71 protein-coding genes and 2 other annotated features (1 of these 73 only partly in view) are annotated in these 54,750 nt (G+C 46.3%); of the genes, 65 read left to right on the top strand and 6 right to left on the bottom strand.

Translation table 11 applies throughout. The features are described from left to right. The 59 genes from gltX to rpsI form a co-directional block, all read left to right on the top strand. Positions 1-1,036 carry the 3' portion of a glutamate--tRNA ligase gene (gene gltX / locus M3212_RS16670; RefSeq protein WP_251195105.1) on the top strand. The gene continues 425 nt to the left of window position 1, outside the view, so 1,036 of the gene's 1,461 nt are visible here — the last part of the coding sequence; the start codon falls outside the window, past its left edge; the stop codon is at positions 1,034-1,036. A gap of 1 nt (position 1,037) precedes the next feature. Next, positions 1,038-1,261 (top strand) — a binding site (T-box leader). Between the two features lie 183 nt (positions 1,262-1,444). Then, a complete protein-coding gene (cysE, locus tag M3212_RS16665; RefSeq protein ID WP_251195119.1) occupies positions 1,445-2,107 on the top strand; it encodes a serine O-acetyltransferase in 663 nt (220 codons plus the stop codon). Between the two features lie 38 nt (positions 2,108-2,145). After that, positions 2,146-3,543 (top strand): cysteine--tRNA ligase, encoded by a 1,398-nt coding sequence (cysS, locus tag M3212_RS16660; RefSeq protein ID WP_251195104.1) that lies wholly within the window; start codon positions 2,146-2,148, stop codon positions 3,541-3,543. A gap of 2 nt (positions 3,544-3,545) precedes the next feature. Then, positions 3,546-3,980: a Mini-ribonuclease 3 gene (locus tag M3212_RS16655; RefSeq protein WP_251195103.1), complete on the top strand. Its 435-nt coding sequence runs from the start codon at positions 3,546-3,548 to the stop codon at positions 3,978-3,980. Further along, on the top strand, positions 3,977-4,726 hold the full coding sequence (gene rlmB / locus M3212_RS16650; RefSeq protein WP_251195102.1) for a 23S rRNA (guanosine(2251)-2'-O)-methyltransferase RlmB: 750 nt from the start codon (positions 3,977-3,979) through the stop codon (positions 4,724-4,726). The genes M3212_RS16655 and rlmB overlap by 4 nt, the downstream gene beginning before the upstream one ends. A gap of 1 nt (position 4,727) precedes the next feature. Next, positions 4,728-5,237, top strand: coding sequence for an NYN domain-containing protein (locus M3212_RS16645; protein ID WP_251195101.1), 510 nt, complete (start codon positions 4,728-4,730; stop codon positions 5,235-5,237). Between the two features lie 79 nt (positions 5,238-5,316). Continuing rightward, complete coding sequence (gene sigH / locus M3212_RS16640; protein ID WP_251195100.1) at positions 5,317-5,973, top strand: RNA polymerase sporulation sigma factor SigH; 657 nt, start codon at positions 5,317-5,319, stop codon at positions 5,971-5,973. Positions 5,974-6,001: 28 nt separating this feature from the next. Beyond that, entirely contained in the window at positions 6,002-6,256 is a 255-nt protein-coding gene (rpmG, locus tag M3212_RS22425; RefSeq protein WP_434084056.1) for a 50S ribosomal protein L33, read from the top strand. A 217-nt stretch (positions 6,257-6,473) separates the two neighbouring features. Beyond that, entirely contained in the window at positions 6,474-6,668 is a 195-nt protein-coding gene (secE, locus tag M3212_RS16630; protein WP_251195098.1) for a preprotein translocase subunit SecE, read from the top strand. Between the two features lie 141 nt (positions 6,669-6,809). Next, positions 6,810-7,343, top strand: coding sequence for a transcription termination/antitermination protein NusG (gene nusG / locus M3212_RS16625; RefSeq protein WP_251195097.1), 534 nt, complete (start codon positions 6,810-6,812; stop codon positions 7,341-7,343). Between the two features lie 156 nt (positions 7,344-7,499). Continuing rightward, positions 7,500-7,925: a 50S ribosomal protein L11 gene (gene rplK / locus M3212_RS16620; RefSeq protein ID WP_026673483.1), complete on the top strand. Its 426-nt coding sequence runs from the start codon at positions 7,500-7,502 to the stop codon at positions 7,923-7,925. Positions 7,926-8,022: 97 nt separating this feature from the next. Continuing rightward, positions 8,023-8,718 (top strand): 50S ribosomal protein L1, encoded by a 696-nt coding sequence (gene rplA, locus M3212_RS16615; protein ID WP_251195096.1) that lies wholly within the window; start codon positions 8,023-8,025, stop codon positions 8,716-8,718. A gap of 63 nt (positions 8,719-8,781) precedes the next feature. Beyond that, positions 8,782-8,918: a sequence feature (ribosomal protein L10 leader region), on the top strand. Between the two features lie 35 nt (positions 8,919-8,953). Then, on the top strand, positions 8,954-9,451 hold the full coding sequence (rplJ, locus tag M3212_RS16610; RefSeq protein WP_251195095.1) for a 50S ribosomal protein L10: 498 nt from the start codon (positions 8,954-8,956) through the stop codon (positions 9,449-9,451). Positions 9,452-9,539: 88 nt separating this feature from the next. Then, entirely contained in the window at positions 9,540-9,902 is a 363-nt protein-coding gene (gene rplL, locus M3212_RS16605) for a 50S ribosomal protein L7/L12 (RefSeq protein ID WP_251195094.1), read from the top strand. Positions 9,903-10,062: 160 nt separating this feature from the next. Next, positions 10,063-10,665: a class I SAM-dependent methyltransferase gene (locus M3212_RS16600; RefSeq protein WP_251195093.1), complete on the top strand. Its 603-nt coding sequence runs from the start codon at positions 10,063-10,065 to the stop codon at positions 10,663-10,665. 335 nt (positions 10,666-11,000) lie between these two features. Then, positions 11,001-14,534 carry a DNA-directed RNA polymerase subunit beta gene (rpoB, locus tag M3212_RS16595; RefSeq protein ID WP_251195092.1) on the top strand — a complete coding sequence of 1,178 codons (3,534 nt, stop codon included), beginning with the start codon at positions 11,001-11,003 and terminating at the stop codon, positions 14,532-14,534. A gap of 121 nt (positions 14,535-14,655) precedes the next feature. Further along, positions 14,656-18,279 (top strand): DNA-directed RNA polymerase subunit beta', encoded by a 3,624-nt coding sequence (gene rpoC / locus M3212_RS16590; RefSeq protein WP_251195091.1) that lies wholly within the window; start codon positions 14,656-14,658, stop codon positions 18,277-18,279. A 92-nt stretch (positions 18,280-18,371) separates the two neighbouring features. After that, positions 18,372-18,620 (top strand): 50S ribosomal protein L7ae-like protein, encoded by a 249-nt coding sequence (locus M3212_RS16585; RefSeq protein ID WP_251195090.1) that lies wholly within the window; start codon positions 18,372-18,374, stop codon positions 18,618-18,620. 109 nt (positions 18,621-18,729) lie between these two features. Further along, a complete protein-coding gene (gene rpsL / locus M3212_RS16580; protein ID WP_251195089.1) occupies positions 18,730-19,149 on the top strand; it encodes a 30S ribosomal protein S12 in 420 nt (139 codons plus the stop codon). 41 nt (positions 19,150-19,190) lie between these two features. Next, positions 19,191-19,661 carry a 30S ribosomal protein S7 gene (gene rpsG / locus M3212_RS16575; protein WP_251195088.1) on the top strand — a complete coding sequence of 157 codons (471 nt, stop codon included), beginning with the start codon at positions 19,191-19,193 and terminating at the stop codon, positions 19,659-19,661. 45 nt (positions 19,662-19,706) lie between these two features. Then, positions 19,707-21,785, top strand: a complete 2,079-nt coding sequence (fusA, locus tag M3212_RS16570; RefSeq protein ID WP_251195087.1) for an elongation factor G — start codon at positions 19,707-19,709, stop codon at positions 21,783-21,785. A gap of 130 nt (positions 21,786-21,915) precedes the next feature. Next, complete coding sequence (gene tuf / locus M3212_RS16565) at positions 21,916-23,106, top strand: elongation factor Tu (RefSeq protein ID WP_251195086.1); 1,191 nt, start codon at positions 21,916-21,918, stop codon at positions 23,104-23,106. 330 nt (positions 23,107-23,436) lie between these two features. Beyond that, a complete protein-coding gene (gene rpsJ / locus M3212_RS16560; protein ID WP_144451543.1) occupies positions 23,437-23,745 on the top strand; it encodes a 30S ribosomal protein S10 in 309 nt (102 codons plus the stop codon). A gap of 83 nt (positions 23,746-23,828) precedes the next feature. After that, the gene (gene rplC / locus M3212_RS16555) at positions 23,829-24,458 is read left to right on the top strand and encodes a 50S ribosomal protein L3 (protein WP_251195085.1); all 630 of its coding nucleotides are present in this window, start codon (positions 23,829-23,831) and stop codon (positions 24,456-24,458) included. 25 nt (positions 24,459-24,483) lie between these two features. Then, positions 24,484-25,107, top strand: coding sequence for a 50S ribosomal protein L4 (gene rplD, locus M3212_RS16550; protein ID WP_251195084.1), 624 nt, complete (start codon positions 24,484-24,486; stop codon positions 25,105-25,107). Further along, a complete protein-coding gene (gene rplW, locus M3212_RS16545) occupies positions 25,107-25,397 on the top strand; it encodes a 50S ribosomal protein L23 (RefSeq protein WP_251195083.1) in 291 nt (96 codons plus the stop codon). The genes rplD and rplW overlap by 1 nt, the downstream gene beginning before the upstream one ends. A gap of 26 nt (positions 25,398-25,423) precedes the next feature. Then, positions 25,424-26,254, top strand: a complete 831-nt coding sequence (gene rplB / locus M3212_RS16540; protein ID WP_251195082.1) for a 50S ribosomal protein L2 — start codon at positions 25,424-25,426, stop codon at positions 26,252-26,254. Between the two features lie 65 nt (positions 26,255-26,319). Further along, positions 26,320-26,598, top strand: coding sequence for a 30S ribosomal protein S19 (rpsS, locus tag M3212_RS16535; RefSeq protein ID WP_251195081.1), 279 nt, complete (start codon positions 26,320-26,322; stop codon positions 26,596-26,598). Between the two features lie 26 nt (positions 26,599-26,624). Beyond that, entirely contained in the window at positions 26,625-26,966 is a 342-nt protein-coding gene (gene rplV, locus M3212_RS16530) for a 50S ribosomal protein L22 (protein ID WP_251195080.1), read from the top strand. Between the two features lie 3 nt (positions 26,967-26,969). Continuing rightward, positions 26,970-27,629 carry a 30S ribosomal protein S3 gene (gene rpsC / locus M3212_RS16525; RefSeq protein ID WP_251195079.1) on the top strand — a complete coding sequence of 220 codons (660 nt, stop codon included), beginning with the start codon at positions 26,970-26,972 and terminating at the stop codon, positions 27,627-27,629. Positions 27,630-27,631: 2 nt separating this feature from the next. After that, positions 27,632-28,066, top strand: coding sequence for a 50S ribosomal protein L16 (gene rplP, locus M3212_RS16520; protein ID WP_251195078.1), 435 nt, complete (start codon positions 27,632-27,634; stop codon positions 28,064-28,066). Then, positions 28,056-28,259 carry a 50S ribosomal protein L29 gene (gene rpmC / locus M3212_RS16515; RefSeq protein ID WP_003322618.1) on the top strand — a complete coding sequence of 68 codons (204 nt, stop codon included), beginning with the start codon at positions 28,056-28,058 and terminating at the stop codon, positions 28,257-28,259. Before rplP ends, rpmC begins: the two co-directional genes overlap by 11 nt. Positions 28,260-28,277: 18 nt before the next feature. Beyond that, positions 28,278-28,538 (top strand): 30S ribosomal protein S17, encoded by a 261-nt coding sequence (gene rpsQ, locus M3212_RS16510; protein ID WP_251195077.1) that lies wholly within the window; start codon positions 28,278-28,280, stop codon positions 28,536-28,538. Between the two features lie 33 nt (positions 28,539-28,571). Next, on the top strand, positions 28,572-28,940 hold the full coding sequence (rplN, locus tag M3212_RS16505) for a 50S ribosomal protein L14 (RefSeq protein ID WP_251195076.1): 369 nt from the start codon (positions 28,572-28,574) through the stop codon (positions 28,938-28,940). Positions 28,941-28,988: 48 nt separating this feature from the next. Further along, positions 28,989-29,300, top strand: coding sequence for a 50S ribosomal protein L24 (gene rplX, locus M3212_RS16500; protein WP_251195118.1), 312 nt, complete (start codon positions 28,989-28,991; stop codon positions 29,298-29,300). 26 nt (positions 29,301-29,326) lie between these two features. Continuing rightward, positions 29,327-29,866 carry a 50S ribosomal protein L5 gene (gene rplE, locus M3212_RS16495; protein ID WP_251195075.1) on the top strand — a complete coding sequence of 180 codons (540 nt, stop codon included), beginning with the start codon at positions 29,327-29,329 and terminating at the stop codon, positions 29,864-29,866. 24 nt (positions 29,867-29,890) lie between these two features. Next, on the top strand, positions 29,891-30,076 hold the full coding sequence (locus tag M3212_RS16490) for a type Z 30S ribosomal protein S14 (RefSeq protein ID WP_012957149.1): 186 nt from the start codon (positions 29,891-29,893) through the stop codon (positions 30,074-30,076). A gap of 29 nt (positions 30,077-30,105) precedes the next feature. Continuing rightward, positions 30,106-30,504, top strand: a complete 399-nt coding sequence (gene rpsH / locus M3212_RS16485) for a 30S ribosomal protein S8 (RefSeq protein ID WP_251195074.1) — start codon at positions 30,106-30,108, stop codon at positions 30,502-30,504. Positions 30,505-30,537: 33 nt separating this feature from the next. Beyond that, on the top strand, positions 30,538-31,074 hold the full coding sequence (rplF, locus tag M3212_RS16480) for a 50S ribosomal protein L6 (RefSeq protein WP_251195073.1): 537 nt from the start codon (positions 30,538-30,540) through the stop codon (positions 31,072-31,074). A 30-nt stretch (positions 31,075-31,104) separates the two neighbouring features. Then, on the top strand, positions 31,105-31,467 hold the full coding sequence (gene rplR / locus M3212_RS16475; RefSeq protein ID WP_251195072.1) for a 50S ribosomal protein L18: 363 nt from the start codon (positions 31,105-31,107) through the stop codon (positions 31,465-31,467). Positions 31,468-31,488: 21 nt separating this feature from the next. Continuing rightward, positions 31,489-31,989, top strand: a complete 501-nt coding sequence (gene rpsE / locus M3212_RS16470) for a 30S ribosomal protein S5 (RefSeq protein WP_251195071.1) — start codon at positions 31,489-31,491, stop codon at positions 31,987-31,989. A 13-nt stretch (positions 31,990-32,002) separates the two neighbouring features. Continuing rightward, entirely contained in the window at positions 32,003-32,191 is a 189-nt protein-coding gene (gene rpmD / locus M3212_RS16465) for a 50S ribosomal protein L30 (RefSeq protein WP_251195070.1), read from the top strand. A 31-nt stretch (positions 32,192-32,222) separates the two neighbouring features. Then, the gene (gene rplO / locus M3212_RS16460) at positions 32,223-32,663 is read left to right on the top strand and encodes a 50S ribosomal protein L15 (RefSeq protein ID WP_251195069.1); all 441 of its coding nucleotides are present in this window, start codon (positions 32,223-32,225) and stop codon (positions 32,661-32,663) included. After that, entirely contained in the window at positions 32,663-33,955 is a 1,293-nt protein-coding gene (gene secY, locus M3212_RS16455) for a preprotein translocase subunit SecY (protein ID WP_251195068.1), read from the top strand. Before rplO ends, secY begins: the two co-directional genes overlap by 1 nt. A gap of 78 nt (positions 33,956-34,033) precedes the next feature. Next, positions 34,034-34,687, top strand: a complete 654-nt coding sequence (locus M3212_RS16450) for an adenylate kinase (RefSeq protein WP_251195067.1) — start codon at positions 34,034-34,036, stop codon at positions 34,685-34,687. Further along, positions 34,684-35,430: a type I methionyl aminopeptidase gene (gene map / locus M3212_RS16445; protein WP_251195066.1), complete on the top strand. Its 747-nt coding sequence runs from the start codon at positions 34,684-34,686 to the stop codon at positions 35,428-35,430. The genes M3212_RS16450 and map overlap by 4 nt, the downstream gene beginning before the upstream one ends. A gap of 18 nt (positions 35,431-35,448) precedes the next feature. Further along, complete coding sequence (locus M3212_RS16440; RefSeq protein ID WP_251195065.1) at positions 35,449-35,757, top strand: KOW domain-containing RNA-binding protein; 309 nt, start codon at positions 35,449-35,451, stop codon at positions 35,755-35,757. A 4-nt stretch (positions 35,758-35,761) separates the two neighbouring features. Further along, positions 35,762-35,980 (top strand): translation initiation factor IF-1, encoded by a 219-nt coding sequence (gene infA / locus M3212_RS16435; RefSeq protein WP_010896341.1) that lies wholly within the window; start codon positions 35,762-35,764, stop codon positions 35,978-35,980. A gap of 104 nt (positions 35,981-36,084) precedes the next feature. Further along, a complete protein-coding gene (rpmJ, locus tag M3212_RS16430) occupies positions 36,085-36,198 on the top strand; it encodes a 50S ribosomal protein L36 (protein ID WP_003322638.1) in 114 nt (37 codons plus the stop codon). 22 nt (positions 36,199-36,220) lie between these two features. Further along, positions 36,221-36,586, top strand: coding sequence for a 30S ribosomal protein S13 (gene rpsM, locus M3212_RS16425; RefSeq protein WP_251195064.1), 366 nt, complete (start codon positions 36,221-36,223; stop codon positions 36,584-36,586). Positions 36,587-36,606: 20 nt separating this feature from the next. Next, a complete protein-coding gene (gene rpsK, locus M3212_RS16420; protein WP_251195063.1) occupies positions 36,607-36,999 on the top strand; it encodes a 30S ribosomal protein S11 in 393 nt (130 codons plus the stop codon). Positions 37,000-37,161: 162 nt separating this feature from the next. Beyond that, positions 37,162-38,106, top strand: coding sequence for a DNA-directed RNA polymerase subunit alpha (locus tag M3212_RS16415; RefSeq protein WP_251195062.1), 945 nt, complete (start codon positions 37,162-37,164; stop codon positions 38,104-38,106). 72 nt (positions 38,107-38,178) lie between these two features. After that, the gene (rplQ, locus tag M3212_RS16410) at positions 38,179-38,541 is read left to right on the top strand and encodes a 50S ribosomal protein L17 (RefSeq protein ID WP_251195061.1); all 363 of its coding nucleotides are present in this window, start codon (positions 38,179-38,181) and stop codon (positions 38,539-38,541) included. A gap of 119 nt (positions 38,542-38,660) precedes the next feature. After that, on the top strand, positions 38,661-39,497 hold the full coding sequence (locus M3212_RS16405) for an energy-coupling factor transporter ATPase (protein ID WP_251195060.1): 837 nt from the start codon (positions 38,661-38,663) through the stop codon (positions 39,495-39,497). Further along, entirely contained in the window at positions 39,473-40,333 is an 861-nt protein-coding gene (locus tag M3212_RS16400) for an energy-coupling factor transporter ATPase (protein WP_251195059.1), read from the top strand. The genes M3212_RS16405 and M3212_RS16400 overlap by 25 nt, the downstream gene beginning before the upstream one ends. Further along, on the top strand, positions 40,333-41,133 hold the full coding sequence (locus tag M3212_RS16395) for an energy-coupling factor transporter transmembrane component T family protein (protein ID WP_251195058.1): 801 nt from the start codon (positions 40,333-40,335) through the stop codon (positions 41,131-41,133). The genes M3212_RS16400 and M3212_RS16395 overlap by 1 nt, the downstream gene beginning before the upstream one ends. Positions 41,134-41,157: 24 nt before the next feature. Further along, a complete protein-coding gene (gene truA / locus M3212_RS16390; protein WP_251195057.1) occupies positions 41,158-41,949 on the top strand; it encodes a tRNA pseudouridine(38-40) synthase TruA in 792 nt (263 codons plus the stop codon). 156 nt (positions 41,950-42,105) lie between these two features. Beyond that, positions 42,106-42,543: a 50S ribosomal protein L13 gene (gene rplM / locus M3212_RS16385; RefSeq protein WP_251195056.1), complete on the top strand. Its 438-nt coding sequence runs from the start codon at positions 42,106-42,108 to the stop codon at positions 42,541-42,543. 20 nt (positions 42,544-42,563) lie between these two features. Then, the gene (gene rpsI / locus M3212_RS16380; RefSeq protein ID WP_251195055.1) at positions 42,564-42,956 is read left to right on the top strand and encodes a 30S ribosomal protein S9; all 393 of its coding nucleotides are present in this window, start codon (positions 42,564-42,566) and stop codon (positions 42,954-42,956) included. Positions 42,957-43,169: 213 nt separating this feature from the next. Here the strand turns inward: rpsI and M3212_RS16375 are convergent, their stop codons facing one another. From M3212_RS16375 to M3212_RS16365, 3 genes are read right to left on the bottom strand one after another with little or no spacing between them, the layout of a single operon-like run. Continuing rightward, positions 43,170-43,430 carry a hypothetical protein gene (locus M3212_RS16375; protein ID WP_251195054.1) on the bottom strand — a complete coding sequence of 87 codons (261 nt, stop codon included), beginning with the start codon at positions 43,428-43,430 and terminating at the stop codon, positions 43,170-43,172. A 5-nt stretch (positions 43,431-43,435) separates the two neighbouring features. Next, a complete protein-coding gene (locus M3212_RS16370; protein WP_251195053.1) occupies positions 43,436-43,774 on the bottom strand; it encodes a YolD-like family protein in 339 nt (112 codons plus the stop codon). Further along, a complete protein-coding gene (locus M3212_RS16365) occupies positions 43,771-45,000 on the bottom strand; it encodes a DNA polymerase IV (protein WP_285874575.1) in 1,230 nt (409 codons plus the stop codon). The genes M3212_RS16370 and M3212_RS16365 overlap by 4 nt, the downstream gene beginning before the upstream one ends. Positions 45,001-45,393: 393 nt before the next feature. On the opposite strand from M3212_RS16365, the gene M3212_RS16360 reads away from it, so the two are divergent. Next, the gene (locus M3212_RS16360) at positions 45,394-48,270 is read left to right on the top strand and encodes an endo-1,4-beta-xylanase (protein ID WP_251195052.1); all 2,877 of its coding nucleotides are present in this window, start codon (positions 45,394-45,396) and stop codon (positions 48,268-48,270) included. Between the two features lie 155 nt (positions 48,271-48,425). Here the strand turns inward: M3212_RS16360 and M3212_RS16355 are convergent, their stop codons facing one another. Further along, on the bottom strand, positions 48,426-49,112 hold the full coding sequence (locus M3212_RS16355; RefSeq protein WP_251195051.1) for an N-acetylmuramoyl-L-alanine amidase family protein: 687 nt from the start codon (positions 49,110-49,112) through the stop codon (positions 48,426-48,428). Between the two features lie 227 nt (positions 49,113-49,339). On the opposite strand from M3212_RS16355, the gene M3212_RS16350 reads away from it, so the two are divergent. The 3 genes from M3212_RS16350 to M3212_RS16340 all read left to right on the top strand — a co-directional run bounded on the left by M3212_RS16350 (position 49,340) and on the right by M3212_RS16340 (position 51,716). Further along, positions 49,340-49,777 (top strand): YbaK family protein, encoded by a 438-nt coding sequence (locus M3212_RS16350; RefSeq protein WP_251195050.1) that lies wholly within the window; start codon positions 49,340-49,342, stop codon positions 49,775-49,777. Positions 49,778-49,868: 91 nt separating this feature from the next. Then, positions 49,869-50,591, top strand: coding sequence for an N-acetylmuramoyl-L-alanine amidase CwlD (gene cwlD / locus M3212_RS16345; RefSeq protein ID WP_251195116.1), 723 nt, complete (start codon positions 49,869-49,871; stop codon positions 50,589-50,591). A 72-nt stretch (positions 50,592-50,663) separates the two neighbouring features. Beyond that, positions 50,664-51,716, top strand: coding sequence for an Mrp/NBP35 family ATP-binding protein (locus M3212_RS16340; protein ID WP_251195049.1), 1,053 nt, complete (start codon positions 50,664-50,666; stop codon positions 51,714-51,716). Positions 51,717-51,770: 54 nt separating this feature from the next. On the opposite strand, the gene gerD is transcribed toward M3212_RS16340, so the two are convergent. Beyond that, positions 51,771-52,430 carry a spore germination lipoprotein GerD gene (gerD, locus tag M3212_RS16335; protein WP_251195048.1) on the bottom strand — a complete coding sequence of 220 codons (660 nt, stop codon included), beginning with the start codon at positions 52,428-52,430 and terminating at the stop codon, positions 51,771-51,773. Positions 52,431-52,573: 143 nt separating this feature from the next. Between gerD and M3212_RS16330 the strand changes: the two genes are divergently transcribed. Then, positions 52,574-53,167 (top strand): KinB-signaling pathway activation protein, encoded by a 594-nt coding sequence (locus M3212_RS16330; protein WP_251195047.1) that lies wholly within the window; start codon positions 52,574-52,576, stop codon positions 53,165-53,167. Between the two features lie 62 nt (positions 53,168-53,229). Here M3212_RS16330 and pdaB read toward each other — a convergent pair whose 3' ends face one another. Further along, positions 53,230-53,991, bottom strand: a complete 762-nt coding sequence (gene pdaB, locus M3212_RS16325) for a polysaccharide deacetylase family sporulation protein PdaB (protein WP_251195046.1) — start codon at positions 53,989-53,991, stop codon at positions 53,230-53,232. A gap of 164 nt (positions 53,992-54,155) precedes the next feature. Here pdaB and M3212_RS16320 point away from each other — a divergent pair, with 164 nt between their 5' ends. Further along, positions 54,156-54,383, top strand: a complete 228-nt coding sequence (locus tag M3212_RS16320; RefSeq protein ID WP_251195045.1) for a hypothetical protein — start codon at positions 54,156-54,158, stop codon at positions 54,381-54,383. The last annotated feature ends 367 nt before the right edge of the window (positions 54,384-54,750 follow it).

Raw genomic sequence — 54,750 nt, 5'->3', positions numbered from 1 at the left:
GCGTGAAGCTTATGAAGCGAAGGGGCTAAAGCCGGTCGTCCGCTTCCGTGTTCCGGAAGGGCAGGTTATCCGGATTAATGATGCCGTGCGCGGAGAAGTATCGTTTGAATCAGATGGGATCGGCGATTTTGTCATTGCCCGTAAGGACGGCATTCCGATGTACAATTTTGCCGTCGTGGTGGACGATCATTTGATGAAGATTTCACATGTCATCCGTGGCGAGGAGCACTTGTCAAATACGCCGCGGCAAGTGATGCTGTATCAGGCATTTGGCTGGGAGCCGCCGCAATTTGCCCATGCATCTCTCATTTTAAATCCGGATCGCCAGAAGATGAGCAAGCGGGATGAATCGATCATTCAGTTCGTCGAGCAGTATAAGGAGCTCGGCTATTTGCCGGAAGCGCTCGTGAACTTCCTCGCGTTGCTCGGCTGGTCCCCGGTCGGAGAAGAGGAAATTTTCTCGATGGAGGAGCTTAGTGCCCAATTTAGCCTTGAGCGTGTTTCCAAGGCGCCGGCCGTATTTGATACGGATAAACTGGCCTGGATGAACAATCAGTATATGAAAAAGGCCGATCTTGATACTGTCGTTTCTCTGGCCTTGCCGCATTTGAAGAAAGCAGGCAGGGTACCGGAGGATCTTAATGAAGAACGATATGAGTGGATCAAGCGTCTAATCGGCCTTTATCAGGAGCAGTTGCAATATGGCGCTGAAATTGTTGATTTAACAGAGTTGTTCTTTAAGCCGGAAATTGAGTATAATGAGGAAGCAAAAGAGATTTTAGCTGAAGAGCAGGTTCCGGAGGTGCTGGAGCATCTTGCCGGGGAACTGGATCAGTTGGACGATTTTGTCGCGGCTAACATTAAGGCGGCGATTAAAGCGACGCAGAAGGCAACCGGTCATAAGGGTAAGAAGTTATTTATGCCGATTCGCGTTGCCGTTACAGGGCAGACGCATGGTCCTGAGCTGCCGGATGCGATTGAAGTATTAGGGAAAGCGGTCGTAAGTGCAAGACTGAGACGCTTATTAAATCAATAAAATCATCGTGTTGAGAGGGAAAAGTAGAAGAGGCAGTGGTTTTGCAGAGACAATCACCCCGGCTGAAAGTGATTGAAACCCGCTTCTTTGAAAATGCACCCTTGAGCCTTTTTCTGAAATCATGCGAGAGTAGGAAAAAGCGAGTGGCGTCGTTATCCGCTACAAAGAGCGCGGGGCAGGAATGCCTTGCGATAACAGAGTGGAACCGCGCGCTGCGCCTCTGTGCATTCTTATGCACAGAGGCTTTTTTGTATGGGATGTTTATTTGCGAGCACAGAAGTCCTGGGCGAGGCCGGGGTACTCTTGAGGGCTGATTTTCAGGGGGAAGGTCAGCTGATGTTCAGACGGGGAGAGGTATTGGTAGCAGAAGATTAGCTATTGTAAAGGGGGAAGGAGATTGTGAAGAAGATTTTCCGTACTTTGATGAATGATATTGATGTCGTGCTTGATCAGGACCCGGCGGCCAGAAATCGACTGGAGGTTATTTTCACCTATTCCGGTGTACACGCCTTATGGGCGCATCGGCTTGCGCATTGGTTGTGGAAACGGTGCCGGATGTACTTTATCGCCCGTGTTATTTCACAGGTGAGCCGCTTTTTTACCGGAATTGAGATTCATCCTGGAGCTGCCATTGGCCAGCGGCTGTTTATTGATCACGGTATGGGGGTTGTCATCGGGGAAACGTGTGAAATTGGCGACAATGTAACGATCTATCAAGGTGTTACGCTAGGCGGTACGGGAAAAGAAAAAGGCAAGCGTCACCCTACGGTAAAGGATAATGTCCTCATTGCTTCAGGAGCCAAAGTACTAGGATCGTTTACAATTGGAGAGAATGCTCGTATCGGAGCGGGCTCGGTCGTCTTAAAAGAAGTTCCTCCTAATTCCACGGTAGTCGGCATTCCAGGCAAAATTGTCATTCAGGACGGCCAGCGGGTCGAACAGACGCTTGACCATCACAATCTTCCTGACCCGATTGCCGATAAATTAAAAGAACTGGAAGAAGAAATAAAGGCATTGCGCTCGGAAAGAGAACTGCTGAACTCTTCATCAAAGGAAAAGCCTTTCGCATAATGTATAGAAATTACCGTAAGAAGGAGTAGATGAGCAGGATGGCAATCCATATTTATAATAGTTTAACGAAGAAAAAAGAACCGTTCACGCCGCTTGAAGAGGGCAAGGTAAAAATGTATGTTTGCGGACCAACCGTTTACAATTACATTCACATCGGGAATGCGCGACCGCCGATCGTTTATGATATGGTTCGCCGTTATTTGGAGTATCGCGGCTATGAGGTGACATTCATCTCTAATTTTACCGATGTTGATGATAAAATTATTCGCGCTGCCCATGAGCTTGGCGAGGATGTTTTTGCGGTTGCCAATCGCTTTATTGAGGCGTACCATCACGACACCTGTGCGCTTGGCGTCCGGAAAGCCGACCTCCATCCGCGCGTCACAGAGACAATCCCGGAAATCATTACCTTTATCGCGACATTAATCGAAAAAGGCTACGCCTATGAAGCGGGCGGCGATGTTTATTTCCGGACGAGAAAGTTTGACGGGTACGGCAAGCTTTCCTCGCAATCAATTGAGGATTTACGGTCGGGGGCGCGGATCGAGGTGGATGAGCGCAAAGAGGACTCGCTCGATTTCGTCTTATGGAAGGCGGCAAAGGAAGGCGAGATTTCGTGGGAAAGTCCATGGGGAGAAGGCCGTCCGGGCTGGCATATTGAATGCTCCGCCATGGTCAAAAAATATTTGGGAGATACGATTGATATTCACGCCGGCGGGCAGGATCTTGCTTTCCCTCATCATGAAAATGAGATTGCGCAATCGGAGGCATTGACTGGAAAGCCGATGGCTCATTATTGGATGCATAACGGTTTTATCAATATTAATAACGAAAAAATGTCGAAATCGCTCGGGAATTTCGTCTTGGCTAATGAAATTATTCGACAGCATTCTGCAGAGGTTGTCCGCTTTTTCATGCTGACCGCCCACTACCGCAGTCCGATTAATTTTAGCGATGAGCTGCTTGAAGGGGCAAAAAGCGGCCTTGAGCGGTTGAAAACTGCCGTAACCAGCCTGGAGCACCGGCGCAAGGAGTCGGCCGACTTCGGCGAAGCGGGTGAGTGGCTTGAACGGATTGAGGCATTAAAGCAGCGTTTTATTGTTGAGATGGATGATGACTTTAACAGCGCAAACGGAATTGCCGTATTGTTTGATTTAGCAAAGGAAGCCAACCGCTACCTTCGCGAGGATAAAACATCGGTAAAAGTACTTACGGCCTTCCTTGATCAGTTCCAGGAGTTCGCCGATGTGCTTGGCCTTAGCCTGCATACCGAGAGTGAATTGCTCGATGATGAAATCGAAGCCTTGATCGAGCAACGCAATGAGGCGCGCAAGCAACGGAATTTCGCCTTGGCGGACCAAATTCGCGACGAGCTGAAGGAGCAGGGCATTATATTGGAAGATACAGCTCAAGGTGTGCGCTGGAAGCGGGGATAGGAATGAAATTAATTGAAACAGCGACCGATTTTAAGCAACTGAATGCCCTCGCCCTCGCTTATATGGGGGATGCGGTGCTCGACATGTATATTCGCTATTATTTAATCGCGAAAGGGACCGTACGGCCACAGCGCCTTCATCTAGAGGCGACACGCTTTGTCTCGGCGAAGGCACAGGCCGCGGTCGTGCGCCGCATGCTTGAGCAGGAGGAATTCTCAGAAGAAGAAGAAGCGGTCTTTAAGCGGGGCCGCAATGCAAAGTCAGGCTCGATTCCAAAGAATACCGACTTGAACACGTATCGTTATTCGACCGGCTTTGAGGCTTTGCTTGGCTATTTATATGTACACGATAGACAAAGCCGGCTTGATGAACTGATGAAAAAAGCGGTGGCGTTCATTGAACAAGAATCAGAAGATGAGAAAGGAGCACCTCGATGACGCAAGAATTTATCATTGGAAAAAATCCCGTGATTGAAGCCCTTAAGTCAGGCCATGCGATCAATAAAATTTGGCTGGCGGAAGGTTCGCAGAAGGGGCAGATGACAAAGGTGCTGCAGCTCGCCAAGGAGCGCGGCGTCCTCGTGCAGCATGCACCGAAGCAAAAGCTGGCGCAGCTTGTGGACAGCGACAATCATCAGGGAGTCGTGGCTTCAGTTGCCGCTTACGAGTATGCCGAAATCGATGACTTGTTTGCAGCGGCCGAGCAAAAAGGGGAGGAGCCATTTTTTCTCTTATTGGATGAAGTGGAGGACCCTCATAATTTAGGGTCGATTCTCCGTACGGCTGATGCGGCCGGGGCTCATGGGGTCATTATCCCGAAACGGCGGGCTGTCGGATTGACGCAGGTTGTCGCCAAAGCTTCAACAGGCGCGATTGAATATGTACCGGTTGTACGGGTGACGAATTTGGCACGGACGATGGAGGATTTAAAGAAGCGGGGCTTATGGTTTGCCGGCACAGATGCAAAGGGGACCGAGGATTACCGCCAGGCCGCTTTCGATATGCCAATTGGCCTTGTAATCGGGAGTGAGGGCAAAGGGATTAGCCGTCTGATCAAGGAAAAATGCGATTTTCTGATTCGGATTCCGATGGTCGGACATGTAACGTCTTTAAATGCTTCTGTGGCGGCAAGCCTGCTGATGTATGAAGTGTACCGGAGACGTAATCAAGTGGGTCGATCCTAGCATGAAAGATATTCTGCTCGTGGACGGCTACAACATGATCGGGGCATGGCCGGAGCTGCGCGCTTTGAAGGATAAGGATCTTGGTCTGGCGCGGGACCGCCTTGTGGAGATGCTGGCTGAGTATCAGGCTTATACCGGCTATCGGGTGAAAGTCGTGTTTGATGCCCACATGGTGCAAGGAAGCGGGAAGAAGGAATATCATCACCGCATTGATGTGATCTACACAAGGAAAAATGAAACGGCTGATGAACGAATTGAAAAGCTCGTCCATGACTTGAAAAGAATTGATACGCGAATTCATGTCGCCACCTCAGACTTCATGGAGCAATCCTTAACATTTGGCAGTGGGGCTTTGCGGAAGTCGGCACGGGAGCTGCTAATTGAAATGGAGGTCATTGAGAAAGGGATAGACAAGGAAGTCGAAAAAACTCGAAAAAAGCAGCATTCGACAAAAATTCCGCTTACCGATGAAATGGCTGAAATTTTTGAAAGATGGCGTCGAGAGCGCTGATGTGTGGTTGACCTGCTGGAAAACTGTGCTATATAATGTTCGTATAATGGAGACAACAGCAAAGGTCGGAGGGATTGTCGTGAGCATAGACCTTCAAGAAACCGTATTTAAGCCGAGTTATGACAAAGTGAATGACGACGATTTGGTCATGTTTGTAAGAAATGGGGACAGCGCCGCGCTTGAATTTTTAATTAACAAATACAAGAATTTCGTTCGTGCTAAAGCTAGATCTTATTTTTTAATAGGGGCTGACCATGAAGATATTGTTCAAGAAGGAATGATCGGCCTGTATAAAGCTGTCCGTGATTTTAACGGGGATAAGCTGTCTTCTTTTAAAGCATTTGCTGAACTGTGTATTACACGGCAAATCATTACGGCCATTAAGACGGCGACGCGGCAGAAGCATATTCCGTTAAACTCGTATGTCTCATTGGACAAGCCATTGTATGATGAAGAGTCAGACCGGACCCTGCTAGATGTCATTTGCGGAACACGCGTCACCAATCCAGAAGAGCTGTTGATCAACCAGGAAGAATTTGAAGATATTGAATTGAAGATGGGTGAACTTCTTAGCGATCTGGAGCGACAGGTACTCACCTTATATCTCGATGGCCGGTCGTACCAGGAGATCTCGGTGGACTTGAATCGCCATGTCAAATCAATTGATAATGCCTTGCAGCGGGTAAAACGGAAACTCGAGCGTTATGTAGAGCTCAAAGGGGTTTCCTTAACGTAAAAAAAGCGGCGTCTAAAGATGTTGATAGATGCCGCTTTTTCTTATTTCCCCGGTTTTGGGACATTTGACACCCTCCTTCCCCTGTGATAGAGTGAAAGAGTGTGTGTATTTGAAGATGCGCTGGAGGTGCAAGATGCGGAGTAAGGTGGTACTAGCTTGTGAGGTTTGTCATTCACGCAACTATTCAACCGAAAAAAATAAGCAATCCAGCCCTGCCCGTATTGAAGTGAAAAAGTTCTGCAAGAGCTGTCAGGAACACACCCTTCATCGTGAAACAAAGTGATCGGGCGGGAGCGTCCGAATCACTGGCATATAGCCGGTAATGGTCTGTCGGAAAATGAGTAGACCGTTCGATGAGTTTCTTTCTCATTGAACGGTTTTAAACCTTGGACATGTTGTGTGTGAAGTTACTTTTTTGTCAAAAACTAAAAAACAAATGCTGATTTCGAATAGATAAGAGCTTGTTTGTCTATATTGATTGGTGCTGGAGGTGTCAAGCCGTGGCTGGCGGAGTGAAGGGTATTGGAAAGTTTTTACGTGATGTCGTTCAGGAAATGAAACGAGTGTCTTGGCCTACGCGCAAGGAACTGACTCGTTATACGTTGGTTGTTATCGGTACGGTAGCTTTTATTTCTGTGTTCTTTGCCATTATTGATTACGGTATTTCCGAACTTGTTCGTGTCCTGCTCGGATAATGTCTGGCGTAAGCTTGGTTGAGTAACTTTTGCAGGTTGATCCGGGGAAGATCGCCGGCTTCGTATAACGCTTCTAAGAAAAGGCGCAATGCGATTTTCTTATAGCATAGAGGAGGGAAGGACAACACCGTCCTAGATAACATGGAAAAAAATTGGTATGTGGTTCACACGTATTCAGGCTATGAAAATAAGGTAAAGACAAACTTGGAAAAGCGTCTGGAATCAATGGAAATGACCGATAAGATCTTCCGTGTCCTTGTTCCGGTGGAAGAAGAGACAGAAGTGAAAAACGGGAAATCAAAAACGGTTTCAAAGAAAGTTTTTCCAGGGTATGTCATTGTAGAAATGGTGATGACGGATGATTCCTGGTATGTAGTTCGGAACACACCGGGAGTAACCGGGTTTGTTGGTTCGGCCGGAGCTGGTTCCAAGCCGACGCCATTGCTGGAAGAGGAAGTGGAAGCGATTCTGAAGCAGATGGGCGTTGAGCAGCCGAAGGCCGAGGTTGACTTTGAGCTCAAGGAATCTGTTAAAGTGAAGGAAGGCCCATTTGCTAATTTTGTCGGCTCGATTGAGGAAATTCAAATGGATAAGCAGAAGCTGAAAGTCCACGTCAATATGTTTGGCCGTGAGACTCCGGTGGAGCTTGATTTTAATCAAGTTGAAAAGATTTAGTGAAATAACTTGATATCTGACAGCGAAGGTGATAAAATCTTCATGTTTGATATGGTTTCATTACATGAGCCATCGGGTGCATGAGTGCATCCGTTTTTTGAGTGGGAGGGTGACAAACGCCCGATAACCACATCACGGACTAAGGAGGTGTGTCACGTGGCTAAAAAGGTAATTAAAATGGTTAAATTGCAAATTCCTGCTGGGAAAGCAAACCCGGCGCCACCGGTAGGTCCTGCATTAGGTCAAGCAGGTGTGAATATCATGGGTTTCTGTAAGGAATTTAACGCTCGTACTTCAGACCAAGCGGGTCTTATCATCCCGGTAGAAATTACGGTATTTGAAGACCGTTCGTTTACATTCATCACGAAAACTCCGCCAGCTGCGGTTCTTCTTAAGAAGGCTGCTGGAATCGAGTCGGGTTCTGGTGAACCAAACCGCAATAAAGTTGCGACAGTAAAGCGTGATAAGGTGCGCGAAATTGCTGAAACGAAGATGCCTGATCTAAACGCAGCGAATGTTGAATCCGCTATGCGTATGGTAGAAGGTACTGCTCGCAGCATGGGTATTGTGATTGAAGACTAATTGGTAAGTTTCTTGGAGGTTGCACCCTAATCTGGGGTCGCAACCTTTCATAAGTGGGAGGTACTACCGCTAAAACCACAATCGAGGAGGAAATAGCATGGCTAAAAAAGGTAAAAAGTATCAAGAAGCTCTTAAGCTTGTTGACCGCGATACGGTTTATCAAGTTGAAGAAGCAATTGAGTTAGTGAAGAAAACAGCTACAGCTAAATTTGACGAAACAGTCGAAGTGGCTGTTCGCCTTGGGGTTGACCCTAAGAAAGCCGATCAACAAATTCGTGGCGCTGTTGTTCTGCCTAACGGAACTGGTAAAACACAACGCGTCCTTGTATTTGCGAAAGGCGATAAAGCGAAGGAAGCTGAAGCGGCTGGCGCTGATTATGTAGGAGAAGAAGATCTTATTAACAAAATCAACCAAGGTTGGTTCGAGTTTGATGTGATCGTTGCGACTCCTGATATGATGGCTCAAGTTGGTAAGCTCGGCCGGGTACTCGGACCGAAAGGCTTAATGCCAAACCCGAAAACAGGAACAGTTACCTTCGACGTAGAGAAGGCTGTCAATGAAATCAAGGCTGGTAAAGTAGAGTACCGTGTTGATAAAGCCGGTAACATCCACGTGCCGATTGGTAAAGTTTCATTTGAATCAGCGAAGCTTGCTGAAAACTTGAAAACGATCATTGAGACGCTTGTGAAGGTGAAGCCTGCTGCAGCAAAAGGAACGTACATGAAAAACGTTGCGATTGCTTCAACAATGGGGCCTGGTATTCGCGTCAATGCATCTGCATTTGCCAAATAAAACAAACGATTGACTTTTTCCTGTACCCTGTATATACTCTTAAGAGTGCCTGATACGGGTGCGTCAAAATAAAATGTCATACCGTAGACAGTAGGGGCGTACACCGCTTAAACTTCCTACCGAGGTAAGCAATAGATACAGAAGAACAACTCTGTGTTTGTCTGCCCTCATGTCTGCATGAGGGCTTTTTACATGCTTTTCGGACGGTATGGATAAAACTATGGGAGGTGTAAGGATGAGCGTATTAGAACAGAAAAAACAGGTTGTAGCTGATATCGCTGCAAAGCTTAATGCAAGCAAAGCGACGATTGTTGTCGATTACCGCGGACTGAATGTTGCAGAAGTAACTGAGCTTCGTAAGCAGCTTCGTGAGGCTGGAGTCGAGTTCAAGGTATACAAGAACACACTTGCGCGCCGCGCAACAGCTGAGGCAAACCTTTCTGAGCTGGATGCACAGCTTGTTGGTCCAACGGCAATCGCATTTAGCGATGAAGATGTTGTTGCTCCTGCGAAGGTTCTTAACAGCTTTGCGAAAGAACACGAAGCTCTTGAAATCAAAGCTGGTGTCATCGAAGGCCGCATCACAAGCGTGGAAGAAATCAAGGCTCTTGCTGAGCTACCATCACGCGAAGGACTTCTATCTATGCTTCTCAGCGTGCTTCAAGCTCCAATGCGCAACTTTGCATTGGCGACAAAAGCCGTTGCGGATCAGAAGGAAGAGCAAGGCGCTTAATGTATGTTGACCCGCCCGGTGTAACGCCGGGTTTAAGATACGTGAGCTAGTAAGATACTTTAAAAAAACGAAATAGGGAGGATTTATCATGAGTAAAGATCAAATCATTGAAGCGATTAAAGAAATGACAGTTTTAGAACTAAATGACCTTGTTAAGGCAATCGAAGAAGAATTCGGAGTAACAGCTGCTGCTCCAGTTGCTGTAGCTGCAGGCGGCGGAGACGCTGGCGGTGCTGAGCAATCTGAATTCGACGTTATTTTAGAATCTGCTGGCGGATCTAAAATCAACGTTATCAAGGCTGTACGTGAAATCACTGGCCTTGGTCTTAAGGAAGCAAAAGCACTTGTTGACGGTGCTCCAGCTCCAATCAAAGAAGGCGTAGCGAAAGAAGAAGCTGAAGAAATGAAAGCTAAGCTTGAAGAAGCAGGCGCTTCTGTTGAACTTAAGTAATCGATAGTGGAAAAAGGGCTCGCGGCAAGCGGGTCCTTTTTTTAAACATCAAAAAGTATAAACGTGTCCGTGTTCATTCGGGAAAGGGGGGCGGCTGCGCGCGCCGCTTCAAAGAAAAGACGTCTATGGCGTCTTTCTCATTGAAAGGAGTGAGGAAGGGATGTCGGAACATTATTACTCAAAGAAACCCTCTGTCGAAAGCGCGGAAAGGAAGTGGAGCTTTGAGCTTCGCGGTCGTAAGCTACATTTCTTTTCGGACAGTGGTGTGTTCTCTAAAAGAGAGGTCGATTTTGGCAGCAGGCTGTTAATTGAGGCCTTTTCCTTTCCGGAGCAGGCTGGAGATCTTCTCGATGTCGGTTGCGGGTATGGACCGATCGGCCTGACGCTCGCCAAAGAGGATGAAAGCCGAGTTGTTCATATGATCGATGTCAATGAAAGAGCGCTTGAATTGGCGAAAAAGAATAGCGAAGAAAACCAGGTTGAAAACTGTCTCATTTATGAGAGTGACGGCTTTAGCCGGGTGGAAAAGCGCGACTTTGCCGCGATTGTAACGAATCCGCCGATCCGCGCCGGTAAAAAAACCGTTCATCTTATCTTTGAGCAGGCGGAGCGGCATCTTCAGCCGGGTGGAGAACTGTGGATAGTGATTCAAAAAAAGCAAGGAGCGCCATCCGCGCTTGAAAAAGTAAAGACTCTTTTTGCCGAAGTGGAGATTGTTGAGAAGAAAAAGGGTTACTTTATTATAAAAGCAAAAAAAGTTTGACCGAGCCTTTCTTTTGTGGTATTGTTATTTAATGCGTATAACTACCTATTTTTAGATCATCATTTTGGCAAATGTCAAGTGGGAATTGTTGAATAACGATGTGGAAAAGTGGTTATACTGAAATAATCGAATGGTCGAATAAGAAAATTGGTTGACGAAAACCCGTTTTCTTTTTGGTGGTTAGATAGAAAGTTACGACGTTCTTCTGCTGCCTTGCACGGTTTTAAAGGTTTTGCTCAATCTATAAAAGTGTGTCATCCGGTTTTGCTCTTCTATAGGGGACGGGTGTGATGCATTTTTAGATACTATAACGCGAGATTTGAGGGGTGAATCAGTTGACAGGTCAACTAGTTCAGTATGGACGCCACCGCCAGCGGAGAAGCTATGCAAGAATTAATGAAGTGTTGGAGCTGCCGAATTTGATTGAAATTCAAACAGCCTCCTACCAGTGGTTTCTTGATGAGGGCCTGAGGGAAATGTTTCAGGATATTTCTCCAATCCAAGATTTTACGGGGAACTTGGTTTTAGAGTTTATAGACTATAGTCTAGGAGAGCCAAAGTACCCGGTTGATGAATCAAAGGAGCGCGATGTGACCTATGCAGCTCCACTTCGGGTTAAGGTTCGTCTCATTAACAAGGAAACTGGGGAAGTAAAAGAGCAAGAAGTCTTCATGGGAGATTTCCCGCTGATGACAGAAACAGGAACGTTCGTGATCAACGGAGCCGAGCGTGTTATTGTTTCTCAGCTTGTTCGTTCACCTAGTGTCTATTACAGTGAAAAAACGGATAAGAACGGTAAGAAGGGCTTTACTGCTACGGTCATCCCGAATCGTGGGGCTTGGCTGGAGCTGGAGACAGATGCCAAGGATATCGTTTATGTTCGTATAGACCGCACCAGAAAAATCCCTGTGACGGTTCTTTTGCGTGCGTTAGGTTTTGGATCTGATCAAGAGATCATTGATTTATTGGGAGAAGATGAGTACCTTCGTAATTCACTTGAAAAGGATAATACGGACGGTACGGAAAAAGCGCTTCTGGAAATCTACGAGCGCCTTCGTCCCGGAGAACCGCCTACAGTTGATAATGCAAAAAGCTTGCTGGAATCACGCTTTTTTGATCCGAAGCGCTATGATTTAGCCAATGTGGGCCGTTATAAAATTAATAAGAAGCTTCATATAAAAAACCGGTTGTTTAATCAGCGCTTGGCTGAAACATTGGTAGATCCGGAAACAGGTGAAGTGATTGCCGAAGAAGGAACGCTACTTGACCGCCGGACATTGGATCGTATTTTGCCATATCTCGAAAATAATGTCGGCTTCAGACATGTTCGGGCTTCAGGTGGGGTTGTCGAGGATGCGGAGATCGAGTTGCAGTCGATCCTTATTTACTCACCGGAAGACCACGATGGCGAAAAAACAATCCGCGTTATTGGAAACGCGATGGTCGAGCGCGATGTGAAGCATATTACACCGGCTGATATCATTGCTTCCATTAACTATTTCTTTAATCTGCTGCACGGTGTTGGTGATACTGATGATATTGATCATCTCGGTAATCGCCGCCTCCGTTCTGTCGGTGAGCTTTTGCAGAACCAGTTCCGGATCGGGTTGTCACGGATGGAACGTGTTGTGCGGGAACGCATGTCGATTCAGGACCCTAATATGATCACGCCGCAGGCACTGATCAATATTCGTCCGGTGATCGCCTCAATCAAGGAGTTCTTCGGCAGCTCGCAGCTTTCACAATTTATGGACCAAACGAACCCGTTAGCTGAATTGACACATAAGCGTCGTCTTTCAGCGCTTGGACCGGGTGGTTTAACGAGAGAGCGTGCCGGCTTTGAAGTTCGTGACGTCCACTATTCTCACTACGGCCGGATGTGCCCGATTGAAACGCCGGAAGGTCCGAATATCGGTCTGATCAACTCGCTTTCTTCTTACGCGAAGGTCAATGAATTCGGCTTTATGGAAACACCTTACCGTCGTGTTGATCCTGACACAGGAAAGGTTACTTCGCAAATTGATTACTTAACAGCGGACGAAGAGGATAACTACGTTGTCGCTCAGGCGAATGCCCGTTTAGCTGAAGACGGATCTTTTGTCGATGAGAATATTATTGCCCGTTTCCGCGGGGAAAACACGGTCGTGCCGCGTGAGCGTCTTGATTACATGGATGTATCACCGAAGCAGGTCGTATCGGCCGCGACTTCATGTATTCCGTTCCTCGAAAATGATGACTCAAACCGTGCACTGATGGGGGCGAACATGCAGCGGCAGGCAGTTCCATTGCTTGTACCGGAAGCGCCGATCGTCGGAACGGGAATGGAGCACGTTTCAGCGAAGGATTCAGGGGCGGCGATTGTTTCAAAGACGAAAGGAATCGTCGAGCGTGTAACAGCGAAGGAAATCTGGGTCCGTCGTCTTGAAGAAGTTGATGGTAAGGAAGTCAAAGGCGATCTTGATAAGTACCGCCTGCAAAAGTTTGTCCGCTCGAACCAGGGAACAAGCTACAACCAGCGTCCTATCGTTTCTGAAGGCGACGTCGTCGAGAAGCGTGAAATTCTTGCCGATGGTCCTTCGATGGAAAAAGGCGAGATGGCGCTTGGACGGAATGTCCTTGTCGGCTTCATGACGTGGGATGGCTATAACTATGAGGATGCGATTATTTTAAGTGAACGTCTTGTAAAAGACGATGTGTATACATCGGTTCATATTGAAGAATATGAATCAGAAGCCCGTGATACAAAGCTTGGGCCTGAAGAGATTACGCGCGACATCCCGAACGTTGGGGAAGATGCGTTGAAAAACCTCGATGAACGCGGCATTATCCGCGTCGGGGCTGAAGTGAAGGATGGCGACATCCTCGTCGGTAAGGTAACGCCAAAAGGAGTGACGGAGCTTACCGCTGAAGAGCGACTGCTCCATGCGATTTTCGGCGAGAAGGCGCGCGAGGTTCGTGATACGTCATTGCGTGCACCTCACGGCGGTGACGGGATTGTTCTTGATGTGAAGATTTTCAACCGTGAAGATGGCGATGAGCTTCCTCCAGGTGTCAATCAGCTTGTCCGTGTCTATATTGTTCAGAAGCGTAAAATCCATGAAGGCGATAAAATGGCCGGTCGTCACGGAAACAAGGGGGTTATCTCCCGTATTCTTCCGGAAGAGGATATGCCATATCTGCCAGATGGAACACCAATCGATATCATGCTGAACCCACTTGGGGTACCTTCGCGGATGAACATCGGTCAGGTACTTGAGCTTCACCTCGGTATGGCGGCGCGTAAGCTTGGCATTCATGTTGCTTCTCCTGTTTTTGACGGGGCGACTGAGGATGATGTGTGGGATACACTGGAAGAAGCCGGTCTGGCCCGTGATGGGAAAACCGTGCTTTACGACGGACGGACAGGTGAGCCGTTTGATAACCGTGTATCGGTCGGGATCATGTATATGATCAAGCTTGCCCACATGGTCGATGATAAGCTTCATGCCCGTTCAACAGGACCTTATTCTCTTGTTACGCAACAGCCGTTGGGCGGGAAGGCTCAATTTGGCGGACAGCGTTTTGGAGAGATGGAAGTATGGGCGCTCGAAGCATACGGCGCGGCTTATACATTGCAGGAAATTCTTACCGTCAAATCCGATGACGTCGTCGGACGTGTGAAAACATACGAAGCGATTGTCAAAGGGGAAAATGTACCTGAGCCTGGAGTGCCGGAATCGTTTAAGGTTCTGATTAAGGAGCTTCAATCACTCGGTATGGACGTCAAGATGCTGTCGAGCAATGAAGAAGAAATTGAAATGAGGGAGCTTGATGACGAAGAGGATCAGACGAGCGAAAAGCTGAATCTTAACTTCGAATCAAAAGTATAGCTCGAAATGAAGTGGTTGGGAGCTGGTGTAAGCTGGTTCCCTCCAGCTTTCTGCCCTCTTTGATCGTTACAGACATTACTTGGTTGAATAAGTCATGGAAAACAAAAGGGAGGTAAGCCCCTTGTTAGATGTAAATAACTTTGAATATATGAAAATCGGCCTCGCTTCACCGAACAAAATTCGTTCTTGGTCAAGAGGGGAAGTTAAAAAGCCTGAAACCATTAACTACCGAACATTAAAGCCGGAAAAGGATGGTCTTTTCTGTGAGCGTATTTTCGGACCGCAAAAGGACTGGGAATGCCATTGCGGTAAATACAAGCGTGTCCGTTATAAAGGGGTCGTCTGTGATCGTTGTGGCGTTGAGGTAACACGTGCCAAGGTTCGCCGTGAACGTATGGGTCATATCGAGCTTGCCGCGCCTGTATCACATATTTGGTACTTCAAAGGCATCCCTAGCCGGATGGGTCTTGTACTTGATATGTCTCCTCGTTCGTTGGAGGAAATTATTTATTTCGCTTCTTACGTCGTCACAGATCCAGGTGATACGCCGTTAGAGAAGAAGCAACTGCTTTCCGAAAAGGAATACCGGACGTACCGTGACAAGTATGGCCGCTCTTTTACCGCACAAATGGGGGCAGAGGCGATCCGCAAGCTGCTCGCTGATATCGACCTTGAAAAAGAAGTCGGTCTGCTGAAAGAGGAGCTGATTACTGCTCAAGGACAGCGCCGGACACGAGCGATTAAGCGCCTCGAAGTGTTGGAAGCTTTCCGGAACTCCGGCAACGAACCATCCTGGATGGTCTTAGATGTTCTTCCTGTCATCCCGCCTGAGCTTCGCCCGATGGTTCAGCTTGATGGCGGACGCTTTGCTACATCTGACTTAAATGATTTATACCGTCGTGTGATTAACCGTAACAATCGTCTGAAGCGTCTGCTTGATTTAGGGGCGCCGAACATTATTGTGCAGAATGAGAAGCGTATGCTTCAGGAAGCGGTCGATGCGTTGATTGATAACGGTCGTCGCGGCCGGCCAGTAACGGGACCGGGGAACCGTCCGCTTAAATCACTTTCACATATGCTGAAAGGGAAGCAGGGACGCTTCCGTCAAAACCTGTTAGGGAAGCGTGTTGACTATTCAGGCCGTTCGGTAATCGTTGTAGGACCGAACCTTAAGATGTACCAATGTGGGCTACCGAAAGAAATGGCGTTAGAGCTGTTTAAGCCATTTGTAATGAAAGAGCTTGTCAGTAAAGGACTCGCTCATAACATCAAGAGCGCAAAACGCAAGGTCGAACGAATCCAGCCTGAGGTATGGGACGTGCTTGAGGAAGTCATCCGCGAGCATCCGGTTCTGTTAAACCGTGCCCCTACCCTTCACAGACTCGGTATTCAGGCGTTTGAGCCAATCCTTGTTGAAGGGCGCGCGATTAAACTGCACCCGCTTGTATGTACAGCGTATAATGCGGACTTTGACGGTGACCAAATGGCCGTCCACGTCCCGCTTTCAGCTGAAGCGCAGGCCGAAGCTCGTATCTTGATGCTTGCCGCACAGAACATTTTGAATCCGAAGGACGGGAAGCCGGTTGTTACACCGTCTCAGGATATGGTTCTTGGTAACTACTACTTAACGCTTGAGCGTAAAGGCGCGTTAGGCGAAGGGTCGATCTTTAAAGATACGAATGAAGCATTGATTGCTTATCAGAACGGGTATGTGCACTTGCACAGCCGTGTTGCAATCCCAGTCGCTTCTCTTGGAAAGACGACATTCCGTGAGGATCAGGTAGATAAGCTGTTGCTTACGACCGTAGGGAAGCTGATTTTTAATGAGATCTTGCCGGAGACATTCCCATATGTGAATGAGCCGACAATGTCGAACCTTGAAATTGCGACACCGGATAAATATCTGATTTCCAGCTCAGCCGATGTGAAGGAACACTTTGCAAACAGTGAGCTCGTTCCGCCATTTAAGAAGGGCTTCCTCGGTAATATTATTGCGGAAGTATTTAAGAAATTCGCGATTGCCGAAACGTCAAAAATGCTTGACCGGATGAAGGATCTTGGCTTTAAGTACTCTACGAAGGCGGGGATCACCGTCGGGGTAGCTGATATTGTCGTTCTTGCTGAGAAAAAAGAAATTTTGGAAGAGGCAGAACAGAAGGTCGAAAAGATTCTCAAGCAGTTCAGACGTGGTTTGATCACGGAAGAAGAGCGTTATGACCGCGTTATTTCCGTCTGGAGTGAAGCGAAGGATGTTATTCAGAATAAGCTGATGGGGACGCTTGATACAAGTAACCCGATCTTCATGATGAGTGATTCCGGAGCCCGTGGTAACGCCTCGAACTTCACTCAGCTTGCTGGAATGCGTGGCTTGATGGCCAACCCGTCAGGACGGATTATCGAGCTTCCGATCAAATCAAGCTTCCGTGAAGGGCTAACTGTATTGGAGTACTTTATTTCCACGCACGGTGCGCGGAAAGGTCTTGCCGATACAGCTCTGAAGACAGCCGATTCAGGTTATCTGACTCGCCGCCTTGTCGATGTTGCCCAGGATGTTATTGTCCGTGAGGATGATTGTGGCACAGACCGCGGATTAGAAGTGAAAGCGATCAAGGAAGGCAATGAAGTTATTGAAGGCTTGTACGACCGTCTTGTCGGCCGTGTTGCCTTTAAGACGCTTAAGCATCCTGAAACAGGCGAAGTGTTAATTCGAAAGAATGAGCTGATCGTCGAGGATATCGCGAAACAAATTGTTGACGCCGGTATTGAAGACGTGATGATTCGTTCCGTCTTCACATGCGACACGCGTCACGGCGTTTGTAAGAAGTGCTACGGCCGCAACCTGGCGACAGGAAGCGATGTCGAAGTTGGGGAGGCAGTTGGAATTATCGCTGCCCAATCCATCGGGGAGCCGGGAACACAGCTTACAATGCGTACGTTCCATACCGGTGGGGTAGCCGGAGACGATATTACCCAGGGTCTACCGCGTATTCAGGAGATTTTTGAAGCGCGTAATCCGAAAGGGCAGGCAGTCATTTCGGAAATTGATGGTGAAGTTATCGACTTTAAAGATGGTGACAAGCGCGAAGTCATGATCAAAAGCGAGATGGAGACGAAGAGCTATACGATTCCGTATGGAGCGCGTCTCAAGGTCGCAGTCGGCGACATCATCGAGTCAGGACAGCCACTTACAGAGGGCTCGATCGATCCGAAGGAATTGTTGAAGGTGAAAGGGATGAACGAGGTTCAGGAGTACTTGCTGCGTGAAGTGCAGAAAGTATACCGGATGCAAGGGGTGGAAATCGGTGATAAGCACGTTGAAGTAATGGTCAGACAGATGCTTCGCAAAGTCCGTGTTGTCGATGCCGGTGAAACGACTGTGCTTCCTGGTTCCCTTATCGAAATTCAACAGTTTAATGATGAGAACAAGAAGGTGCTGCTGGAGAAGAAGCGTCCGGCGACGGGTAAGCCGGTATTACTCGGTATTACGAAAGCATCGCTCGAAACCGATTCATTCTTGTCAGCCGCTTCCTTCCAGGAAACGACGCGCGTGTTGACAGATGCCGCGATCAAAGGGAAGCGCGATGAGCTTCTCGGCCTGAAGGAAAATGTCATCATCGGTAAGCTTGTTCCGGCTGGAACGGGTATGTCCCGCTACCGCGATCTGAACATTTATTCGAAGTATGATGAACAGGCGGTGGAAGAGGTAGAAGCTCCAGTTGCTGATGAGGTTCTCACTCACGAATAAAATTCTTTGAAGAGATGTTGACACTGGCATATGAGGATGATAAGATATCAAAGTGTGCCTAAGATACTACCTGTTGCTTTGGAGGATGATTTATGTCTTATGAAAAAGTTTTACAGGCTGATGACCTAATTATAGGTACGAAACAAACGCTTAAGGCGCTTGATGAGGGTATTGTTTCTGAGGTCATAATCGCGATTGATGCAGAGTACCGAGTAATTTACAAAGTTGAAGCATTAGCGAAAACCAAGAATATACCACTTGTATATGTTGACTCAATGAAGAAGCTTGGAAAAGCTTGCGGCATTGAAGTTAGCGCAGCTGCTGTCGCTTTAAAAAAGTGATCGATTTTTGCCATTCGGCGCAAGCCGTCTGGCAAAAATTTTCCTTTTGCCTAGCGATGAACCACCAGGATCGGTGGTCTTAACAATTGAGAGAGAGGAGGAAAATAACATGCCTACAATTAATCAGTTAATTCGTAAAGGACGCGTCGCTAAAGTGAAGAAGTCTGACTCTCCAGCACTTAACAAAGGCTTTAACAGCTTTAAAAAGGTGCAGACAGATCTTTCATCTCCACAGAAGCGTGGTGTTTGTACGCGTGTTGGTACGATGACACCGAAGAAGCCGAACTCAGCTCTTCGTAAATATGCGCGTGTTCGTTTAACGAACCAAATTGAGGTAACAGCTTACATTCCGGGTATCGGCCACAACTTGCAAGAGCACAGTGTCGTTCTTATCCGTGGTGGACGTGTAAAGGATTTACCGGGGGTACGTTACCATATCGTACGTGGCGCTCTTGATACTGCGGGTGTTCAAAACCGCATGCAAGGCCGTTCTAAGTACGGTACGAAGCGTCCAAAGGAAAAGAAGTAATCTAAAAAAATTCGGTTTAAATGTTGAAAGGAGGGGAAACAATGCCTCGTAAAGGACCAGTCGCCCGTCGCGATGTATTACCAGATCCTATTTATAATTCCAAGCTTGTCACTCGTTTAATTAACCGTATTATGGTTGATGGAAAGCGCGGTGTCGCGCAAACGATTCTATATAACGCTTTTGAACTAGTGAAAGAGCGCAGTGGAAACGATCCGATGGAAGTGTTTGACCAAGCGCTTAAGAACATTATGCCTGTTCTTGAAGTTAAAGCTCGTCGTGTCGGTGGTGCAAACTACCAAGTGCCGATTGAAGTAAAGCCTGAACGTCGTACGACATTAGGACTTCGCTGGTTAGTAAACTACTCTCGCCTTCGTGGAGAAAAAACGATGGAAGAGCGTTTAGCTAATGAAATTCTTGATGCTGCCAACAACACAGGTGCAGCGGTTAAGAAGCGTGAAGATACGCATAAGATGGCGGAAGCGAACAAAGCGTTTGCTCACTACCGTTGGTAAGATTCTATTAAATAAAATGTTCGAAAGAGGAAGGAGAAATACCCTATGGCAAGAGAGTTCTCCTTAAAAGATACACGTAATATCGGCATCATGGCCCACATTGATGCCGGTAAAACAACAACGACTGAACGTGTACTTTTTTATACTGGACGTATCCATAAGATTGGTGAAACGCATGAAGGTGCTTCCCAAATGGACTGGATGGAGCAGGAGCAGGAACGTGGGATCACGATCACATCTGCTGCGACAACAGCTGCTTGGAAGGGACACCGGATTAACATCATCGATACACCTGGACACGTAGACTTCACAGTTGAAGTAGAACGTTCTTTACGTGTATTGGATGGAGCTGTCGCAGTACTTGATGCTCAATCTGGGGTTGAGCCGCAAACTGAAACAGTTTGGCGTCAAGCAACCACATATGGTGTACCGCGTATTGTTTTCATTAACAAAATGGACAAAACGGGTGCAGACTTTCTTTACTCAGTAGGAACGCTTCGTGACCGACTTCAGGCAAATGCCCATCCGATTCAATTGCCGATTGGCGCTGAAGACGAGTTTGACGGAATTATCGATCTTGTTGACATGGTTGCATACTTCTATGAAGATGACCTTGGTACACGTACCGATGCAAGAGAGATTCCTGATGAGTACAAAGACAAGGCACAGGAGCTTCATGAATCATTAGTTGAAGCTGTTGCTGAACTTGATGAAGAATTAATGATGAAATACTTAGAAGGTGAAGAGCTTACTAAGGATGAAATCAAAGCCGCTATCCGTAAAGGTACGGTTAACGTAGAATTTTATCCGGTGCTTTGTGGATCGGCATTTAAGAACAAAGGTGTTCAGTTGATGCTGGATGCGGTTCTTGACTACCTTCCATCACCTTTAGATGTTCCTGCGATTAAGGGTGTTGTGCCTGATTCTGATGAAGAAGTAACTCGCGAATCCAGCGACGAAGCGCCTTTCTCTGCGCTTGCGTTTAAGGTGATGACTGATCCTTATGTTGGTAAGCTGACGTTCTTCCGTGTTTACTCAGGTACACTTAATTCCGGTTCTTATGTTAAGAATTCGACGAAAGACAAGCGTGAGCGCGTCGGTCGTATTCTGCAAATGCATGCGAACTCCCGTGAGGAAATCTCAACAGTATACGCCGGGGACATTGCGGCGGCTGTAGGTTTGAAGGATACAACAACCGGTGATACGCTATGTGATGAAAAGAATCTTGTTATTCTTGAATCCATGCAATTCCCTGAGCCTGTTATCTCCTTGTCTGTTGAGCCTAAGTCAAAGGCTGACCAGGATAAGATGGGTATGGCATTGGCGAAGCTGGCTGAAGAGGATCCAACATTCCGTACTGAAACAAACGAAGAGACTGGTCAAACGATCATTTCTGGTATGGGTGAACTTCACCTTGATATCATCGTTGACCGGATGAAGCGTGAGTTTAAAGTAGAAGCGAATGTCGGTGCACCTCAAGTATCTTACCGTGAAACAATTCGTCAATCTGCTCAGGTTGAAGGTAAGTTTGTTCGTCAATCTGGTGGACGTGGACAATTCGGTCACGTTTGGATTGAATTCAGCCCTAACGAAGAAGGTGCTGGTTTCGAATTCGAAAATGCGGTTGTCGGTGGAGCGGTTCCTCGTGAATACATCAACTCAGTTGAGCAGGGTGTAGAGGAAGCATTGCAGAACGGAATGCTTGCTGGTTATCCGGTAATTGATGTAAAAGCGAAGCTTTATGATGGTTCTTACCATGATGTCGACTCAAGTGAGATGGCGTTTAAGATCGCTGCATCAATGGCTGTGAAAAACGCAAAATCAAAATGTAACCCGGTTCTTCTTGAGCCGCTTATGAAGGTTGAAGTTGTTGTACCTGAAGAGTACATGGGAGATGTAATGGGTGACGTTACAGCCCGCCGTGGACGTGTTGATGGTATGGAAGCTCGCGGAAACGCTCAAATTGTTAAAGCGTTCGTTCCATTAGCTGAAATGTTCGGTTATGCAACTTCATTACGTTCTCGTACACAAGGCCGCGGAACATACACAATGTTCTTCGATCACTACGAGGAAGTACCTAAGAGCGTCGGTGAAGAAATTATTAAGAAACAAACAGGAGAATAATTTTTCTTTCTAATTGTTTCGTGTAATATTTTGTTGTAAGCTAAGAAAGGTGATATTTATCAATGGGTAAAGCACCTTTCAACCCATAAAAATTCAATTAATTTTGTTCAATTAAGGGAGGAAATGAATCATGGCTAAGGAAAAATTTGACCGCTCCAAAACACATGCCAATATTGGTACAATTGGACACGTTGACCATGGTAAAACAACGTTAACAGCTGCAATTACAACTGTACTTGCTAAGCGTTCTGGTAAAGGTACTGCAATGGCGTATGACGCAATTGACGGTGCTCCGGAAGAGCGCGAGCGTGGAATTACAATCTCAACTGCACACGTTGAGTACGAAACTGATTCTCGCCACTACGCACACGTAGACTGCCCAGGACACGCTGACTACGTTAAGAACATGATCACTGGTGCTGCGCAAATGGACGGCGGAATTCTAGTAGTATCTGCTGCTGATGGTCCTATGCCACAAACTCGTGAGCACATCCTATTGTCTCGCCAAGTAGGTGTACCTTACCTTGTTGTATTCTTAAACAAGTGTGACATGGTTGACGATGAAGAGCTTCTTGAGCTAGTAGAAATGGAAGTTCGTGATCTTCTATCTGAGTATGACTTCCCTGGTGATGATGTACCTGTTATCCAAGGTTCTGCTCTTAAAGCTCTTGAAGGAGACGCTGCTTGGGAAGAAAAAATCATCGAGCTAATGGATGCAGTTGACAGCTATATCCCAACTCCAGAGCGCGATAAAGAAAAGCCATTCATGATGCCAGTTGAGGATGTATTCTCAATCACTGGTCGTGGTACAGTTGCTACTGGCCGTGTTGAGCGTGGTCAATTAAACGTTGGTGATACAATTGAAATCATCGGTATCACTGAAGAGCCTAAGTCTACAACTTGTACTGGAGTAGAAATGTTCCGTAAGCTTCTTGACTATGCAGAAGCTGGCGACAACATTGGTGCATTACTTCGTGGGGTAGCTCGTGATGAAGTTCAGCGCGGACAAGTACTTGCTAAGCCAGGTACAATCACTCCACACACTAACTTCAAAGCTGAAGTTTATGTTCTTTCTAAAGAAGAAGGTGGACGTCACACTCCATTCTTCTCAAACTACCGTCCTCAGTTCTACTTCCGTACAACTGACGTAACTGGAATCGTTCAGCTTCCAGAAGGCGTTGAGATGGTAATGCCTGGTGACAACATCGAAATGACGGTTGAGCTTATTGCGCCAATCGCGATCGAAGAAGGTACTAAGTTCTCTATCCGTGAGGGTGGACGTACTGTAGGTGCCGGCGTTGTTGCTTCAATCCAAAAGTAATTCGTTTTAACAGTAAGAGGCTGTCCCGGTGGCAGCCTCTTCTTTTTTTGCAAGTTAGTGCGTCTTGGCTGGTATTTTGTTGAAATTTTACTCAACGGCAAAAAAGGCTTGAAATCCGTAATGGATATCTATATAATAGTATGAGTGTGGCTAAGATAGGCATTAAACTTGCATTGCTGGCAATGTATCAGTATAATGTTGAATGTTAGTCATTGACAGCGATGATGCGAAAGGTTGCTGACACACCAGGCCCCTTTGCCATGGCACGGTGTAGGAAATTTTCGCGGAGTATGTCTGTTTCTAAAAATGGACGATAAAGGAGGGGCTATAATGGCAAAGCAAAAGATTCGCATTCGTTTAAAAGCTTATGATCACAGAGTCCTTGATCAATCTGCAGAGAAAATTGTTGATACGGCAAAACGTTCAGGTGCAAGTGTTTCGGGTCCAATCCCGCTTCCAACTGAAAAATCCGTCTATACAATTTTACGTGCGGTTCACAAGTACAAAGATTCTCGTGAGCAGTTTGAAATGCGTACACACAAGCGCTTGATTGATATTGTCAATCCAACACCACAAACTGTGGATGCATTAATGCGTTTGGATTTACCATCAGGCGTCGATATCGAAATCAAACTTTAATCCATAATGAAGAAAGATTCTTCATTTAATTATGATATGAAAATGGCAAACAAAATATGAAATTATACTAGGAGGTGTAACGGATGTCCAAAGGAATCTTAGGTAGAAAAATTGGTATGACTCAAGTCTTCGCTGAAAATGGTGAAGTCATCCCTGTAACAGTAATCGAGGCTGAACCGAATGTCGTTCTTCAAAAGAAAACTGTTGAATCGGATGGTTATGAAGCAATCCAAATTGGTTTTGCTGACCAAAAGAAGGCAAATGCAAACAAACCAGCTCAAGGCCATGCTGCAAAAGCAAACACGGCCCCTAAGCGCTTCATCAAGGAAATCCGTAACGTAAATCTTGACGAATTTGAAGTTGGTCAAGAAGTTAAGGTAGATACTTTCGCTGCTGGCGATGTAGTAGATGTAACAGGAACATCAAAAGGGAAAGGTTTCCAGGGTGCAATTAAGCGCCACAACCAATCTCGTGGCCCGATGTCACATGGTTCCCGTTATCACCGTCGCCCAGGTTCAATGGGACCTGTAGCTCCAAACCGTGTATTCAAAGGAAAATTGCTTCCAGGACGTATGGGTGGAGAAACAGTTACAGTTCAAAATCTTGAGATCGTAAAAGTCGATGCAGAACGTAATCTTCTATTAGTAAAAGGGAATGTTCCTGGAGCTAAAAAGAGCTATGTGTCTGTACAAAGCGCGATCAAAGTAAAATAAAGATTGAAAGAAAGGAGGACACATCATGCCGAAAGTAGCATTATTTAACCAATCAGGTTCACAAGTAGGAGATATCGAGTTAGCAGAATCGGTTTTTGGAATTGAACCAAACGAAAGTGTGCTTCACGAAGCTGTCGTGATGCAGCAGGCTTCATTACGCCAGGGCACACATAAAACAAAAGGACGCTCTGAAGTTCGTGGTGGTGGTCGTAAGCCATGGCGCCAAAAGGGAACAGGCCGTGCTCGTCAAGGCTCAATCCGTTCACCGCAATGGGTAGGTGGTGGAGTCGTATTCGGACCAACACCTCGCAGCTACAGCTACAAGCTGCCTAAAAAAGTTCGCCGCTTGGCAATCAAATCCGCTCTATCATCAAAGGTACAGGCGGAGGAAATTGTTGTGCTTGAGAACTTAGCACTTGACGCACCGAAGACAAAGGAAATGGCTGCTGTTCTTGCTGGTCTTTCTGTAGATAGCAAAGCGCTGGTTGTAACAGCTGACTATAACGAAGCGGTTGCTCTTTCCGCGCGCAATCTGCCTGGTGTGACATTTGTTACAGCAGACGGCGTTAGCGTACTCGATGTACTTAAGCATGATAAGCTAGTCATCACGAAAGAGGCCGTTGAAAAGGTAGAGGAGGTGCTTGCATAATGTCAAACGCTCGTGATATCATTAAGCGCCCCGTGATTACTGAACGTTCAACTGACCTAATGGGTGATAAGAAGTATACGTTCGAAGTAGACGTTCGTGCAAACAAAACACAAATCAAAGATGCGATTGAAGAGATCTTTGAAGTGAAAGTAGAAAAAGTAAACACAATGAATTATAAAGGTAAGTCAAAGCGTTTTGGCCGTTACACAGGCTTTACAGCTCGTCGCAAGAAGGCGATTGTTACCTTAACACCTGACAGCAAAGAACTTGAATTCTTTGAAGGTGTTTAAACCTATTAGAGAAGGAGGGAACTAATATGGCGATTAAGAAGTATAAACCAACCAGTGCCGGCCGTCGTGGCATGTCTGTGCTAGATTTCGCAGAAATCACAACGGATAAACCGGAAAAGTCGTTGCTTGCCCCTTTACACAAAAAAGGCGGACGTAACAACCAGGGTAAACTAACTGTACGTCACCAGGGTGGCGGACATAAGCGTCAATACCGTGTGATTGACTTTAAGCGCACAAAAGATGGAATTCCAGGACGCGTTGCTACGATCGAATATGATCCAAACCGTTCAGCAAATATCGCACTAATTAACTATGCAGATGGTGAAAAGCGCTATATTCTTGCACCGAAAGGTCTTACAGTCGGTACAACGATCGAGTCTGGACCGAATGCCGATATTAAAGTAGGGAATGCATTACCACTTCAAAACATCCCTGTCGGTACTGTAATTCATAACATTGAACTGAAGCCTGGCAAGGGTGGACAGATTGCCCGTTCTGCTGGAGCGCAAGCCCAGTTGCTTGGTAAGGAAGGCGACTATGTATTAGTGCGTCTGAAATCCGGCGAAACTCGTTACATTCTTTCAACATGCCGCGCAACAATCGGTCAAGTTGGAAACCTTGAGCATGAGCTTGTAAACATTGGTAAGGCAGGTCGTTCACGTTGGTTAGGCAAGCGTCCTACTGTTCGTGGATCTGTTATGAACCCGAACGATCACCCACACGGTGGTGGTGAAGGTAAAGCTCCTATCGGACGTAAGTCACCAATGTCTCCTTGGGGTAAACCAACTCTTGGTTACAAAACTCGTAAGAAGAACAAGGCGTCTGATAAGTATATTGTACGTCGTCGTAAAAAATAAACGGGATTAACCTGCGGTTCTAAATAGTTAGAACCGTAGCGCTAATCACGAAGGGAGGTTTTCTCATGGGTCGTAGTTTGAAAAAGGGACCTTTTGTCGATGGTCATTTAATGAAGAAAGTCGAAGCAATGAATGAAAAGGATGATAAGAGAGTCATTAAGACTTGGTCTCGTCGTTCAACGATTTTCCCTGAGTTTATCGGTCATACAATCGCTGTTTATGATGGCCGCAAGCACGTGCCTGTTTACGTATCTGAGGACATGGTTGGTCATAAGCTTGGTGAGTTTGCGCCAACTCGTACGTACAAAGGTCACGCAGCTGATGATAAGAAAACAAGACGTTAATGTAAGGTAGAGAGGAGGTCAATCCCATGCAAGCTAAAGCCGTAGCAAAACAAGTACGTATTGCTCCTCGCAAAGTACGTCTAGTTGTTGACTTGATTCGTGGTAAGCAGGTTGGTGAGGCGATTGCGATTCTTCGTCACACTCCGAAAGCTGCTTCTCCTGTTGTAGAAAAGCTTTTGAATTCTGCAATTGCGAATGCGGAGCACAACTATGAAATGGAGCCAAACAATCTTGTAATTAGTGAAGCGTACGTAGATGAAGGTATTACACTTAAACGTTTCCGTCCACGTGCGATGGGACGTGCGAGTCGTATCAACAAACGTACTAGCCACATTACACTAGTGGTAACTGAAAAGAAGGAGGGATAACGCGTGGGTCAAAAAATCAACCCTGTCGGACTTCGAGTTGGTGTCATTCGTGACTGGGAGTCAAAATGGTTCGCTGATAAAGATTATGCAGATTTACTACACGAAGACATCAAAATTCGTGAGTACATCGAAAAACGTTTAAAAGACGCATCTGTGTCAAAAGTAGAAATCGAACGTGCGGCTAACCGCGTAAACATTACAATTTCTACTGCTAAGCCAGGTATGGTGATCGGAAAAGGCGGTTCGGAAGTTGAAGCGTTGCGTAAAGCCCTTAATGATTTAACTGGCAAGCGTGTACACATTAATATTTTTGAAATTAAGCAAGCTGACCTTGATGCTAAGCTTGTTGCAGAAAATATTGCACGCCAATTAGAAAATCGTATTTCATTCCGTCGTGCTATGAAGCAGGCAATCCAACGCACAATGCGTGCTGGTGCCAAGGGTATCAAAACTCAAGTATCAGGTCGTCTTGGTGGCGCTGATATCGCTCGTGCTGAACACTACAATGAAGGAACTGTTCCACTTCACACACTTCGTGCTGATATTGACTACGGTACAGCTGAAGCTGATACAACATACGGTAAGTTAGGTGTTAAGATCTGGATTTATCGTGGTGAAGTCCTTCCAACGAAAGGAACGAACAAAGAGGAAGGAGGCAACTAATCATGTTAATGCCAAAACGTGTTAAATATCGTCGTGAGCACCGTGGAAACATGCGCGGACGTGCAAAAGGCGGTACTGAAGTTCATTTCGGTGAATATGGCTTACAAGCTCTTGATGCATCTTGGATTACGAACCGTCAGATTGAAGCGGCTCGTATTGCAATGACTCGTTATATGAAGCGTGGTGGTAAGGTTTGGATCAAGATTTTCCCTTCTAAGCCGTACACTGCAAAGCCTCTAGAGGTTCGAATGGGTTCTGGTAAAGGTGCTCCTGAAGGATGGGTAGCTGTTGTCAAGCCTGGTAAGATTATGTTTGAAATTGCTGGTGTTTCTGAAGAGGTTGCTCGTGAAGCGTTACGTCTTGCTTCTCATAAATTACCGGTTAAATGTAAGTTCGTAAAACGCGATGAAGTGGGTGGTGACGCAAATGAAAGCTAATGATATTCGTAACTTAACCACTGCTGAAATTGAGCAAAAGACAAAGTCATTGAAAGAAGAGTTATTCAACCTTCGCTTTCAATTAGCGACTGGTCAATTGGATAATCCGGCCCGCATTCGTGAAGTTCGTAAAGCAATTGCTCGTGCAAAGACAGTTTTGCGTGAACGTGAGCTTGGAATTAACAACGGCTAAAAAAGGAGGTTTGCTTAAATGGAACGCAACCATCGTAAGGTCTACAGAGGACGCGTTGTTTCTGATAAGATGGATAAGACAATCACTGTTCTTGTCGAAACTTATAAGAAAGATCGCCTCTACGGTAAGCGCGTAAAGTACTCTAAGAAGTTCAAAGCGCATGATGAAGAGAACAAAGCGAAGATTGGCGATATCGTAGAAATTATGGAAACTCGTCCGCTTTCAAAAGATAAACGTTTCCGCTTGATCGAAATTGTGGAAGAAGCGGTAATCATCTAATAGAATCCTTGTGTTGAAGGGAGGTAAGTCCGAATGATTCAACAAGAATCCCGTTTAAAAGTTGCTGATAACTCTGGAGCGCGTGAAGTGCTTTGTATTAAAGTTTTAGGTGGTTCTGGTCGTAAAACTGCTAATATTGGTGATGTAATTGTTTGCTCGGTGAAACAAGCAACACCAGGGGGCGTTGTCAAGAAGGGTGACGTTGTTAAAGCAGTTATCGTCCGTACAAAGAGCGGTGCTCGTCGCAATGACGGCTCATACATCAAGTTTGATGAAAATGCGGCGGTTATTATCCGTGACGACAAGAGCCCTCGTGGTACTCGTATTTTTGGACCAGTAGCACGTGAGCTTCGTGATAATCAATTCATGAAGATTGTATCACTTGCTCCGGAAGTTCTTTAATAGAAGATTATTGAAAGGCCCTGTCAAGGAGGTGCGAACATGGCGAAGATGCATGTCAAAAAAGGTGACACTGTAAAGGTCATCTCTGGAAAAGACAAAGGTAAACAAGGCGTGATCCTTGAAGCGTTCCCTAAGAAGAACCGTGTCCTTGTTGAAGGTGTGAATATCGTGAAAAAACACGCCAAGCCTTCTCAAGATAACCCGCAAGGCGGAATTTTAAATCAAGAAGCGCCAATTCATTCTTCAAACGTTATGCCTATCGACCCTAAGTCTGGTGAACCTACTCGTGTAGGTTATAAAGTGGAGAACGGAAAAAAGGTACGTATTGCTAAGAAGTCTGGCGAAGCGTTAGATAAGTAGTCAGAGTGTGAAAGGAGGTCAATCGTATGAATCGTTTAAAAGAGAAGTATACAAGTGAAATCGTTCCTTCTTTGGTTGAGAAGTTCAACTATTCATCTGTCATGGCGGTTCCTAAACTCGAGAAGATTGTTGTGAACATGGGTGTAGGTGACGCTGTTTCAAATGCAAAGGCTTTGGATAAAGCTGTTGAAGAATTAACTGAGATTACGGGACAAAAGCCGGTTATTACAAAGGCGAAAAAATCAATTGCAGGTTTCAAACTACGTGAAGGTATGCCAATCGGTGCGAAGGTAACACTTCGTGGTGAGCGTATGTATGATTTCCTGGATAAATTAATTTCAATTTCATTACCTCGTGTACGTGACTTCCGCGGTGTTTCGAAGAAAGCTTTTGACGGTCGCGGTAACTACACACTAGGTGTGAAAGAGCAGTTAATTTTCCCTGAAGTTGATTACGATAAAGTTGATAAAGTTCGTGGTATGGACGTTGTACTCGTCACAACAGCGAAGACAGACGAAGAGGCTCGTGAACTTTTAACACAAATGGGAATGCCATTCCAAAAATAATCGAATCGAAGAGGAGGGAACACGTTGGCAAAGAAATCAATGATTGCAAAGCAAAAGCGCACACAAAAGTATAAAGTTCAAGAATATACACGTTGTGAACGTTGCGGTCGTCCTCATTCAGTATTACGTAAGTTTAAACTTTGCAGAATTTGCTTCAGAGAACTTGCTCATAAAGGGCAAATTCCTGGCGTGAAAAAAGCTAGTTGGTAATCCCAAGAACGGGAAGGAGGTAAATATAAATGGTCATGACAGATCCTATTGCAGATATGCTTACTCGTATTCGTAATGCGAACACTGTTCGCCACGAGAAGCTTGAGCTACCTGCTTCAAAGGTAAAGAAGGAAATTGCAGATATTCTAAAGCGCGAGGGCTTTATCCGTGACTACGAATATATTGAAGATAATAAGCAAGGTGTGATCCGTATTTTCCTTAAGTACGGTTCAACAAATGAGCGTGTAATCACTGGTCTTAAGCGTATTAGTAAGCCTGGACTGCGTGTTTACGCGAAGGCAAACGAGCTTCCACGTGTACTTGGAGGACTTGGTATTGCGTTAGTTTCTACATCAAAAGGTGTAATGACAGACAAGGATGCACGTAACCAGCAGGTCGGCGGAGAAGTATTAGCTTACGTTTGGTAATAGAATCCTTGAAATGAACGGAGGTGTATGAGAATGTCTCGAATTGGTAAAAAGCCAGTTGAAATTCCAGGTGGAGTAACTATAACGCTTGATGGTCAGCTATTGACGGTAAAAGGTCCTAAAGGTGAACTAAAGCGTGAGCTTCATCCTGAAATGAAGATCAACATTGAAGAGAGTCAAGTTACAGTTGAGCGTCCATCGGATCAGAAGGAGCACCGTGCTCTTCACGGTACAACTCGTAGCTTAATTAATAACATGGTTGAGGGTGTAACAAAGGGATATGAGCGTGCACTTGAACTTATCGGTGTCGGTTACCGTGCTTCTAAGTCAGGTCAAAAACTCGTACTGAACGTTGGATACTCTCATCCAGTAGAAATCGTTCCTGAAGCGGGACTGGAAATTGAAGTTCCTTCTAATACGAAAGTTGTTGTTAAAGGAATTGATAAAGAACGCGTTGGTGCATTGGCATCTAACATTCGTTCTGTACGTTTACCTGAACCGTATAAAGGCAAGGGTATTCGCTATGAAGGCGAATATGTTCGTCGTAAAGAAGGTAAAACTGGTAAATAATCACTAACCTACGGAAAGGAATGACGTTCAATGATTACGAAGGCTAATAAGAACGTGGCACGTAAGAAGCGACATGCCCATGTGCGTCGCACGATCACAGGAACGCCTGAACGTCCTCGTCTTAATGTATTCCGTTCGTCAAAGCACATTTATGCTCAGTTGATTGATGATGTAAATGGCGTAACGCTTGCATCTGCTTCAACTCTTGATAAAGAAATTGACGCGGAAAATGTAGCAAAGACGGAAGCAGCGAAGCTAGTTGGCGAGCTCGTCGCAAAACGTGCGATTGAAAATGGACATAAAGTTGTGGTCTTTGACCGTGGCGGATATTTATACCACGGCCGTGTAGCCACTCTCGCAGATGCAGCACGTGAAGCTGGTTTGCAATTCTAAAGAATAAAGGAGGGAAAATGAATGCGTCGTATTGACCCTAATACATTGGAACTTGAAGAGAAAGTAGTAGCAGTCAACCGTGTAGCGAAGGTCGTTAAAGGTGGACGTCGTTTCCGCTTTGCTGCGTTGGTTGTTGTTGGCGATAAAAATGGTCATGTCGGATTCGGTATGGGTAAAGCGCAGGAAGTACCGGAAGCGATCCGTAAGGCTATTGAAGATGCAAAGAAGAATCTGATTGAAGTGCCAGTAGTCGGCACAACGATTCCACATGAGATCGTTGGACACTTTGGTGCTGGACGTGTTTTTCTAAAGAATGCATCAGAAGGTACAGGAATCATTGCTGGAGGACCAGTGCGTGCGGTGCTTGAATTGGCTGGTATCGGCGATATTCTTTCTAAATCTTTGGGTTCAAACAACCCAATCAATATGGTTCGTGCTACAATGCAAGGACTTAAAGGCTTAAAGCGTGCTGAAGAGGTTGCGAAACTTCGTGGCAAATCCGTAGAAGAGCTTTTAGGATAAGGAGGGAAAGCAAATGGCTAAGAAATTAGAAATCACCCTCACTCGTAGTCTTATCGGACGCCCTGAGAACCAACGCGTTACTGTGAAGACACTTGGCTTGCGTAAAATGCACCAAACTGTTGTTCAGGAAGATAACGCTGCGATTCGCGGTATGGTAAATAAGGTATCTCACCTTTTAACAGTAAAAGAAATTGAAGCATAATTGATTATTTCATAAATGAGGAGGTGTCGACATGAAACTTCATGAGTTGAAACCTGCAGAGGGATCTCGTAAAGTGCGTAACCGTGTAGGTCGCGGTATTGGTTCTGGTAACGGAAAAACAGCGGGTAAAGGACATAAAGGTCAAAATGCTCGTTCTGGTGGCGGTGTTCGTCCTGGTTTCGAGGGTGGTCAAAATCCGTTATACCGTCGTCTTCCGAAGCGCGGGTTCACAAATCCAACTCGGAAAGAGTACACCGTGGTTAACCTTGAAACATTAAACCGTTTCGATGAAAATACTGAGGTAACTCCGGAACTTCTGATTGAAACTGGAACAGTGAAGAACGTAAAGCACGGTATTAAGATCCTTGGAAATGGTAAGGTTGAAAAGAGCTTGACTGTAAAGGCACATAAGTTCTCTGCTTCTGCAGTAGAAGCTATCGAAGCTGCTGGCGGAAAAACTGAGGTGATTTAATGTTCCGGACGATCTCCAACATTATGCGAGTGGGTGATTTACGCCGTAAGGTTATCTTCACCCTCCTTATGCTCATTGTGTTTCGAATCGGGAGTTTTATTCCAATTCCGGGTTCGAACCGTGACGCTCTTGATTTCATGGACCAGGCAAATGCATTTGGATTTCTAAATACGTTTGGTGGTGGAGCGTTAGGGAACTTCTCTATTTTCGCAATGGGTATCATGCCATACATTACTGCTTCGATTGTCGTGCAGTTGTTACAAATGGATGTTGTACCTAAGTTTGCTGAGTGGGCTAAGCAGGGGGAAGCTGGACGACGTAAATTAGCTCAGTTTACCCGTTATGGAACGATCGTTTTAGGTTTCTTTCAAGCTTTAGCAATGTCAATTGGTTTTAACTCAATATTTGACGGGTTAATTCCAAATCCAAGTATTCCTACGTACCTGTTTATCGCCTTAGTGCTGACAGCTGGTACAGCTTTTCTTATGTGGCTTGGTGAGCAAATCACAGCAAAGGGTGTCGGAAACGGGATCTCGATCATTATCTTTGCCGGTATTGCCGCAGGGATTCCGAACGGGGTTAACCAAATCTACGCTACGCAAATTGAAAGTGCAGGAGAACAGCTGTTTTTAAGCATTGTTACTGTCCTTTTACTAGCGCTTGCTGTGTTGGCGATCATCGTTGGGGTTATCTTTATCCAACAGGCCTTGAGAAAGGTTCCAGTTCAGTATGCGAAGCGTCTGGTAGGTCGTAGTCCAGTTGGTGGACAATCAACGCATTTACCTTTGAAAGTTAATGCTGCTGGGGTTATTCCTGTCATCTTTGCTCTTTCTCTGTTTATCTTTCCGCCAACTGTAGCTGGTTTTTTTGGAACGGATAATGAGATTGCCGCTTGGATTATAAGGGTGTTTGATTATACTCATCCAGTGGGAATGGTTGTATACGCACTTTTAATTATTGGGTTTACGTACTTTTATACGTTTATTCAAGTTAATCCAGAGCAAATGGCAGAGAACCTTAAAAAGCAAGGTGGATATATTCCAGGCATTCGTCCGGGTAAGACAACGCAGGTTTACCTAACACGAATCCTCTATCGGTTAACGTTTGTTGGGGCGCTCTTCTTAACATCTGTTTCCATAATTCCAGTTTTCTTTACTCGTTTCATGGATTTACCTCCAGCTGTCCAAATTGGGGGTACTGGATTATTGATCGTGGTTGGTGTAGCATTAGACACGATGAAACAAATTGAGAGTCAGCTCATTAAACGTTCGTATAAAGGATTTATTAAGTAGTAAGGGGAGCAGGGAAGGTATGTGATCTTCCCGTTCGCCTTCTGTGTGTTAATTCGGAACGATGGAGGGGATTAGGGAATGAACCTTATTTTGATGGGATTGCCTGGTGCCGGGAAAGGCACGCAAGCTGAGCGGATTGTTTCGAAATATGAAATTCCTCATATTTCGACTGGTGATATGTTTCGCGCAGCGATTAAGGGTGAAACAGAGCTTGGGGTCAAAGCAAAGTCATTTATGGATGCAGGAGAGCTTGTTCCTGATGAAGTGACGATTGGTATTGTTCGTGAACGTCTTTCGATGGATGATTGCCAAAAAGGGTTTCTTCTTGATGGATTTCCACGTACGGTCGCCCAGGCGGAAGCTCTTGAAGAACTGCTTGACTCAATGGGGCGCAAGCTGGATTATGTGCTCAATATTGATGTTCCGGAGCAGCTCCTTCTGGACCGGTTGACAGGACGTCGCGTGTCACCGACTTCTGGCCGGACTTACCACGTTATTTTCAATCCGCCTAAGGTGGAAGGGAAATGTGATACTGACGGCAGTGACTTAATCCAGCGTGATGACGACAAGCCTGAAACAGTTAAGAAACGTCTTGAAGTGAACCAGAAACAAGCAAAGCCGCTTTTTGATTTCTATAGCGAAAAAGGCTATTTGCGTAATATAAATGGGGATCAAGACATTGACAAAGTATTTGCTGATATTGATGGCCTCTTGAAAGGACTTCGTGCATGATCATTTGTAAGACGGAACGAGAAATCGAGATCATGCGGGAAGCTGGAAAGATTGTTGCCTTAACGCATCAAGCTTTAAAGGAACATATACAACCTGGCATATCAACAAAGGAACTGGATGAGATTGCAGAAAAGTTGATTCGTTCGCATGGTGCAACTCCCTCATTCAAAGGCTATAATGGATTTACAGGCAGTATCTGTGCTTCAGTAAATGAGGAATTGGTGCACGGCATTCCTGGTAAGCGAGTGCTTAAAGACGGAGATGTCATCAGCGTTGACATTGGCGCATATTATAATGGCTATCATGGTGATTCTGCTTGGACCTATGCGGTTGGTGAAATCAGCGCAAAGGATCAGGAGTTACTGGATGTGACGGAGACGGCCCTCTATAAGGGTCTTGAGGAAGCGAAGCCTGGCGGCAGGCTCTCAGATATTTCTCACGCGATCCAAACCTATGCCGAGCCATTAGGATATTCGATTGTTCGCGAGTATGTTGGCCATGGAGTTGGGCAAGACTTGCATGAGGACCCGCAAATTCCTCATTACGGTCCACCTGGCAAAGGGCCGCGATTGAAACCGGGCATGGTTTTAGCGATTGAACCAATGATCAATGCCGGGTCACGCTATGTACGCACGCTTTCCGATGACTGGACAGTTGTGACGGTTGACGGAAAGAATTGTGCCCACTTTGAGCATACCATTGCAATAACGGAATCAGGTTTTGAAATCTTGACAAAAGCTTAGATGTAGGTGATGGGAATCATGAAAGACTCAGGTCCGAGTCCCGAGCTCGGTCAAATTGTACAGATCCTCAAAGGACGTGACCAAGGACAGTTTGGTGTCATCATTGAACTGGTCGATGACCGTTTTATTGGGATTGCCGATGGCGACAAGCGCAAAGTTGACCGCTCAAAAAGAAAGAACATCAATCATGTTGAGCTTATTGATTACATTGCTGAGGAAGTTCGCAATAGCTTTATAGAAACAGGACGTGTTACTAATGGAAAGCTACGTTATGCCCTTGCTAGTTTTCTCGAAAAACACACTGATTTGCTGAAGGAAGGAGAGTAAACCTATGGCGAAAGAGGATGTTATTGAAGTGGAAGGAACGGTCATTGAGCCCCTTCCCAATGCAATGTTTCGTGTTGAACTCGAAAATGGTCATAAGATTCTCGCTCACGTATCCGGTAAAATCCGCATGCACTTCATTCGGATTCTGCCAGGCGACAAGGTGACGGTTGAATTATCACCTTATGATCTGACTCGTGGACGAATCACATATCGATACAAATAATAAAACGTTGCGAGAGCGACTAGCAAGATAATCGTTGATTGTTTTGCTTTGACCTGATTACATGTTTAATCAGTGCACTCCGTACTATAAGGAGGTAAACGAAAATGAAGGTTAGACCATCAGTCAAGCCTATTTGTGAAAAGTGTAAAGTCATCCGTCGTAAAGGGACGGTTATGGTCATTTGTGAAAACCCAAAACATAAGCAAAAGCAAGGATAATTTATAAGGAGGTGCTCTGCACATGGCTCGTATTGCAGGTGTCGATATTCCACGTGATAAGCGTATAGTGATTGCACTAACGTATGTCTATGGAATCGGGAAATCAAAAGCTGCTGAAGTTCTGGCAAACGCAGGTGTGTCTGAAGATACACGTGTACGTGATCTAACGGAAGAGGAATTAGGACGTATCCGTGAAGCAATTGAAGAGTTTAAGGTTGAAGGTGACCTTCGTCGTGAAGTTTCCCTTAACATTAAGCGCCTAATTGAGATTGGTTCATATCGTGGCATTCGCCACCGTCGTGGTTTACCTGTTCGTGGACAAAATTCTAAGAACAATGCTCGTACGCGTAAAGGTCCTCGTCGTACAGTAGCAAACAAGAAAAAGTAGTAAAGGAGGTCGCATAAAATATGGCTAAGAAAACGAATACTCGTCCAAAGCGTCGTCAACGTAAAAATGTAGAGGCCGGAATCGCTCACATCCGTTCTACGTTTAACAATACGATTGTGACAATTACGGATGTACACGGCAATGCTATTTCATGGGCAAGTGCTGGTGCGTTAGGATTTAAAGGTTCTCGTAAATCAACTCCATTCGCGGCACAAATGGCTGCTGAGTCCGCTGCAAAAACAGCGATGGAGCATGGTATGAAGACAGTTGAAGTATCAGTTAAAGGACCAGGTGCCGGCCGTGAAGCTGCTATCCGTTCCCTGCAAGCAATTGGACTTGAAGTAAACATGATCAAAGATGTTACTCCTGTTCCGCATAATGGATGCCGTCCACCAAAACGTCGTAGAGTGTAATGGAATCAATCATTGTATAGATTTCCCTAAACTGTCAATAATGGACTAAGAGATGTGTCTTATTGACAAAAAGGTGAAAAGCTCGGGATTTGCCTGCTGGTCGATCAGTCGGCAATCCTTGCAGTCTACCGGAGTTCGACGTTTTGAAGGAGGGTTTGTTTAATGATTGAAATCGAAAAGCCAAATATTGAAGCGGTTGAGATAAGTGAAGACGCAAAGTATGGTAAATTTGTTGTGGAACCACTGGAGCGTGGATATGGAACCACGTTAGGAAACTCCTTACGTCGCATTCTTCTCTCTTCTTTACCAGGTGCTGCTGTGACATCTGTTCAAATTGACTCCGTTCTTCATGAATTTTCTACAATTGAAGGTGTTGTAGAAGACGTGACAACGATCATTTTGAATTTAAAGAAGCTTGCCCTTAAGATCTATTCAGACGAAGAGAAGACCCTTGAAATTGATGTTCAGGGGGAAGGTGTAGTAACAGCTAATGATTTGACTCATGACAGTGATGTCGAGGTCTTGAATCCAGATCTTCATATTGCTACGCTCGCAAAGGGAGCCCGTTTGCACATGCGCCTGACTGCAAAGCGTGGTCGTGGATATGTCTTAGCTGAAGGAAATAAGAATGACGATCAACCGATTGGCGTTCTTCCTATTGATTCCATTTATACGCCGGTGTCACGTGTAAACTATCAAGTTGAGAATACCCGCGTCGGTCAAGTGACCAACTACGACAAACTAACCCTTGATGTCTGGACTGACGGAAGCATCCGCCCTGAAGAAGCTGTTTCATTAGGGGCTAAAATCTTAACAGAGCATTTAAATATATTCGTAGGATTAACAGATCAAGCGCAGAATGCGGAAATCATGGTTGAAAAAGAAGAGGATCAGAAGGAAAAGGTTCTGGAAATGACGATCGAAGAACTCGATCTTTCTGTGCGTTCTTACAATTGTCTGAAGCGTGCCGGTATTAATACAGTCCAGGAATTGACGCAGAAGACAGAGGAAGACATGATGAAGGTTCGCAACCTTGGTCGGAAGTCATTAGAAGAAGTACAAGAGAAGCTTGGTGAGCTTGGGCTAGGCCTCCGTAAAGAAGACTAGTCTAAATTGATCAAGTTTGTTTCTGAGATCGGCTAATGATTGTATAGAACTGTTATAAAGGAGGGAATGAACATGGCATACGCAAAATTAGGTCGCACAAGTGCGCATCGTAAAGCATTATTCCGTGATTTGGCGACTGATCTTATTATCAATGAGCGTATCGAAACGACAGAAGCTAAGGCGAAGGAGCTTCGTTCTATCGTTGAGAAAATGATCACACTTGGAAAGCGCGGTGACTTGCACGCACGCCGTCAGGCTGCTGCTTTCATTCGTCGAGAAGTAGCGGATGAAGAGTCTGGACAAGACGCAATCCAAAAGCTGTTCTCTGATATCGCAGCGCGCTATGAGGAGCGTCAAGGTGGTTACACTCGCATCCTTAAAGTTGGTCCTCGTCGTGGAGACGGTGCACCAATGGTGATTATTGAGCTCGTATAATCAGATATGAGTGAATAGATGAGACGACAAAGGGCAATTCAGATCTGGGCACGCCTGCTCCGACTCTGAGCCCTTTTTTGTTTGTCGCAGTGTCACTGGTTTTAGAAAAGGAGGGGCATATGTCTGAATTGATTGGCTTAGCAGGTGTCTCCTATCAATACCCAAAGACCGAGCATTTTGCACTGAATGGACTGACGATGAAGATAGAGCGCGGTGAGTGGCTGACGGTTCTCGGGCGCAACGGTTCTGGCAAGTCGACCTTTGGCCGCCTGCTCAATGGACTGCTGCTGCCAACGAGCGGTGAAGTGTATGTCGGGGGGCAGTCGACCCGCGACGAAGATGCGATCTGGACGATTCGTCAGAAGGTCGGAATGGTATTTCAAAACCCCGACCATCAATTTGTCGCGACGACGGTTCGTGATGACTTGGCTTTCGGTCTCGAAAACATCGGACTTGATCGCCAGGAAATGGAGAACCGGATCGAGAAATATGCCGCTCTGATTGGAATTGAGCGCTTTTTAGAGATGGAGCCGCACCGTCTGTCCGGCGGACAGAAGCAGCGGGTGGCGATTGCCGGGATTATGGCAATGGAGCCGGCGATCATCGTATTTGATGAGGCGACTTCGATGCTTGACCCGTTGGGCAAAAAAGAAGTACTGGCGACGATGACGATGCTTCATCAGCGTGGTTCGACGATTATCTCCATTACTCATGATATGGAAGAAGCTATGCTGGCCAGCAGGCTCCTGCTGCTTGCTGGAGGGAAGAAGCTTGCCGAAGGCCCCCCTGAAGAGGTTTTTGCCAATGCCGAGCTTGTCCGCCAGGCCGGCCTGCGGGTCCCGTTTGCGTTAGAGATGCAGCGGCAGCTTGAGAAACGCGGTCTATCCTTTGAGACGGCATGTTTGCGGGAAGAGGAGTTGATTACTGAATTATGGAGATTGTCTTCAACGAAGTAGAGCATCGTTATATGGAAGGAACTCCTTTTGAAAAGGTGGCGCTTCATGACTGCACGATCAGAATACCTTCAGGCTCTTTTACAGCCGTAATCGGTCATACCGGTTCAGGGAAGTCAACGCTTATTCAGCATATTAACGGACTGCTCCGGCCAACGAAAGGGACGGTGCAGATCGGACCATTTGAGCTAAAAGCGGAAAAGAAAAAGATTGATATCAGGTCGTTGCGCCAGCAGGTCGGCCTTGTGTTTCAATATCCTGAACATCAGCTGTTTGAGGAAACAGTCGCTAAAGATATCTGCTTCGGTCCGATAAACTTTGGCGTACCGTCCGAACGGGCGTTGAAGCGGGCAAAGGAGCTGCTGCCCCAGGTCGGTTTAAGCGAGGAGATTTTAACAGCCTCACCGTTTGAGCTGAGCGGTGGACAAATGCGGCGGGTAGCGATTGCCGGGGTGCTGGCGTCAAGGCCGAAGGTGCTCATATTGGACGAGCCGGCGGCAAGCCTTGATCCTGAGGGCCATGAACAGATCATGAAGCTCTTTGTCGACTATCATCAACAGCAGCAGACGACGACGGTGCTTGTGACCCATCATATGGAGGATGCGGCCCGTTATGCCGATCAGATTATTGTTCTGCATGAGGGAAGGGTCGAGATGGCGGGGGGCCGTGAGCTCATTTTTGAGCAGGCGGAGAGGTTGCGTGAGATTGGACTTGAGCTGCCAGCGCCGGTCCGGTTTCTTGAGCAAGTCAAGCAACGCTTTGCTCTGGCGGACACGCCTAAGTATTATGAGCTTGAGAGAGCGGCTGATTACGTGGCGAGACTTGTGGAGGGCGAATGATGCTGCAAAATATTATCATTGGTCAATACGTTGGTGTAACCTCGGTTCTTCACCGGCTTGATCCCCGTTCAAAACTGGTGAGTGTCGCGATTCTTGTCATCATGATTTTTCTGGCCGATAACTGGCTTGCCGGGGGATTGATCATTGCTTTTGCCCTTATCCTGATCTTTTTATCAAATGTCCCCCTGTCCTTTATTTATCGGGGAATGAAGCCGATTTTTCTGCTCGTCCTGTTTACAGTGTTCTTTCACCTCCTGTTAACGCGGGAAGGAGAGGTGCTCTGGACAGCAGGACCCTTTTCCATCTATGAGCACGGTGTACGGCAGGCTGCTTTTATGGCGCTGCGGCTGTTAACTCTGATTGTCTTTACGTCTCTGCTCACGTTGACGACGAAGCCAATTGATTTAACGGACGGATTGGAGTATTTGCTCGGCCCGTTAAAGAAAGTCAAGCTGCCCGCCCACGAGCTTGCTCTGATGATGTCGATTGCGCTGCGCTTTATTCCAACATTTATGCAGGAGACGGAAAAGATCATGAAAGCGCAAATGGCGCGCGGCGTTGACTTTACGAGCGGACCGCTGCGTCAGCGGGTCATGGCGTTTGTTCCGCTGCTCGTACCGCTGTTTATAAGCGCGTTTAAGCGGGCGGAGGACTTGGCGCTGGCGATGGAGGCCAGAGGCTATCGCGGCGGGGAAGGACGGACGAAATACCGCCTGCTCGCCTGGCGCTGGCGCGATTCCTTGGCGGTCGCTCTATGCCTTGGGCTGAGCGGCGCTGTGTTTGCACTGCGGCTGCTATAATATCGAGGAGAGGAGGTGACCGTCATGCTGAATAGAATCGCTCTTTTAGTGGAATACGACGGCAGTGCTTTTTACGGCTTTCAAGTTCAGGAAAAACAGCGGACGATTCAAGGGGAAATCGAGCGGGCTCTTTCGATTATTCATAAAGGAGAGTTTATTCGGATCCATCCGTCAGGACGGACAGACACCGGCGTGCACGCCCGTGGTCAGGTGATTCACTTCGACACGCCGCTCTCCATTGACCCGGCACGCTGGCCGCAGGCGCTGAACGGCTGCCTGCCTAACGATATCCGGATCGTCGAAGCAGCCCGTGTAGCCGATGATTTCCATACCCGCTATGACTCGGTCAGGAAGCATTATCGCTACCGGGTGCTGAACCGGAAGGAGCGGGATGTCTTTCGCCGCAACCTTGCTTTTTTTGTCCCCTATGAGATGGACCTTGATTTGATTCGCGCTGGTGCGGCGCATTTGCTTGGCACCCATGACTTCTCATCTTTTTGTGTGACAAACGCCGATGTCAAAAGCAAGGTGAGGACCTTACATACCTTGGAGGTCAATCGCCAAGGTGATGAAATTGTTTTTGACTTAATCGGAGACGGTTTCCTCCATAATATGGTGCGGATCATTGTCGGAACACTGCTCGAAGTCGGCGGGGGAAGAAGAGCGCCTGAGGACATCGTCCGCATTCGCGATGCGCGGAACAGGGCGGCGGCCGGAAAAACAGCGCCGGGACACGGTTTGTTTCTCTGGAGGGTCTTCTATGAGCAGCCAATTTTTCAACATAACCGGACATCGTCAAATGACAACGAGGCCTAGTGTAACAAATTGTTGACAATAGGTTTTTAATGTTATATGATGTTAGATGGTAATTTCAAAAACCCACTAGCCCCGGGTTTCGGAATGTTACATGAGACTATGGTTAACTTGATTTGATAAAATTGAAAGCAATGGTTCTTTTTAGGAGGGAAATTCATGCGTACAACATATATGGCAAAGCCAAACGAAGTTGAGCGTAAGTGGTATGTAGTAGACGCTGAAGGTCAAACGCTTGGTCGTCTTGCGTCAGAAGTAGCTTCTATCCTTCGCGGTAAGCACAAGCCTACGTTCACACCACACGTTGATACTGGTGATCACGTGATCATCATTAACGCTGAGAAAATCGAATTAACAGGTAACAAATTAAATGACAAGATCTACTATCGTCATTCAAACCACCCTGGTGGTCTGAAAAAGACAACAGCAGGCGATATGCGTGCAAACAAGCCGGAGCGTATGCTTGAGCTTGCTATCAAAGGAATGCTTCCAAAGAACACTCTTGGTCGCGCGCAAGGGATGAAACTGCATGTATACGCAGGCAGCGAACACAAACATCAAGCTCAGAAACCAGAAGTTTACGAACTTCGCGGTTAATTGATAGGAGGGTATTAATTTTGGCACAAGTACAATATTACGGTACAGGTCGCCGCAAGCACTCTGTTGCTCGTGTACGCCTACTGCCAGGTGACGGTCGTATCGTTATTAATGGTCGTGAAATGGACGAATATTTCAATCTTGAAACATTAAAGCTTATCGTAAAGCAGCCACTTGTTGAAACTGGCGTTGAAGGTCAATATGACGTTCACGTAAACGTTGAAGGTGGAGGCTACACAGGACAAGCGGGCGCCATCCGTCATGGCGTGGCACGCGCGCTACTTGAAGTAGATCCTGACAACCGCCCAGTGCTTAAAAGCGCTGGCTTCCTAACTCGTGATGCACGTATGAAAGAACGTAAGAAATACGGTCTTAAAGCAGCTCGTCGTGCACCTCAGTTCTCGAAGCGTTAAGTTTTTACGTTTCACAAAACCCCCAACTTATGGTTGGGGGTTTGTTTTTATATACAGCCTTGCAATTGGGTGAAGTCGCATGCGTAATGGACGCTATTTTTTAAAAGGGAGAGCAGCCTTTCTCAAAGCATGGTGATCGCCATGAGCAGCTGCTTCATGCGTAAATCAGGATTCAAATTTGGGCGATTTACATACCTCTCTGATTACCAGGAGCTACAGGTCGATGTTCGTTTGGCGTGCTTTTTCTTCGAGCTCCCTTTCGTACCAGCGAGGGAGCGGGAGCATAATGACTTGCTTGGCATTTAGTATTTTAACCTTGCGATCATGGGCGAGCTGTTCGATGACAGGGAGCAGCCGCTGTTTGCCACGGCCAGTCTTTTGACACAAATCATCAATAGTCGGTATGCGGTGCAGCTGAGACATATTGTTGATGATTGTTAAAGTTTTACGCTCAATGTCCGTTACCCGATCCATAACAGTTACACCCTTTCTACTGTTTTAAGATACTTAATGTGAATGTACTCGTACTCAGACCCGGTGCTTATCTTGAAATGCTGAAGCTGATGATCCACCAGATCAACCACTCCGTTAATCTCCTTATAAGTGCCATCATCCCAATAGACAACGGTCACCTCCTGCTTCCGCTGGAGGGCATCCATCACAATCATGCCGATTTCCATTAATGCCTGATCGTCCAACAGTGGAGGAGGAAGCTTATTTTGATTGGCCTGATGCTCTAAATAGGCTGCTTTTTGCTCTGGAAGGACGAATCTGCTTCCTTCCCAGAGTAAGTTTTTTCGCTTGAGATACTCACTCATTTGTAGTGTCCCCCAATCTTAGCTGCGCGCTCGCGGGCCTGGCCCGGGGAGAGTAAAGAGGAAGCGCGGATGATGGACGTTTGCCCGTAGCGGCCCTTTATCCGGTCCATAGCTGAACCGATTTGTAAGAGACGGTCTCTGTCCTGCTCAAACAAGCTCAGTTGGACGACTTTATCCGACTGCAATTTGTCGAGCGATACCGCTAATCGACGTACCGGGAATCCATCCCAGAACTTGTCAAACAGCTCGCAAATGTAGCTGTACATCTCCATTGTGACATTTGTAGCGGAGGCGATTGTCTTCTGTCGATGAAAGCCGGCCGGTATCATATAGCTCCCTCCTGACACGCTTAATGAGACGGTTTGACCCATGACATGTGAGCGGCGTGCGCGGCTGCAAACTTCCTCGCAAAGCTCCAGCAGCACGACCCGAATATCCCGCCGGGTCGTATAATCGTAAGGGAGTGTCATGCCATGGCCGATCGTCTTTTCGCCCTGATGGGAACCAATGGACACTGGTGAATAATCAATGCCGTTCGCTGTCATCCAAAGCACATGACCATTTATGCCCCACCTCTTTTTAAGACGCTCGACCGGACAGGCGGCCAAATGGCCAATCGTCCGAATGGCCATGTTACGTAAGTGCTGTTCCATGCGTGAGCCAACGCCGAACATGGAACCGACGGGCAGCGGCCACAGATGTTCCTCAAGTTCGTCTTTTTTTAGCCAAAAGACCCCGCCTTTACTCTTTTTAGAAAAATTATCACAGGCCATTTTAGCGAGGACCTTATTTTCACCGATTCCGACCCTGGCTCGAACTTGGTACTTTTCCCAAATTGCCGTCTGAACCATCCGGGCAATCTTATATGGCGAACCGAATAGCTTTTGGCTCCCTGTCACATCCATAAATTGTTCATCGATGGAATAAGGTTCAACCAGCGGTGTGAATGTCTCTAAGATCGCGGTGATCCCGGTCGCCGCTTTAACATAGTCCTCCATCCGCGGCGGTACGACAACAGCCTCCGGGCACTTCTGTAAAGCTTCCCACAGCCTTGAAGCGTTTTTCACACCGCGCTTCTTCGCCAAAGGACAAGCAGCTAAGACAACACCAGATCGGCGTTTAGGATCACCGGCGACGATGACCGGTTTATCATCTAAACGCGGATCCCGAGCCTTTTCCAGCGAAGCGTAAAATGACTGCATATCAACTAAAAAGATCACTTTCATGATTATTCACTCCTGAATAAGAACAAGTGTTTGCTTTATGTTCATATTATATGCGAATACTTATTTGTTATTCAATGGCTAATAAATGGCAAATGTATGTTCGTTAACAGCCTTGCTTGAGTGGGGGTTGAAAAAGTACTGCAAAGTGAATGAAACATAAGGGCTCATGTTTTAATAAAAAAATCTTTTTGGAAAAAGAGGGGATCCACCTTTTGCTGTCAAATATAACTTTTAATGTCTAATAGAACAGGATGGGAGTGTAGCTGACGGACATCAGGGCGTATAAGCACCAGAAATGAAAGCGTTACCATTACGGGTGGCATGATCCAATGACCATCAAAATAGCGAATTACGAAAAAAGAAGAAATGAAAGCGAGAGAGGAATGATTTATTTTGCAGAAAAAAGCCAGAGGCCGTTGGGCGTATTTTTTAGCACTTGTTTTTATCTTAAGCTCGTTTAGCGCGACCACAATGCCGGTCATCAATGCTTCAGCGGCAGAGGTTGTGTCGCTGAAAGAAGTGTACAAAGACCATTTTCTTATCGGTAATGTGGTAAGCCCGAACGACCTGAGCGATGCCAATGCAGAGAAGTATGATTTTATGAAGTTTCACTTTAACGCACTGACGCCAGAAAACGCTACGAAGCCGGACTCCATATGGCGCGATGCAACCGGCGATCCGTCATTCACATCTGCCGACAGTATGTTAACTCAAGTCAAAGAGGACGGTTTCTATACGAAAGGACACGCGCTGGTGTGGCATAATCAGTCAGCTGGTTGGCCGCCAAGTGGTCAGACTTATACCGAGGCAAGGGCCAGCCTGCAAAGGTACATTTCGACAATCGCCGGGCACTATAGTCAGGGTCCTTATAAGCTTGATGCCTGGGACGTTGTTAACGAAGCCATGAGGGATAACCCGGAAAATCCGACCGATTGGCGAAACGCGCTTCGATCCGGCATTAATCCAATGGAACGTCCATCCCGGTGGTTTGAAGCTTACGCCAACGGTGGAAATGGCTGGGATTATATCTATGATGCCTTCTTATTCGCGCGCGAGGCTGCCCCGGATGCCACTCTGTATTACAATGACTTTAACGACGAAGAGCTTCCCAATAAAGCAATCGCGATTGCCTCAATGGTCAAGGAGCTCAATGAAAGATACGCGGATGAACACCCTGAAGCAAACGGCAGGAAACTGATCGAGGGCATCGGAATACAGGGGCATTACAACACAAGACTCAATATAGATAATTTAGAGGAAGTGCTAAAGATCTATCGTGAAACCGGGGTGGAGATCAGCATAACCGAGCTTGATGTACAGCTCAACGGTACATCGGCCGACGAACCTCCTACCGAGGCGCAATTGAAGGAGCAGGCGGTAATGTACGCCAAGCTGTTCGCGCTGTACAAGAAGTACTCCGATGATATAGCACGCGTCACATTCTGGGGCGTGTCTGATAACAACAGCTGGCGCAGTTCGGGCTACCCGCTGCCATTCGACTCCAACCGTGAACCAAAAGAAGCCTATTGGGCGATCGTAAATCCGGAGGCCTATCTTGGAATTGATGAGTTGCCGCCTGAGCTCACGTCATTTGAATTCGGCGGTGAGGTTTTCAATGTTGGAGGCAAAACTGAATTTGATGTTAACGTGCCAAAGGACGTGTCAAATATTGATTTCTCTGCCGCAAACCTTGCACATGAATACCAAGATGAAGATGTGGATGTCAGCGTGACTCTGAATCCGGCAAATGGTGCGGTGAGCGCCGGGGAGCCAGCCGTGGCGACGGTGAAAATAGCCTGGAAGGAATCGCCGCATAGATCGACGACGTATACGATAAACTTTGGGCATATGACCGCCGAATGGGGGAATGACCAAAACTATGCGGATACGGGCTACCGCTCATCCGTTACTATCCGCTTCAGTGACGGCGAAACCGCACCGAAACTAATTCAGGCGTTCTATCATCTGGACGACGGTAAGCTGGCAATGCTCAATAGTGAGGAATTCCAGCCATTACCGAAACATACAAGTGGTACGCTCACTATTAATACGGAAAGTAAGATAGACGATGATGAATTGAAAACATTGACGTTGAAGAAGTCTCTATGGGATCAGAACTGGGCTCCGATTACTCCAGCACGTATTACAGACTTCAATACTGCGGAAAATTATTGGAGATTGGCCAAAACGATTGAGTCAGGTAAGACATATATTGTTGTCTCCGCCAACTCAGGTTTGGCACTGACGAATATGAATGTACCATCCGTCCCGGCGACCGGTGGGGTCACAACCGCCAAGCGCGGGCTTGCAGGTACGCCTGTCACGATAGAAGATGACATGATTATAGCGCCGGAACTGATCCAGGATAATATGAGATTTATTTTTAATGAAAGAACGAGTCCCGATCCGGGCCAATACACAAGCGAGAACGGATACACTGGATATACCATGTTAAGTCTCGTTCACGGCGGTCTTGTCGCTCCATCCATTCTGTGGCGGGATTTGAGCAGCGACGATACAGCTCCTTTACGTACAGATACGACTATCGGAGATCATGCATTGGATCGGGCGGTGTGGTATCACACGGGGATAGACCCTGATACCGGGGAGACAACGCTATTTCTCCATACGGGTTCCAGCAATTACACGTATGCGCTGCACGGCAACGAAAGCGGGTTTGTCGGCCAGGGCGGCACGGAGCCACTAGAGAACTATGCAGCGGTTAGCCGTGTTAAGTTGTATGAGTACGTGTCGGACTATGTAGACGAGGACGTAACAAATGTGGGCGTGGATATAAGCCTCGCCCCGGTGAAGCATCTCGTAAGTGAGCGTGACGCCAGTATCCCCGTTACGGCGGATGTCCCTGATGGCTCCACAGCGGTGTTGGAAAAGGACGGCGTTTCAGTAGCCTCCTCACCATTCGTAAATGGCGAAGCACTGATCAGCGTTGCAGGCAGTGATGTTGATGCCGAGGCGAATTATGCTGTCGTTGCCTATGATGGCTCTGAACTACTTGGCGCGGTCATTCTCCCGGTCGTCACTCTTGACAGTGCGACACCGGGGGCTACAGTAGAGAGGCTTAATGGGAATCAGAACAGGCTGACAGTCACCGTTACGGAAGTATACTCTGATGGTTTGACGGAGACTTTCAGTGAAGAAGTACTGATCAGGAACAACGCGGAAGACATCTATCAAGTGGGCCCATATAAGGTTTATGTCGACACGAAGGGCAACGGACAGATTCGCGAATGCTATATTGTTTGGGATTAATCCGCAAGCATATAACAATAATGCCAGTAAAAAAGCGTCAGCTTTGTTTTAGCTGAATCGCCTACCAGAGGCCGCAAGCCCTTCTCCAGAAAGGAGAAGGGCTTTTTCTTTGTTCAATGGAAGAGCAATCCGGGTAGAGGGAGAATTAAAAATATTCACGCCCCCTCTGCCGGGTAAAGAAGGAGGTACTCCTCAATCGCATGAACGAGTACGGAGACGATTTCATTTTGTGATTGTTCATCTGTTAATACGTGAAAATCCTCGCCGTTGCTAATATACCCTAACTCGACGATAATCGAGGGCATATCAAGGTGCTTCATTAAAAAGTAAGGATTGCCCCTTTGCGGATGTTTATCGATTTTGTAATAGTTGTTTAAGTGCTCCTGAACGATACGTGCGAGATGATAGCTTTTTCCACTTACCTGATAAATGATGAGAGGACCTCTCCGCTGTTTATGTTTAGACCAGTTAACATGCAGGCTGATAAATACTTTCGGCTTGAGCGCATCCGCAATTAATTTTCTCTGTCTTAAATCCCTCAGATGGCGGCGAAGATGGGGGAATGGACTGTCATCGCTTAAGGAATAATCGTCTAATCTCGTGATACCAACGTGATATGATTTTTGCTGCAGCTCCTTCATCAGCTTCCGTCCGAAGATCAAATTGAGATCCTTTTCCAACACACCATTTGCCGATGTCCCTCCATCAACGCCTCCATGCCCGACATCAATGACGACATCGTATGAATCAATAATAGAAGGATCGGCGCCAGCCGGGATGGGTGAAGAGAGGAAGAGCAGCAAAAGAACAGGGAGAAAAACCATAGTAAGCCATTTTTTCATACTATCAACACCTTTAGTCATCGTGAGAATATGGATACTATATTATCGATCATTTTTCGCAAAAATACCCCTTGAAAAAAGGACAAATACTTCCAAATCAGCAACCAGTTCACTGCTTTTTAGTAATACCAGAGGGCTGTTTGGACAATTTCAACAGCATTTCCACTGCATGTGTCGCTTTTCCGCGCCTCATACTAAAAAGAAAAAGCAATGGGAGTGGAGAAGCCATGACAGTTGTCACAACATTAGCAGAGAGACGTCGGGAGAAGCAGTGGAAATTTGAACGAAGCCTGTTACGGAAGTTATCGTTAAAGGAAATAAAAGCCTCAGTCGAGACTCATTTTAAAACAGTAGTCCCCTTTTATTTCTTATCGCATCCATTTTTGGTTGACCCTTGTATGGATATGGCGATTGATGCGTATTTGCTCGGGGCGGAATATGGCCGCTTCGGTTATCTCGGTGAGACCGTTGAGGAAGTGAAGCAGCGCTGCGCGGAGGAAATGATTGATCTGACTCATGCCATCTTCACCCTGCTACAGGGTTGGCTGCTCGATAATGAGTATGTGCTTGATTCCTTAAAGGTTGCGACGGAGAGCTTTGTTGATACATGGTGGACGCACGGCTTTAAGGAAGCGGAGCGGCAATACCGCCTGCGCCTTCATTAAGAAGAGCGTCCTCAGGCCAAAATCACTTCATAATCTATTCTTTGTCCCAATATATATATAACAGAAGGGACAAGGAGGGATGGGAGTGAATCTGAAAAAATGGATAAAGGGCTGCGCTTTTGCTGTGGCAGTCGTGAGTTTATTATTCATTATTCAATATCAATTTATCACGAATGACTCTTGGTCAACATGGAATCTTCCTTTATCAGGAAAAGTGATTGTCGTTGACCCGGGGCATGGAGGAGTGGACGGTGGTGCTGTGTCACGCGCTGGTCTGCAAGAAAAGGATGTAACCTTGCTTATTAGCGAAAAGCTGCGTGACTATCTCCAGGAAGCGGGCGCGCTCGTGCTGATGACGCGGGAGGAAGACCGTGATTTGGCCGGAGAGGATACGAGGCAAATCCGACAGCGGAAAGTCGAGGATTTGAAGCGGAGGGTGGAGATCATAAATGAGTCGGAAGCGGATCTGTTTATCAGCCTTCACATGAATGCAATCCCATCCCCGAAATGGAGAGGAGCCCAGACGTTTTATAATCGGACCATTCCTGAAAATGAGGCGGTCGCCAAATTTGTACAGGATGAAATCCGGCGAAACCTTGAAAACACAACAAGGCAGGCGAAACCGATTCATAATGTCTTTTTGCTAAAACATGCAGAAATCCCCGGCTTGCTTGTGGAGGCAGGCTTTTTATCTAATCCGACTGAGGCGGAGCTCCTGCAAACCGAGGAATATCAGGAAAAGGTGGCGGCCTCGATTTATCAGGGCATCATGCGCTTTTATACGAACGAGGACGTTCCGGAGCAGGAAAACTGAGTGCAAACGGATTCATCCGAAAGGGGAGTATGCTATACTAAGCATATATTGGAAAAAAGGAAGGTGTCCGTATTGATAAATGAATCAACAGTTATGGAAGCATTACAGCGGGTTAAAGATCGCGACCTTAATAAAAGCATTGTCGAAACGGGTGGTGTCCGGGAAGTTAGCATTAAAGAAGATGGCCGTGTCAGTTTAAAGGTGGCTTTGGCGAAAACCGGGACGGCTGAACAAATGCAGATTCAACAGGAGATCGTCAACATCCTGAAAGGAGAGGGGGCGTCGGCTGTTGGTCTGCGTTTTGACAATTTGACGGAAGAGGAAATCAAGCAGCTTGGCGGACTGAAAGGAGCTGCTTTTCAAGGGCCTCCGCTGCTCTCCCCTGATAACACGACAACATTTATCGCGGTGACGAGCGGAAAAGGCGGGGTCGGAAAATCGACCGTTTCCGTTAATTTAGCGACGACTCTTGTCCGCCTGGGAAAAAGAGTCGGCATTATTGATGCAGACATTTATGGCTTCAGCGTTCCGGATATGATGGGAATCGAGGCGCGCCCTCAGGTAATTGCTGATCGCATTTATCCTGTGGAACGTTTTGGCGTTAAGGTAATCTCCATGGGCTTCTTTGTCGAGGATAATGCGCCTGTCATTTGGCGGGGGCCAATGCTCGGTAAAATGCTAAACCAGTTTTTTAGCGAGGTCGAATGGGGAGAGCTGGACTATCTGATTCTTGATTTGCCACCAGGGACAGGTGACGTGGCGCTTGATATCCATACGATGCTACCGCATTCGAAGGAAATTTTGGTGACGACGCCTCACGCGACGGCTGCTTTTGTCGCAGCCCGGGCCGGGTCGATGGCAATCAAGACGAACCATGAAATTATCGGCGTCATCGAGAATATGGCGTATTTTGAAAGTAAGCTGACCGGCGAAAAGGAATATGTATTCGGCAAAGGCGGGGGCGAGCGTCTGAAAGAGGAGCTGAAAACAGACTTGCTTGGCCAGATCCCTTTAGGACAGCCGGAAATCGATAAAGAGGATTTTGCGCCTTCTGTTTATCCGGCCGACCACCCGATTGGTGAAATTTATACGCAAATTGCAAAGCGGGTTATCGAAAAAACGTAAGAAGCGTTCATAACATCAAAAACCAAGAGAGGGGAACCTCTCTTGGCAAGATTATCAAGAATTTTCTTCGCCAGAGGCTCCGCCGCCTCCGCTTTCCTGACCGCCTCCACTGCCTCCGCCTTGCTGTTCATTCTGCTGGTTACCGCCTTGATCCTGCTTTTCCATTTGCTGTTCGGCAACCTTGGACAGGATTTCATTTACCTTTGCAGTGAAGTATGGACTCTCAAACGATTCAGACATAATGTTCATTACTTGCTGTCTGTATTCCTTCGATTTTAACGTTTCCAGGACGGCCCGTTCCATTTCCGGGTCCTGAAGAATCGTCATCATCATTGCCTGGTATTCCGGATCTTTCATTAGTGCTTTTAGCATTTTTTCATTTTCCGTTTGCATGCTCTCGGCAAATGTTTTAGCGAATTCCGGATCTTTCATCGTCTCCTGCCAAAACTTCTTACCCGCTTCAGAGGTCAACGTCTCTTGGATGGCCTGCTTCACAAATGCATTATCCATTACAAGCTCCTGACGCAACTCTTCATCCTGCAACAATTCCTGAATTGCTGCTTTTCCTTCATCTGTTTTCAGCATATCCACCATCATTTTTTTGGTGTTTTCATAATCAGGACTGCTATTTCCGCCATTCTCAGCCGCTGCACAACTCGTCAGGACCAGGGGGAGTAGCAGGCATCCTAAAAGAACATACATAATCCTTTTCATGCGTGCGGCTCCTTTCCGTTCTTTTGTCATTAATTTGAGACATTTCCACGGATTTTATGCATGCTTGTAGCTGAACGACTGGCATTTTTAAAGCGGGCTTGTTACAATCATGAAAGGAATAGTGTACATTGGAGGAAAAGCTTGTGAATAGTCGAAAAGTGGTCTATTTATTTTTTACCACTCTCATCATTGGAAGTGTCAGCGGAGCCATCGTTGGGTTTGCCTTTGACTATGAAATGTACGTGTCAGAGGGAGCGGCCAATTTGATTGTCGGTGTGATTTGGCTTTTAGGGATGAGTGCCGCTTTTTCGCTCATTAGCCAGATGGGCTTTTTTGCGTATTTAACGGTTCATCGCTTCGGTCTTGGTCTGTTTAAATCACACAAATTATGGAATTATGTTCAAATTGTAATTATTGCTTTCGTGTTGTTTGATTTGTTCTATTTTCGATATATCGCCTTTGCGGAGCCGGGAGAAACGATGTTTGGTTATATGATCATTCCTGCCCTGCTGCTCGTTTATGGTTTAGTGGTTGCTTACTTAAAAGCGCGTGACACAAATCAAAGCGCCTTTATTCCGGCCTTATTCTTTATAGTTGTAGTCACAACAATTGAATGGGTTCCGGCTTTAACGGTAAATGATACGAAGTGGCTTTGGCTTTATTTTACGCCGCTCATTGTCGGAAATACATGGCAGTTATTGATCCTTCACCGATTATCAGGTCAGCCAACATCATAAAAACAAAAAGCGGAATTTCAGAGAGCAATAATTGCCCTTTGAGATTCCGCTTTTTTTATTGCTTAATGGATTTCTTCATTTGTTGATTTCGTGTTTGCCATTAAGTCTTCGATGCTGCTGAAGGTGAAGCCTTTATCACGAAGCTGGTCGATAATGATCGGCAAAGCTTTATGGGTTTGTTTAACAGAATCAGATGCGTGAAAGAGTAATACATCTCCTGATTCGGTATGCGGAACGACTGTTTCAACAATTTTCTCCACGCCTGGATTTTGATAATCCTTGGAGTCAATACTCCAATGCACGATGCTGTAGCCCTGTCCTTCTGCGACATCTAAAACACGTCTGTCAAATGCTCCGTTCGGGGGTCTAAGCAAGGTTGGCTTTTCGCCAATGATTTCATTCAGCACATTTCCGCTGCGGACGATATCTTTTCTGACCTGTTCATCATCCCAATTTGTATAATCCTTGTATTGATAACCGTGACTGCCGATGCTGTGCCCACGATCTTTGATTTCTTTCACTAAATCCGGGTATTTTTCCGCCCACGATGCCGAGACGAAAAAGGTAGCATGATCCACCTGCTTCTGTTCAAGAATGTCGAGAATCGGTTTTACTCTGGTTTCTCCCCAGCTGATGTTAAAGGTTAACGCAATGACCTGGTCATCGGTTTCTGCTTTATAAAAAGCTTGCGGCCCGTCCTCAGTAGAAAAAACCATAATATGAGAGCGTTCTACATATAACAAGCCCGCTGTAAATAAGGCTGCGATCACAATAAGGGATGCTTGCTTTAACCGCTTGGCGTGAACTACCCATACAAATCTCATTGGTTGTCCTCCTCTTCCTTGTTTATGATCAATGTATGCAGAAAGGGGGACAGGATATGAATAAAATGCGCCTCTATCGAAAATAATTTAGAAGATATCAGCAAAAGATCCAATAGCGATCCTAGCTGTTCTGTTGAAAAGTCACAATTGTCGAGGTGGTAATGGTGTTAGGTCTTTTATTAAATCAAAAAGAAGTGCAAGAAGTGGAATATATGCTAAAGAGAGAGATGGAAGAAATTTTATTGGATTTATCTGACCCACGAATTGATGAGCTTGTGAAACGGGCGATGGAGGAGAAGTATCAAATTGTGTTTAGTATTTATAAAAGGCTCGTCACACCAAAGGAAAGTGTGAAATATCTCCTGCCGCGTACGAGGAAAAAAATGCAATAATTTATATGGATAAATGTTATTGACACTTAATTAGTAAACGTGCTATATTGTTGGAACCGCACAAAGAGACAAGCATTTCGAAGGGAAAATAATTTTATTTTTATGTTGACCTGTTTTGATCTTTGTGTTATATTAGAAAAGTCGCCAATGAGCGATGCGAGTTCTTTGAAAACTGAACAAAAGCCAAGCGAAAAAAAGGTGACGAATGTCACCGTCAAAAAAAGCCAGCGGAGCCTGCACAAGGTTTTGGAAGCAAGAGACGAAGTGGTTTTCTTCGGCTATTGCTGAGTGCAGAGTGGAGCGGTTTTAAAAAAATTAAGAGCTTAATCAGCTCACCATTTTCATGGAGAGTTTGATCCTGGCTCAG

It is taken from the genome of Halalkalibacter oceani (assembly GCF_023715705.1).
Classification (GTDB): Bacteria; Bacillota; Bacilli; order Bacillales; family Bacillaceae_D; genus Halalkalibacter; species Halalkalibacter oceani_A.
This window is presented reverse-complemented; position numbering and strand designations above follow the sequence as displayed.

Coding starts and splice junctions, on each gene's coding strand:
- cysS (WP_251195104.1), top strand. CDS start 2,146: ATGGCAATCCATATTTATAATAGTTTAACGAAGAAAAAAGAACCGTTC.
- M3212_RS16655 (WP_251195103.1), top strand. CDS start 3,546: ATGAAATTAATTGAAACAGCGACCGATTTTAAGCAACTGAATGCCCTC.
- rlmB (WP_251195102.1), top strand. CDS start 3,977: ATGACGCAAGAATTTATCATTGGAAAAAATCCCGTGATTGAAGCCCTT.
- M3212_RS16645 (WP_251195101.1), top strand. CDS start 4,728: ATGAAAGATATTCTGCTCGTGGACGGCTACAACATGATCGGGGCATGG.
- rpmG (WP_434084056.1), top strand. CDS start 6,002: ATGCCGCTTTTTCTTATTTCCCCGGTTTTGGGACATTTGACACCCTCC.
- nusG (WP_251195097.1), top strand. CDS start 6,810: ATGGAAAAAAATTGGTATGTGGTTCACACGTATTCAGGCTATGAAAAT.
- rplA (WP_251195096.1), top strand. CDS start 8,023: ATGGCTAAAAAAGGTAAAAAGTATCAAGAAGCTCTTAAGCTTGTTGAC.
- rplJ (WP_251195095.1), top strand. CDS start 8,954: ATGAGCGTATTAGAACAGAAAAAACAGGTTGTAGCTGATATCGCTGCA.
- rplL (WP_251195094.1), top strand. CDS start 9,540: ATGAGTAAAGATCAAATCATTGAAGCGATTAAAGAAATGACAGTTTTA.
- M3212_RS16600 (WP_251195093.1), top strand. CDS start 10,063: ATGTCGGAACATTATTACTCAAAGAAACCCTCTGTCGAAAGCGCGGAA.
- M3212_RS16585 (WP_251195090.1), top strand. CDS start 18,372: ATGTCTTATGAAAAAGTTTTACAGGCTGATGACCTAATTATAGGTACG.
- rpsL (WP_251195089.1), top strand. CDS start 18,730: ATGCCTACAATTAATCAGTTAATTCGTAAAGGACGCGTCGCTAAAGTG.
- rpsG (WP_251195088.1), top strand. CDS start 19,191: ATGCCTCGTAAAGGACCAGTCGCCCGTCGCGATGTATTACCAGATCCT.
- fusA (WP_251195087.1), top strand. CDS start 19,707: ATGGCAAGAGAGTTCTCCTTAAAAGATACACGTAATATCGGCATCATG.
- tuf (WP_251195086.1), top strand. CDS start 21,916: ATGGCTAAGGAAAAATTTGACCGCTCCAAAACACATGCCAATATTGGT.
- rpsJ (WP_144451543.1), top strand. CDS start 23,437: ATGGCAAAGCAAAAGATTCGCATTCGTTTAAAAGCTTATGATCACAGA.
- rplC (WP_251195085.1), top strand. CDS start 23,829: ATGTCCAAAGGAATCTTAGGTAGAAAAATTGGTATGACTCAAGTCTTC.
- rplD (WP_251195084.1), top strand. CDS start 24,484: ATGCCGAAAGTAGCATTATTTAACCAATCAGGTTCACAAGTAGGAGAT.
- rplW (WP_251195083.1), top strand. CDS start 25,107: ATGTCAAACGCTCGTGATATCATTAAGCGCCCCGTGATTACTGAACGT.
- rplB (WP_251195082.1), top strand. CDS start 25,424: ATGGCGATTAAGAAGTATAAACCAACCAGTGCCGGCCGTCGTGGCATG.
- rpsS (WP_251195081.1), top strand. CDS start 26,320: ATGGGTCGTAGTTTGAAAAAGGGACCTTTTGTCGATGGTCATTTAATG.
- rplV (WP_251195080.1), top strand. CDS start 26,625: ATGCAAGCTAAAGCCGTAGCAAAACAAGTACGTATTGCTCCTCGCAAA.
- rplP (WP_251195078.1), top strand. CDS start 27,632: ATGTTAATGCCAAAACGTGTTAAATATCGTCGTGAGCACCGTGGAAAC.
- rpmC (WP_003322618.1), top strand. CDS start 28,056: ATGAAAGCTAATGATATTCGTAACTTAACCACTGCTGAAATTGAGCAA.
- rpsQ (WP_251195077.1), top strand. CDS start 28,278: ATGGAACGCAACCATCGTAAGGTCTACAGAGGACGCGTTGTTTCTGAT.
- rplN (WP_251195076.1), top strand. CDS start 28,572: ATGATTCAACAAGAATCCCGTTTAAAAGTTGCTGATAACTCTGGAGCG.
- rplX (WP_251195118.1), top strand. CDS start 28,989: ATGCATGTCAAAAAAGGTGACACTGTAAAGGTCATCTCTGGAAAAGAC.
- rplE (WP_251195075.1), top strand. CDS start 29,327: ATGAATCGTTTAAAAGAGAAGTATACAAGTGAAATCGTTCCTTCTTTG.
- rpsH (WP_251195074.1), top strand. CDS start 30,106: ATGGTCATGACAGATCCTATTGCAGATATGCTTACTCGTATTCGTAAT.
- rplF (WP_251195073.1), top strand. CDS start 30,538: ATGTCTCGAATTGGTAAAAAGCCAGTTGAAATTCCAGGTGGAGTAACT.
- rplR (WP_251195072.1), top strand. CDS start 31,105: ATGATTACGAAGGCTAATAAGAACGTGGCACGTAAGAAGCGACATGCC.
- rpsE (WP_251195071.1), top strand. CDS start 31,489: ATGCGTCGTATTGACCCTAATACATTGGAACTTGAAGAGAAAGTAGTA.
- rpmD (WP_251195070.1), top strand. CDS start 32,003: ATGGCTAAGAAATTAGAAATCACCCTCACTCGTAGTCTTATCGGACGC.
- rplO (WP_251195069.1), top strand. CDS start 32,223: ATGAAACTTCATGAGTTGAAACCTGCAGAGGGATCTCGTAAAGTGCGT.
- secY (WP_251195068.1), top strand. CDS start 32,663: ATGTTCCGGACGATCTCCAACATTATGCGAGTGGGTGATTTACGCCGT.
- M3212_RS16450 (WP_251195067.1), top strand. CDS start 34,034: ATGAACCTTATTTTGATGGGATTGCCTGGTGCCGGGAAAGGCACGCAA.
- map (WP_251195066.1), top strand. CDS start 34,684: ATGATCATTTGTAAGACGGAACGAGAAATCGAGATCATGCGGGAAGCT.
- M3212_RS16440 (WP_251195065.1), top strand. CDS start 35,449: ATGAAAGACTCAGGTCCGAGTCCCGAGCTCGGTCAAATTGTACAGATC.
- infA (WP_010896341.1), top strand. CDS start 35,762: ATGGCGAAAGAGGATGTTATTGAAGTGGAAGGAACGGTCATTGAGCCC.
- rpmJ (WP_003322638.1), top strand. CDS start 36,085: ATGAAGGTTAGACCATCAGTCAAGCCTATTTGTGAAAAGTGTAAAGTC.
- rpsM (WP_251195064.1), top strand. CDS start 36,221: ATGGCTCGTATTGCAGGTGTCGATATTCCACGTGATAAGCGTATAGTG.
- rpsK (WP_251195063.1), top strand. CDS start 36,607: ATGGCTAAGAAAACGAATACTCGTCCAAAGCGTCGTCAACGTAAAAAT.
- M3212_RS16415 (WP_251195062.1), top strand. CDS start 37,162: ATGATTGAAATCGAAAAGCCAAATATTGAAGCGGTTGAGATAAGTGAA.
- rplQ (WP_251195061.1), top strand. CDS start 38,179: ATGGCATACGCAAAATTAGGTCGCACAAGTGCGCATCGTAAAGCATTA.
- M3212_RS16405 (WP_251195060.1), top strand. CDS start 38,661: ATGTCTGAATTGATTGGCTTAGCAGGTGTCTCCTATCAATACCCAAAG.
- M3212_RS16400 (WP_251195059.1), top strand. CDS start 39,473: ATGGAGATTGTCTTCAACGAAGTAGAGCATCGTTATATGGAAGGAACT.
- M3212_RS16395 (WP_251195058.1), top strand. CDS start 40,333: ATGCTGCAAAATATTATCATTGGTCAATACGTTGGTGTAACCTCGGTT.
- truA (WP_251195057.1), top strand. CDS start 41,158: ATGCTGAATAGAATCGCTCTTTTAGTGGAATACGACGGCAGTGCTTTT.
- rplM (WP_251195056.1), top strand. CDS start 42,106: ATGCGTACAACATATATGGCAAAGCCAAACGAAGTTGAGCGTAAGTGG.
- M3212_RS16375 (WP_251195054.1), bottom strand. CDS start 43,430: ATGGATCGGGTAACGGACATTGAGCGTAAAACTTTAACAATCATCAAC.
- M3212_RS16370 (WP_251195053.1), bottom strand. CDS start 43,774: ATGAGTGAGTATCTCAAGCGAAAAAACTTACTCTGGGAAGGAAGCAGA.
- M3212_RS16365 (WP_285874575.1), bottom strand. CDS start 45,000: ATGAAAGTGATCTTTTTAGTTGATATGCAGTCATTTTACGCTTCGCTG.
- M3212_RS16355 (WP_251195051.1), bottom strand. CDS start 49,112: ATGAAAAAATGGCTTACTATGGTTTTTCTCCCTGTTCTTTTGCTGCTC.
- M3212_RS16350 (WP_251195050.1), top strand. CDS start 49,340: ATGACAGTTGTCACAACATTAGCAGAGAGACGTCGGGAGAAGCAGTGG.
- gerD (WP_251195048.1), bottom strand. CDS start 52,430: ATGAAAAGGATTATGTATGTTCTTTTAGGATGCCTGCTACTCCCCCTG.
- pdaB (WP_251195046.1), bottom strand. CDS start 53,991: ATGAGATTTGTATGGGTAGTTCACGCCAAGCGGTTAAAGCAAGCATCC.